Origin of the sequence: Kitasatospora sp. NPDC002965 (assembly GCF_040611255.1) — a bacterium.
Classification (GTDB): domain Bacteria; phylum Actinomycetota; class Actinomycetes; order Streptomycetales; family Streptomycetaceae; genus Kitasatospora.
The window spans coordinates 1-54,719 of sequence record NZ_JBEXNT010000057.1 but is presented as its reverse complement, the minus strand read 5'-3'; the positions used below and the strand labels follow the sequence as shown (position 1 = coordinate 54,719).

At 74.0% G+C, this 54,719-nt stretch carries 44 protein-coding genes, 1 tRNA gene and 1 rRNA gene; 27 read left to right on the top strand and 19 right to left on the bottom strand.

Annotated features, from left to right (window positions below):
- Positions 1-172: 172 nt before the first annotated feature.
- Positions 173-673, bottom strand: a complete 501-nt coding sequence (locus ABZY91_RS22230) for a cupin domain-containing protein (protein ID WP_329949392.1) — start codon at positions 671-673, stop codon at positions 173-175.
- 113 nt (positions 674-786) lie between these two features.
- The gene (locus ABZY91_RS22225) at positions 787-1,902 is read right to left on the bottom strand and encodes an FAD-dependent monooxygenase (RefSeq protein ID WP_355404688.1); all 1,116 of its coding nucleotides are present in this window, start codon (positions 1,900-1,902) and stop codon (positions 787-789) included.
- A 202-nt stretch (positions 1,903-2,104) separates the two neighbouring features.
- Here ABZY91_RS22225 and ABZY91_RS22220 point away from each other — a divergent pair, with 202 nt between their 5' ends.
- The gene (locus ABZY91_RS22220; RefSeq protein ID WP_355404686.1) at positions 2,105-3,151 is read left to right on the top strand and encodes a TetR/AcrR family transcriptional regulator C-terminal domain-containing protein; all 1,047 of its coding nucleotides are present in this window, start codon (positions 2,105-2,107) and stop codon (positions 3,149-3,151) included.
- Here ABZY91_RS22220 and ABZY91_RS22215 read toward each other — a convergent pair.
- A complete protein-coding gene (locus ABZY91_RS22215) occupies positions 3,148-4,113 on the bottom strand; it encodes a helix-turn-helix domain-containing protein (RefSeq protein ID WP_355404684.1) in 966 nt (321 codons plus the stop codon). The two genes, ABZY91_RS22220 and ABZY91_RS22215, sit on opposite strands and share 4 nt — an antisense overlap.
- A 97-nt stretch (positions 4,114-4,210) precedes the next feature.
- On the opposite strand from ABZY91_RS22215, the gene ABZY91_RS22210 reads away from it, so the two are divergent.
- Together ABZY91_RS22210 and ABZY91_RS22205 are read left to right on the top strand one after the other, a co-directional pair.
- On the top strand, positions 4,211-4,834 hold the full coding sequence (locus tag ABZY91_RS22210; protein ID WP_355404682.1) for a cysteine hydrolase family protein: 624 nt from the start codon (positions 4,211-4,213) through the stop codon (positions 4,832-4,834).
- Between the two features lie 112 nt (positions 4,835-4,946).
- Positions 4,947-5,864: a sigma-70 family RNA polymerase sigma factor gene (locus ABZY91_RS22205; protein WP_355404680.1), complete on the top strand. Its 918-nt coding sequence runs from the start codon at positions 4,947-4,949 to the stop codon at positions 5,862-5,864.
- Between the two features lie 85 nt (positions 5,865-5,949).
- On the opposite strand, the gene ABZY91_RS22200 is transcribed toward ABZY91_RS22205, so the two are convergent.
- The 3 genes from ABZY91_RS22200 to ABZY91_RS22190 form a co-directional block, all read right to left on the bottom strand.
- Entirely contained in the window at positions 5,950-7,407 is a 1,458-nt protein-coding gene (locus ABZY91_RS22200) for a hypothetical protein (RefSeq protein WP_355404678.1), read from the bottom strand.
- Positions 7,408-7,576: 169 nt separating this feature from the next.
- Entirely contained in the window at positions 7,577-8,107 is a 531-nt protein-coding gene (locus ABZY91_RS22195) for a DinB family protein (RefSeq protein ID WP_355404676.1), read from the bottom strand.
- 189 nt (positions 8,108-8,296) lie between these two features.
- Positions 8,297-8,872, bottom strand: a complete 576-nt coding sequence (locus tag ABZY91_RS22190) for a nucleosidase (protein ID WP_329881982.1) — start codon at positions 8,870-8,872, stop codon at positions 8,297-8,299.
- Between the two features lie 395 nt (positions 8,873-9,267).
- Between ABZY91_RS22190 and ABZY91_RS22185 the strand changes: the two genes are divergently transcribed.
- The 10 genes from ABZY91_RS22185 to ABZY91_RS22140 all read left to right on the top strand — a co-directional run bounded on the left by ABZY91_RS22185 (position 9,268) and on the right by ABZY91_RS22140 (position 22,763).
- On the top strand, positions 9,268-10,593 hold the full coding sequence (locus ABZY91_RS22185; RefSeq protein ID WP_355404674.1) for a hypothetical protein: 1,326 nt from the start codon (positions 9,268-9,270) through the stop codon (positions 10,591-10,593).
- A gap of 15 nt (positions 10,594-10,608) precedes the next feature.
- Positions 10,609-11,559, top strand: coding sequence for a glutamate ABC transporter substrate-binding protein (locus ABZY91_RS22180; protein ID WP_329881980.1), 951 nt, complete (start codon positions 10,609-10,611; stop codon positions 11,557-11,559).
- A gap of 160 nt (positions 11,560-11,719) precedes the next feature.
- Positions 11,720-13,087 (top strand): hypothetical protein, encoded by a 1,368-nt coding sequence (locus tag ABZY91_RS22175; RefSeq protein WP_355404672.1) that lies wholly within the window; start codon positions 11,720-11,722, stop codon positions 13,085-13,087.
- Between the two features lie 5 nt (positions 13,088-13,092).
- Positions 13,093-15,663 (top strand): tetratricopeptide repeat protein, encoded by a 2,571-nt coding sequence (locus ABZY91_RS22170; RefSeq protein ID WP_355404670.1) that lies wholly within the window; start codon positions 13,093-13,095, stop codon positions 15,661-15,663.
- Positions 15,664-15,666: 3 nt separating this feature from the next.
- Positions 15,667-17,058 carry a PP2C family serine/threonine-protein phosphatase gene (locus ABZY91_RS22165; protein WP_355404668.1) on the top strand — a complete coding sequence of 464 codons (1,392 nt, stop codon included), beginning with the start codon at positions 15,667-15,669 and terminating at the stop codon, positions 17,056-17,058.
- Between the two features lie 118 nt (positions 17,059-17,176).
- A complete protein-coding gene (locus tag ABZY91_RS22160; RefSeq protein WP_329881976.1) occupies positions 17,177-18,559 on the top strand; it encodes a VWA domain-containing protein in 1,383 nt (460 codons plus the stop codon).
- 73 nt (positions 18,560-18,632) lie between these two features.
- Positions 18,633-19,967, top strand: coding sequence for an FHA domain-containing protein (locus tag ABZY91_RS22155; protein WP_355404666.1), 1,335 nt, complete (start codon positions 18,633-18,635; stop codon positions 19,965-19,967).
- Between the two features lie 166 nt (positions 19,968-20,133).
- A complete protein-coding gene (locus ABZY91_RS22150) occupies positions 20,134-21,051 on the top strand; it encodes an ABC transporter ATP-binding protein (protein ID WP_329949378.1) in 918 nt (305 codons plus the stop codon).
- Positions 21,048-22,223, top strand: a complete 1,176-nt coding sequence (locus ABZY91_RS22145; RefSeq protein WP_329881973.1) for an ABC transporter permease — start codon at positions 21,048-21,050, stop codon at positions 22,221-22,223. Before ABZY91_RS22150 ends, ABZY91_RS22145 begins: the two co-directional genes overlap by 4 nt.
- A gap of 135 nt (positions 22,224-22,358) precedes the next feature.
- Positions 22,359-22,763: a globin gene (locus tag ABZY91_RS22140; protein ID WP_329881972.1), complete on the top strand. Its 405-nt coding sequence runs from the start codon at positions 22,359-22,361 to the stop codon at positions 22,761-22,763.
- A 72-nt stretch (positions 22,764-22,835) separates the two neighbouring features.
- On the opposite strand, the gene ABZY91_RS22135 is transcribed toward ABZY91_RS22140, so the two are convergent.
- The 4 genes from ABZY91_RS22135 to ABZY91_RS22120 all read right to left on the bottom strand — a co-directional run bounded on the left by ABZY91_RS22135 (position 22,836) and on the right by ABZY91_RS22120 (position 27,580).
- Entirely contained in the window at positions 22,836-23,531 is a 696-nt protein-coding gene (locus ABZY91_RS22135; protein WP_355404663.1) for a hypothetical protein, read from the bottom strand.
- 45 nt (positions 23,532-23,576) lie between these two features.
- Positions 23,577-24,020 carry a thioesterase family protein gene (locus ABZY91_RS22130; RefSeq protein WP_329949374.1) on the bottom strand — a complete coding sequence of 148 codons (444 nt, stop codon included), beginning with the start codon at positions 24,018-24,020 and terminating at the stop codon, positions 23,577-23,579.
- 111 nt (positions 24,021-24,131) lie between these two features.
- Positions 24,132-25,796, bottom strand: coding sequence for an energy-dependent translational throttle protein EttA (ettA, locus tag ABZY91_RS22125; RefSeq protein ID WP_329949373.1), 1,665 nt, complete (start codon positions 25,794-25,796; stop codon positions 24,132-24,134).
- A gap of 293 nt (positions 25,797-26,089) precedes the next feature.
- Positions 26,090-27,580, bottom strand: a complete 1,491-nt coding sequence (locus ABZY91_RS22120) for a Cys-Gln thioester bond-forming surface protein (protein ID WP_355404661.1) — start codon at positions 27,578-27,580, stop codon at positions 26,090-26,092.
- A gap of 1,566 nt (positions 27,581-29,146) precedes the next feature.
- Between ABZY91_RS22120 and ABZY91_RS22115 the strand changes: the two genes are divergently transcribed.
- Positions 29,147-29,222: transfer RNA gene (locus tag ABZY91_RS22115), tRNA-Arg, on the top strand.
- Between the two features lie 213 nt (positions 29,223-29,435).
- Here ABZY91_RS22115 and ABZY91_RS22110 read toward each other — a convergent pair.
- On the bottom strand, positions 29,436-30,131 hold the full coding sequence (locus ABZY91_RS22110) for a TetR/AcrR family transcriptional regulator (RefSeq protein ID WP_355404659.1): 696 nt from the start codon (positions 30,129-30,131) through the stop codon (positions 29,436-29,438).
- A gap of 109 nt (positions 30,132-30,240) precedes the next feature.
- Here ABZY91_RS22110 and ABZY91_RS22105 point away from each other — a divergent pair, with 109 nt between their 5' ends.
- The 3 genes from ABZY91_RS22105 to ABZY91_RS22095 all read left to right on the top strand — a co-directional run bounded on the left by ABZY91_RS22105 (position 30,241) and on the right by ABZY91_RS22095 (position 32,557).
- The gene (locus ABZY91_RS22105) at positions 30,241-30,822 is read left to right on the top strand and encodes a GNAT family protein (RefSeq protein ID WP_355404657.1); all 582 of its coding nucleotides are present in this window, start codon (positions 30,241-30,243) and stop codon (positions 30,820-30,822) included.
- A gap of 190 nt (positions 30,823-31,012) precedes the next feature.
- Positions 31,013-31,825 (top strand): enoyl-CoA hydratase/isomerase family protein, encoded by an 813-nt coding sequence (locus ABZY91_RS22100; RefSeq protein WP_329949369.1) that lies wholly within the window; start codon positions 31,013-31,015, stop codon positions 31,823-31,825.
- Positions 31,826-31,969: 144 nt separating this feature from the next.
- Positions 31,970-32,557 (top strand): hypothetical protein, encoded by a 588-nt coding sequence (locus ABZY91_RS22095; protein ID WP_355404655.1) that lies wholly within the window; start codon positions 31,970-31,972, stop codon positions 32,555-32,557.
- An 88-nt stretch (positions 32,558-32,645) separates the two neighbouring features.
- Here the strand turns inward: ABZY91_RS22095 and ABZY91_RS22090 are convergent, their stop codons facing one another.
- On the bottom strand, positions 32,646-33,863 hold the full coding sequence (locus ABZY91_RS22090) for an acyl-CoA dehydrogenase family protein (RefSeq protein ID WP_355404653.1): 1,218 nt from the start codon (positions 33,861-33,863) through the stop codon (positions 32,646-32,648).
- A gap of 114 nt (positions 33,864-33,977) precedes the next feature.
- Here ABZY91_RS22090 and ABZY91_RS22085 point away from each other — a divergent pair, with 114 nt between their 5' ends.
- Together ABZY91_RS22085 and ABZY91_RS22080 are read left to right on the top strand one after the other, a co-directional pair.
- Positions 33,978-34,607, top strand: coding sequence for a TetR family transcriptional regulator (locus ABZY91_RS22085; protein ID WP_329881962.1), 630 nt, complete (start codon positions 33,978-33,980; stop codon positions 34,605-34,607).
- Between the two features lie 127 nt (positions 34,608-34,734).
- A complete protein-coding gene (locus ABZY91_RS22080; protein WP_355404651.1) occupies positions 34,735-36,198 on the top strand; it encodes a cellulase family glycosylhydrolase in 1,464 nt (487 codons plus the stop codon).
- 47 nt (positions 36,199-36,245) lie between these two features.
- On the opposite strand, the gene ABZY91_RS22075 is transcribed toward ABZY91_RS22080, so the two are convergent.
- On the bottom strand, positions 36,246-38,270 hold the full coding sequence (locus ABZY91_RS22075; RefSeq protein ID WP_355404649.1) for a M3 family metallopeptidase: 2,025 nt from the start codon (positions 38,268-38,270) through the stop codon (positions 36,246-36,248).
- Between the two features lie 304 nt (positions 38,271-38,574).
- Here ABZY91_RS22075 and ABZY91_RS22070 point away from each other — a divergent pair, with 304 nt between their 5' ends.
- Positions 38,575-40,290 (top strand): bifunctional 3'-5' exonuclease/DNA polymerase, encoded by a 1,716-nt coding sequence (locus tag ABZY91_RS22070; RefSeq protein WP_355404647.1) that lies wholly within the window; start codon positions 38,575-38,577, stop codon positions 40,288-40,290.
- 46 nt (positions 40,291-40,336) lie between these two features.
- Here ABZY91_RS22070 and dhaM read toward each other — a convergent pair whose 3' ends face one another.
- Positions 40,337-40,729: a dihydroxyacetone kinase phosphoryl donor subunit DhaM gene (gene dhaM, locus ABZY91_RS22065; protein ID WP_355404645.1), complete on the bottom strand. Its 393-nt coding sequence runs from the start codon at positions 40,727-40,729 to the stop codon at positions 40,337-40,339.
- A 131-nt stretch (positions 40,730-40,860) separates the two neighbouring features.
- Here dhaM and dhaK point away from each other — a divergent pair, with 131 nt between their 5' ends.
- Positions 40,861-41,856, top strand: a complete 996-nt coding sequence (dhaK, locus tag ABZY91_RS22060) for a dihydroxyacetone kinase subunit DhaK (protein WP_355404643.1) — start codon at positions 40,861-40,863, stop codon at positions 41,854-41,856.
- A gap of 30 nt (positions 41,857-41,886) precedes the next feature.
- On the top strand, positions 41,887-42,540 hold the full coding sequence (gene dhaL / locus ABZY91_RS22055; protein WP_355404641.1) for a dihydroxyacetone kinase subunit DhaL: 654 nt from the start codon (positions 41,887-41,889) through the stop codon (positions 42,538-42,540).
- Positions 42,541-42,629: 89 nt separating this feature from the next.
- On the opposite strand, the gene ABZY91_RS22050 is transcribed toward dhaL, so the two are convergent.
- Entirely contained in the window at positions 42,630-43,805 is a 1,176-nt protein-coding gene (locus ABZY91_RS22050) for a PP2C family protein-serine/threonine phosphatase (protein WP_329881955.1), read from the bottom strand.
- Between the two features lie 162 nt (positions 43,806-43,967).
- Here ABZY91_RS22050 and ABZY91_RS22045 point away from each other — a divergent pair, with 162 nt between their 5' ends.
- From ABZY91_RS22045 to ABZY91_RS22035, 3 genes are all read left to right on the top strand, one after another.
- Positions 43,968-44,915 carry a PrsW family glutamic-type intramembrane protease gene (locus ABZY91_RS22045; RefSeq protein ID WP_355404639.1) on the top strand — a complete coding sequence of 316 codons (948 nt, stop codon included), beginning with the start codon at positions 43,968-43,970 and terminating at the stop codon, positions 44,913-44,915.
- A 287-nt stretch (positions 44,916-45,202) separates the two neighbouring features.
- The gene (locus ABZY91_RS22040; protein ID WP_329881953.1) at positions 45,203-45,421 is read left to right on the top strand and encodes a heavy-metal-associated domain-containing protein; all 219 of its coding nucleotides are present in this window, start codon (positions 45,203-45,205) and stop codon (positions 45,419-45,421) included.
- Between the two features lie 73 nt (positions 45,422-45,494).
- A complete protein-coding gene (locus tag ABZY91_RS22035) occupies positions 45,495-47,822 on the top strand; it encodes a heavy metal translocating P-type ATPase (protein WP_355404637.1) in 2,328 nt (775 codons plus the stop codon).
- A gap of 105 nt (positions 47,823-47,927) precedes the next feature.
- On the opposite strand, the gene ABZY91_RS22030 is transcribed toward ABZY91_RS22035, so the two are convergent.
- The 3 genes from ABZY91_RS22030 to ABZY91_RS22020 form a co-directional block, all read right to left on the bottom strand.
- Entirely contained in the window at positions 47,928-48,647 is a 720-nt protein-coding gene (locus ABZY91_RS22030) for an SDR family oxidoreductase (protein WP_329874386.1), read from the bottom strand.
- A gap of 560 nt (positions 48,648-49,207) precedes the next feature.
- Positions 49,208-50,497 (bottom strand): citrate synthase, encoded by a 1,290-nt coding sequence (locus ABZY91_RS22025; protein ID WP_329874384.1) that lies wholly within the window; start codon positions 50,495-50,497, stop codon positions 49,208-49,210.
- Positions 50,498-50,721: 224 nt separating this feature from the next.
- The gene (locus ABZY91_RS22020; protein ID WP_355404634.1) at positions 50,722-52,965 is read right to left on the bottom strand and encodes an ATP-dependent RecD-like DNA helicase; all 2,244 of its coding nucleotides are present in this window, start codon (positions 52,963-52,965) and stop codon (positions 50,722-50,724) included.
- A gap of 124 nt (positions 52,966-53,089) precedes the next feature.
- Between ABZY91_RS22020 and ABZY91_RS22015 the strand changes: the two genes are divergently transcribed.
- Both ABZY91_RS22015 and ABZY91_RS22010 read left to right on the top strand, forming a co-directional pair.
- Positions 53,090-53,878 (top strand): VOC family protein, encoded by a 789-nt coding sequence (locus tag ABZY91_RS22015; protein ID WP_355404632.1) that lies wholly within the window; start codon positions 53,090-53,092, stop codon positions 53,876-53,878.
- A gap of 177 nt (positions 53,879-54,055) precedes the next feature.
- Complete coding sequence (locus tag ABZY91_RS22010) at positions 54,056-54,532, top strand: GNAT family N-acetyltransferase (protein ID WP_329947943.1); 477 nt, start codon at positions 54,056-54,058, stop codon at positions 54,530-54,532.
- Between the two features lie 99 nt (positions 54,533-54,631).
- Here the strand turns inward: ABZY91_RS22010 and rrf are convergent.
- Positions 54,632-54,719: ribosomal RNA gene (gene rrf / locus ABZY91_RS22005) — 5S ribosomal RNA — on the bottom strand; the annotation flags it as partial.

The following is a 54,719-nucleotide window of genomic DNA, read 5'->3' as shown; positions in this document are numbered from 1 at the left end:
CGACGCGCCGCCCGGCCTGTCCCCGGCCACCCGGCCGAGACCCGCACCACCGCCGCCGTCGGCGCGTGCGCGACGACGCCCGGACGCGCGGCGGGGCGCCCGTGGCCGCAGCCGCCCGGCCCGCGACTGACGCCGGGCCCGGCCCCGGGGACCGAAGCCCCTTCCCGGCAGGTCACTTGCCGGCTGCGGCCGCCAGGGTGGCGCGCCACAGCGGGCTGTCCACGTAGTGGTTGTCGTACAGCTCGGAGGAGTCCTTGATCTCCTGCGGGCTCGCCTCGCCGCGCATCACCCGGCCGAGCAGCCGCAGGTAGTCGAAGCGGGGCATGCCCGGCGTGAACACGAAGAGCACGTCGGCCGCGGAGCCGGGTGCGGCGGCGAAGGCGTGCGGGGCGTGCGGGGGGACGAGCAGGAAGTCACCCGCGCCGAGGGTCTCCACCGTGTCCTCGACCAGCACCTGGAGCGCACCGCCGATGACGAAGAACAGCTCGGAGGCCCGGGTGTGGAAGTGGGCCGGGGCGCCGACGGCCCCCTCGGCGAAGGAGGAACGGTAGCTGGTGATCGGGCTGCCGTCGGTCCCGCAGTCGGCGAGCAGGGTCATGACGCTGCTCGGGTCGCTGGTGGTCTCGGCGGTGGCGGCGCGGGTCAGCAGCGGCTTCAGCGGGCTGGCGGTCATGGTGGTGCTCCCCCGGATCGGGCGGTCCCGGCTCCCTGCCGCGACCTCGTGATGATCACTCTAGTGTCGGATGCGACCAGGAACATGGTGCATTCAGCTGTCGGAATCACGGGTCAATTCGCGTCCAGGGAGATCGCGTTCTTCGCCCGCTCGACCGACTCCTCGGACGCCGGGCCGCCCGGGTTCTCGGTGGCGAGCGCCTGGTTGAGGTCGACGAACGGGCGCATCCGCCGCTCGTAACGGTCGAAGGCCGGGGCGTGCCCCTCCCCGGCCGCGCGGGCCCGGCCGAGTTCGTCGGCCAGCAGGTGGGCGCCGACCAGGGCGAGGCCCGTCCCCTGGCCCGACAGCGGCGAGGCGCAGTACCCGGCGTCCCCGAGCAGGACCGCGCGGCCCGCGGACCAGCGGTCCAGGTGGATCTGCGCCATCGCGTCGGCGTAGAAGCCGGTCGAACGGTGCAGCGCCGCCAGCAGCCGGGGCGTCTCCCAGCGGAGTTCCGCCATCCGCTCCGCGACCAGCGTCCGCGCCGCATCGCCGTCCCGCTCGACGGGCTCCTCGCTCCTCCAGCCGAAGGTGACCCGCAACTCCCGGTTGTCGCGCACGGGGTAGACGCCGTAACCGGCCTCCCCGTCGCGGTGCCAGACCTGCCAGTCCTCCAGGCCGAGGAAGTTGTCGGCCTCGAAGATCGCGACGTGGGTGCCGAGCGGACGCAGGAACCGCCCCTCCGGGCCGAAGGCCAGCCGGCGGACCCGCGAGTGGAGTCCGTCCGCGCCGACCACCAGGTCGAAGGTGCGGGGCCGCCCGCGCTCGAAGGCGACGTGGATGCCGTGCTCGTCCTCGCGGAGCGCGGCGATGCTGTCGCCGTGGACGAACTCGGCCTCCCCGGACACGTGTTCGGCCAGGATCGCGACCAGGTCCTCGCGCAGCAGCTCGACGTCACCGCTGTCCAGACGGCCGCTGCTGTAGGTCGCCTCGGTGGAGCGGTGCACCTCGTTGCCGTCGGCGTCGACGACGGACATGCCGCGCATCCTGGTCCGGACGGCACGGACCTGCTCGCCCAGCCCCATCCGCTCGACCACGTCGAGGGCGACGCCCCGGATGTCGACCGCCTGGCCGCCGGCGCGGGGGCCGGGGGCCAGCTCGACCACCGTCGGGGCGAAGCCGTTGCGGTGCAGCAGGTGGGCGAGCGCGGTGCCGGCGACTCCGCCACCGGAGATGAGGACGGTCTTCACGGGTACTCCCTGTTCGGCTTCGTACGCTGTAAGCGCCCTGAATGTACGACGTAAATTCAGGGCGCCGCAAGCGCCCTCCACGCCGCTTGGGCCCAGTTCTGAGCTAGGACAGCACGGCCGTTACCGCCATCGGCGCTGCTAGGGTCTGAGCTAGTACAGAGCGGCCGCCCCCACGAAAAACCTCACCCGAGGAGCCCTGCCCGTGGCACCGGACACAGCCCCGCCCCCCTTCCGGCGCATCGCCGCCGAACTGCGGCGGCGCATCAGCACCGGGGAGCTCTCGCCCGGCGAGCGGGTGCCCTCGACCCGACGGATCGCCCAGGAGTGGGGCGTCGCCCTCGCCACCGCCACCAAGGCGCTGACCGTGCTGCGCCTGGAGGGCCTGGTGGAGGCTCTCCCCCGGGTCGGCACCGTGGTGGCCACGCCCGCCACGCCCGCCACGCCCTCCGCGACGACCACGGCCACGGCCACCGGGGCCGACGCACCGGCTCCCGCGCGTCCGCACCAGCCCGCTCGGCACCAGCACCCGCAGGAAGGCGAGTTGAGCCGCGAGCGGATCGTCCGGGCCGCCCTCGACCTGGCCGATGCGGAAGGCCTCCCCGCCCTCTCGATGCGCGCCGTGGCGGCCCGGCTCGGAGTCTCGGCGATGTCCCCGTACCGGTACGTCACCAGCAAGGACGAACTCGTCCTGCTCGCCGCCGACGCCGCGTTCGGCGACGCCTCCTACCCCGCCGAGCCGCCCGCCGGCTGGCGGCCCCGCCTGGAACTGAGCGCCCGCACCCTCTGGGCGCTGTTCCGGCGTCACCCCTGGCTCGCCCAGCTCAGCCCGGTCACCCGGCCGCTGATGCTGCCCAACCTGCTGGCCCACGCCGAGTGGGCGCTCGCCGCACTGGACGGCCACGGCCTGGACCCCACGACGATGATGGACGTCCACGTCCTGCTGTACAGCTACATCGAGGGCATCGCCGTCAACCTGGAGCGGGAGGCACAGGCCCAGTCCTCCACCGGCGTCACCGCCGACCAGTGGACGGACAGCCGGGTCCCCGCCCTCGGCCCGCTCGCCGACTCGGGCCGCTTCCCGGTCTTCACCCGCCTGATGGCGGACCTAGCGAGCGGCTACGACCTGGACCTGGACGCCCTGTTCGAGTTCGGCCTGGCCAACCTCCTGGACGGCCTGACGCCCCGGATCGAGAGCGCCGGAGCCGACCGGGCGGCCCGGATCACCGGTGGCGGCCGGCCCCGGGCCTAGAGCTCCCGGCCCCGGAAGGCGCGGCGGTACTCGCGCGGGGCCACGCCGACCCGGGTGGTGAAGGCGGGGCGCAGCGAGACGGCCGAGCCGAAGCCGCAGCGGACGGCGACCGTGTCCACCGGCAGGTCGGTCTCCTCCAGCAGCCGCTGGGCCGTCAGCACCCGCTGTTCCAGCAGCCAGCGCAGCGGCGTGGTCCCGGTGGCGGCGACGAAGCGGCGGGCGAAGGAGCGCTCCGACATCAGGGCGAGTCCGGCCATCCGGCGGACCGTCCACGGGGAGTCCAGCGCGGCCAGGACCTCGGCGCGGGCCCGGACCAGCGGGTCGTCCCCGTCCGCACCGCCGTCCTCCGGGACCGGGGACGGGATGAACTGCGCCTGCCCGCCCGAGCGGAACGGCGCGGTGACCATCGCGCGGGCGATGCTCGCGGCGGCCCGTTCGCCGTGGGCGGCACGGACCAGGTGCAGGCAGAGGTCGATGCCGGCCGCCACCCCCGCCGAGGTCCAGATCTGCCCCTCGCCCGTGAACAGCACCTCGGGCCGGACGTCCACCGCCGGGAAGCGCCGGGCGAGTTCACCGGCGAGCGCCCAGTGGGTGGTGGCCGGGCGGCCGTCGAGCAGCCCCGCCTCCGCGAGCACGAACGCACCCGCGCAGAGCGAGGCGACGGTGACGCCGCGCTCGTGCGCGGCGCGCAGCGCGGCGGGCACGGCGGGGTCGCGCGGCTCGTACGGCCGCTCCATCCCGGGGACGACGACCAGGTCGCACTCGGCGAGCGCGTCCAGGCCGTGGTCCGGCACCCGCTCCAGGCCGCCGCCGAGCCGCACCCGGGCGCCGGCCGGGCCGCAGACCCGCAGCTCGAAGTCGGGCAGTCCGGGCCGGCTCGGCCGGTTGTCCCAGACCTCCCCGATCACCGCGTAGTCGAAGGCCCGGACGCCGTCGAAGACCAGACACCCCACCGTGCGCACGACCGTCCACCCTCTCCCTGCCGGTTGGCAGGATCATATCGATGGGTGGCCCCACCGCCCCTCACTCCGCCGGGAGGGGCCGCCGCACGATGGACGCATGACGAACACCAGCGCCTTCGACGCCCCGCTCACCATCGCCCCCGACTCCGTCCTCGTGGTCATCGACGTCCAGAAGGGCTTCGAGGACACCGCGTTCTGGGGCGAACGCGACAACCCCGGGGCCGAACGACGGATCGGCGAACTGATCGACGTGTGGCAGGCCACCGGACGGCCGATCGTGACCGTGCAGCACGTCTCCCCCACCGGGCCGCTCGCGGAGGGCACCCCGGGCCACGAGCTGAAGGACTTCGTGGCGGCGGTCGAACCGGACCTGCACATCACCAAGACCGTGAACAGCGCCTTCTACGGCACGCCGGACCTGCACGCCTGGCTCCGGGAGCGGGGCGCGGAGCAGGTCGTCATCGTCGGCATCATCACGAACGTCTGCAACGAGACCACCGCGCGGATGGCCGGCAACCTCGGGTACGACGCGGTCTTCCCGATCGACGCGATGCACGCGTTCGACATGGCCGGGCCCGACGGGGTCACCGTCCCGGCCGCCGAACTGGCCCGGGCCACCGGCACGGTGCTGCACGCGATGCGGTTCGCCAAGGTGGTCACCGCGGAGTCGGTGGTGACGGCGGCGAGGGCCGGCGGGCCGGTGACCGCCGGGCGGTCCTGACCGCCGCCGTCGGGCACTTCGCCTCCCCGCCGGAAGTTGATCTTCCGGTCGGAGCCGCCGGGTCGCGCGGTTCCGGAGCGACGGCCCACGGCGACGAAGGAATGTGACACGGGTGGACGAGAAAGCACTGCCGGCCGAACTCTTCGAGGCGCACCGGACCCATCTGCGGGCCGTCGCCTACCGGATGCTCGGCTCGATCGGCGAGGCCGAGGACGCCGTCCAGGACACCTGGCTGCGGTACGACCGGACCGACACCGCCGACGTCGAGAACCTCGGCGGCTGGCTGACCACGGTGGCCGGGCGGATCTGCCTCAACCAGCTCCGGTCGCGCGCCCGGCGGCGCGAGGAGTCCTTCGAGTCGCGGGCCGAGGCGGGTGTCGCCGAGGTGCCCCGGATACCGGACCCGCTGATCGGGCGCGCGGACGCCGTCGACCCCGAACAGGAGGTGCTGCTGGCCGACTCGGTCGGTCTGGCCCTGATGGTCGTGATGGAGTCGCTGTCGCCCGCCGAACGGGTCGCGTTCGTCCTGCACGACCTGTTCGCGGTGCCGTTCGACGAGATCGCGCCGCTGATCGAGAAGACCGGGGCGGCCACCCGCCAGCTGGCCGGCCGGGCCCGCCGCAAGGTCCAGGGGCGGGCACCCGCCCCGGACCGGGACCTCGCCCGGCAGCGGGTGGCCGTCGACGCCTTCTTCGCCGCCACCCGGGACGGCGACCTCGACGCGCTGCTCGCCGTCCTCGCCCCGGACGTGGTGCTGCGCGCCGACGGTTCGGCCGGCCGGGACCGCCGGCCGGTGGTCCTCAACGGCGCCCGCACGGTGGCCGGCCAGGCGGTCATGTTCCGCAGCCTCTCGCCGTACGCGCGCCCGGCGCTCGTCAACGGCGCGGCGGGGGTCGTGGTGGTCGGTGCCAACGGACGGCCGGTCTCGATCATGGCCTTCACGGTGGTCGGCGGCACGATCGCGGCCATCGACGTGCTGAGCGACCCGGAGCGGCTCGCCGCGCTGGACCTGGCGGCGTTCGGCGCGTAGGGCCGACGGCGTCCGGGCGGCGGACGGCCGCCCCCCGCCCGGGGAAGTCCGGTGCGAGGGGCGGCCGTCGGCGGTCTGCGGGGCCTCAGCCCTTCCTGGAGAGGAAGTCGTAGGCGCCCGCCGCGACGTCGTCCAGGTAGGGGCCGGCCTGGAACTTCGGCTCGCCGGTGTGCTTGCCGACCGAGACGTTGCTGACCAGCACCGGTTGGCCGTCCTTCACCGCCAGCCAGCCGCCGCCGCTGGAACCGCCCGTCATGGTGCAGCCGATGGCGTGCATCGGCGGGCGGCTCGGCTCGTACGACAGCCGGGACGGCCGGCCGCTCTCGCAGCGGTTGAGCTCCATGCCGTCGAACGGCGCGGCCGCCGGGTAGCCGTACTCGGAGATGGTCAGCTGCTCGCGCGGGGCGTTGAACCAGACCGGCACCGCGCCGCCGACCGTCTCCTCCAGCGACTTGGCGCCGTCGGCGGGCTTCACCCGGATGATCGCGAAGTCGTAGTGGGTCGCCGGGTCGCCACCCTTGCCGCCCTCCGCCTTCCACTGCGGGGAGGTCACCGCCTGGGTGGCGTTCCAGATGCCGAACGGCGCGTACTGGGACTCGTCCGCCTGCTTGCCCCCGCTCAGCGCTCCGTTGCTGTTGAACGCCGGTATGAAGGAGAGGTTGCTGAAGAACGCGCCGCCCCGGCCCTGGTGGACGCAGTGGCCGGCGGTCCAGACCAGGTTGCTCCTGCCGGGGTGGGCCGGGTCGGCGACCACGGTGGCGGAGCACTGGAAGTGGTTGAGGCCGCCGGCGGCGGCCGCGCCGCTGCCCGGCTCGTCGGCGAACAGCTTCCCGTGCACGCCGAGCTTGGTGTACGGGTGCGGGAGGGGCTGGGCGTTGACCGTCTTGGGCAGCGGGTCGTTGCCGTTGTCGGCCGGCTGGGCGGGCTGGGCGGGCTTCGCGGGCTGGGACGGCTGTCCCGGCTGGGCGGGAGCCTGCGTCGGCTGGCCGGCGGGCGGCTGGGCCGGCGGCGCCGGGGCCTGCGAGGCCGGCTGCTGGGTGCCGGACGGCTTCGGCGCCGCCGGGGTGGTCGGGTGCCCCGGCTGGGTGGGCTGGCCGGCCGGCGGCTTGGTGCCCGGTGCGGACGGCACGGACGGCGCCCCCGGCGCCGTCGGCTGGGCCGGGGCCTGCGTCGGCGGGGCGGGCTGCGTGGGCTGGGCGGGCGGCTGGGCCGGCGGCGCGGTGGGCGGCGCCGGCGGCGCGATCGGCTCGTCGGGCTTGGCCTTGAGCAGCTTGTCCAAGGTCCAGAAGCCCTTGGCGGCGGCCGGGAGGGCGTAGTCCTTCGCCCACTTCTCCCAGTCGTCGAACTTCCACTTCTTCAGCTCGTCCAGATTGGCCGGCAGTCCGAGGTTCGGCTGCGCGCCGGCCGTGACGGCGACGTCGGCCGAGCTGTTCTCCGGACCGCAGGCCGCGGTGGTGAGCAGGGTCAGCGCGAGAACGGACGCCCCCAGCGCACTCCCCGCGGTGCGAGCGGAGCGACGGGCATTTCTACCTGACGATGACATGAACTTCTGATCCCCCTGTGTGAAAACGCACGGCGCCGCCGTAACGGCGCCGACGGTGCGCGGGGGAGTATTCCACTGACCGTCAGCGAGGCGTCCACCCGCCCCGTCGACGGCGGGGACGGCGGGGACCGCGCGAACGGCGGGAACGGCGGGTCGCGGCCGGAGACCGTCAGCGACCGACCGCACCGTCCAGCTGCTCGCGGAGGATGTCGGCGTGCCCGGCGTGCCGCCCGGTCTCCTCGATCATGTGCACCAGCAGCCAACGCATCGACGGCGCCTCGCCGTCGGGCCGCAGCGACCGCACCCCGGGGCGGTCCAGCTCCGCCGCCGCACCGATCACCGCGTTCGCCCGGACGATCGCCTCCCGGTACGCGGCCACCGACTCCGCCACCGTCTCGTCGCCGGGCGAGAGCGCTTCGTCGTCCCACAGCTCGACGTCGTCACCCCGGTACGCCCAGAGGAACCAGTTCAGTTCGACGGCGGTGAGGTGGCGCACCAGCCAGAGCAGGCTGGTCCCGGACGCCACCCCGGGCCGCCGGGCGTCCTCGTCGGACAGGCCGTCCGTCTTGGCGATCACGCAGGCGCGCAGGTAGTCCAGGAAGGTGAGCAGCGTGGTGTGCTCGTCGGCGTCGACCCCCGGCGGGCGCAGGTCGGCCCGCCCGCCCGCACGGCCCTCGTCCGCCGACCTCCCGGTCGCCACGTCCCCGGTCGCCACCCCGCCGGTCGCGGAATCGCCGGTCCCACAATCGCCGGTCACGGATTCACCGGTCACGGATTCACCGGTCACGGATTCGTCGCTCGCGCCGCCATCGGCCACGGTGTTCTCGGTCACGCCCGCCACCCTAACCACGGGCACCGGCCCGACGGCCCCGGCGGAGCTGACCTGTCCTCACCAGCCCTGGCCGTGGAGCCAGTCGGCGAGGTGACGGGCGCAGGTGTCGACGGACTCGCGCCAGGTGTGGGCGGCACCGTCGCCCGCCTCGTCGCTCACGTGCTTGACCAGGCGGACCGGGACGCCGGCGCGGTGGGCCACGGTCGCGACGGCGTAGCCCTCCATGTCGACCAGGTCGGCGTGCTCGGCCAGCCGGTCACGGGCGGCCGGGTCCGAGACGAAGAGGTCGCCGGTGGCCAGCACCGGGCCGTCGCCCTTGCCGACGACCAGGGGGGCGCCGTACGTCCGGCCGGTCAGTGCGAACAGGGCGGGGGTGTCGATGTCGTGCTGGATCACCTGGGTGACGGTGTGGGTGCCCTCCCAGCCGGGGCGCAGGGCTCCGGCGGTGCCGAGGTTGACCACCTCGGAGGGGTGGGTCTCCCGGGCGAGGACGGTGGCCAGTGCGGCGGCCGCGTTGAGCTTGCCGATGCCGGTCAGCAGGACCGGGAGCCGGTCGCCGAGGTGGGCGGCCTCCTCCCGGACGGCGACGACGAGCAGCGGACGGTCGGCGGAGATCGTTCCCAGAAGACGCATGCCGCCATCGTACGGAGCGGCTGCCCCCGTCACCGGACCGGCACAAGCGGACCCCAGCCCTCCGACTGTCCGGGGAACCGCATAGGGTGCTTCCCGCGTCGACCCGATCGCCGCCCGCCCCGCACCCTGGGGGCCCGGGGCCCGGGAGACCCCCGGTCCGGCGGCGCGCAGCGGTACGGAGAAGCTCAAGATCGGCGCAACTCGGGTGTGGCCGCGGGGAGTGACGGCCATACTGCTGGCAACGGCCGGGTCCCGAATGCGGGTGCGGGCCACAGGGGAGGGTGAGGCTGGTGGCGACACCGGTTCGTACGAAGGGGTCGGGCGCGCTCGCACCGGGGCGGCCCGACGGTTCATCAGCGGTCACGCCGGGGCGCGGCGGCCCGGGCCCGGTGGCCGTGGCGGCCGGGCCGATCGCCCGGCTGGGGCAGGCCACCCGGACGGCCCCGGGGCGGCTGCGGCTGGCCGGGGCGCTGCTGGCGGTACTGACCCTGGCGTTCGGCGCGCTCACCGCCGCCCAGCTGAACTCCCGGGCGCAGGCCGCGAAGCGGGTCGTCGGGTACAGCCAGCCGCTCAGCCAGGCCGCCGCCGACATCCATCTCTCGCTGGCCGACGCGGACACCACCGCGGCGACCGGCTTCCTGCTGGCGGGCGCCGAGCCGAGGGCCGTCCGGGCCCGTTACGAGCAGGACCTCAGGACGGCGTCCCAGCTGATCTCCGAGGCGGCGGCCCGGACCACCACCTCCTCCCCCGCGCAGGAGTGGCTCTCCACCCTCAACCAGCAGGTCCCGGTGTACGCGGGGCTGGTGGAGAACGCGCGGGCCGAGAACCGGCAGGGCTTCCCGCTCGGCGGCGCCTACCTGCGGTACGCCTCCGAGCAGATGCGCACCGGGCTGCTGCCGGCCGCCGAGAAGCTCATCGCGGCCGAGAACGAGGCGCTGGCCGACGACCTCGCGGACGCCCGGGCCACCCCGTGGGCCGGGTACCTGCTGGGTGTGATCGTGCTGACGGCGCTGGTCTGGGTGCAGATGGCGCTGTTCCGGCGGACCAACCGGGTGTTCAACCCGGGGCTGCTGGCGGCGACCGCCGCCGTGCTGGCCGGGGTGCTCTGGCTGACCGCGGCCGCGACCGGCGCCGGCTCCACGCTCCGGCGCGCGGAGCGCGAGGGCGCGGCGCCCCTGCGGGTGCTCAACTCCGCCCGGGTGGACGTACTGACCGCCCGGCTGGCGGAGAACCTGCACCTGGTGGCGCGCGGTTCCAGCGCCAAGTACGCCGAGCTCTGGTCGAAGACCTCCGGGCACCTGGTCGCGATCGACCCCCAGCCCGGCACCGCGCCGACCGGCACGCTGGTGGAGGCGCAGACGCTGGCACCGCCGGAGGCCCGGGGAGCGCTCGACCAGGCGCGGCTCGACTACCAGCAGTGGCGCGAGCGGCACACCGCGGCGAGCGACCTGGAGAACAAGGACGGCGACTACCAGGGCGCCCTGGACGCGACGGTGACGGTCAAGGAGGCGGACGTGCCGAAGACCGCCGACGCCTCGTTCAACGCCGTCGACCAGCAGTTGGCCAGGGCCGCCACCCTGGAGGAGGGCCGGTTCAGGGACGCGGCCCTGGGTGTCGACGGGGACCTGCGCACCGCGGCCGTGGCCGTCGCGGTGCTGGGCCTGCTCGCGGCCGCCGCGGCGGTCCGCGGGCTGGGCCGCCGACTGGCCGAGTACCGGTAGAGGGGGGACGGGAAGATGAGCAGGGCAACGGTACGGGCGGCCCGTACGGCGGTGGCGCTGGCGCTGCTGGCCTCCGGCGCGGCGGTCCTCGGCGGGAGCGGGTCGCCGGGCGCGGCGCCGGCGGGCGGCGCGCCGCTGGAGGTGCAGGCGGCCTCGGCGCCCCGGCAGGAGCAGGCGGGCGCCTGCGACGTGTACAGGAGCGTGCCGCCGAGCGGCGAGGACGGGCCCGCGGTGAAGGCCATCAAGGCCAAGCGCAGCCTGGTCATCGGCATCGACCTGAACAGCTACCGCTGGGGCTCGCGCAACCCGAACACCGGTCAGATCGAGGGCTTCGACATCGACCTCGCCCGGGCGATCGGCACCGCGATCATGGGCGACCCGGAGAAGGTGACGCTCAAGGCGGTCCCGACCGCCGAGCGGATCAAGTTCATCCAGGAGGGCCGGGTCGACCTGATCATCCGCACGATGACGATCACCTGCGAGCGGATGGAGCAGGTGTCCTTCTCGCGGCCGTACTTCACCATGAGCCAGCGGGTGGTGGTGCCCAAGTCGTCCACCGCGAAGAACCTCGACGAGGCGCTGAAGGGCACGACCGCCTGCGCCGCGGCCGGTTCCTCGGCCCTGGAGGAGCTGAAGAACCGCCCGATCAAGGAGCTCGTCACCCCGGAGAACAACCTGGACTGCCTGGTGCTGATGCAGCTGGGCAAGGTCGACGCGACGATGACGGACGACGTCCTGGCGGCCAGTCAGGCGGCCCAGGACCAGACCGTCCGGGTGGTGGACGGCGAGGTCCGGCCGGGCGTGATGGGCATCGCGATGCTGAAGACCAGCACCGACCTGACGGCCCGGGTGAACCAGGTGCTCGGCGACTACCACACGAGCGGCGCCTGGCGCGGCACGTACGACCGCTGGCTCAAGCCGTACCTGCTGAACGACGCCGAGCACTACTGGCCGATGCCGCAGTGACGACCCCGAGGGCCGGGACGGCGGGCTCCCGGGAGGCACCCGCTAGGGTCGGGACGGATCTCGGCGGAGGCCCTGCGGAGCACGGGACGGAGCCGGGGACCGCGGAGCGGCGAAGCACGGAACAGGGAACCACGGAGCAGGCGGAGGAGGAGAGAGGGCGTTGGCGGCTTCTGCTGGCCCGGTGCTGAGCCGGGAGGAGGTGGACCGCGCGCTGGCGCGCCTCGGCGCGGAACGCGACGCGGTCGAGTCCGCGCTGCTCTCCCTCCAGGACCACTCGGGGCTGCGGCTGCTCGACGGCGCCGCGCTGTCCGGGCGGACGCAGGAGCGGTGGTCCGTCGCCGGGCAGGGACTGCCGATGCTCTGGGCGCTGTTCGACCGCTACTCGGAGGCGCTCGCCTCGGCCCGCGCGGTGCGGGCCCGCAAGGCCCGACCGGGCGGGCCCGAACTCGCCGAACTCAGCGAGCTCCTCACCGGCGACGCGGTGACCGTGCCCGGCGGCGCACCGGACGGCGCGCAACTGCTCGGCGCGCCCGCCCGGCTGGTCGAACGGGTCAGCCTGGACGGGCTGATGACCCGGATGAACTCCTGGTACGCCACCGTGCTGGAGGTGGTCTCCGCCGCGGACGCGGTCTGGACGGCGCTGCCCGCCCGGATCGACCTGCTGCTCGCCGAGCTGCGCCGGGTGCAGACCCTGGCCGGCTCGCTCGGCGTGCACCCCGGCGGCCACCCGCTCGGCGACGACCTGGTCGGGCTGGAGACCGACCTGAACGCGCTGCGGGCCGAGGTGCGCAGCGACCCGCTCGCGCTCTGGCGGCCGGCCCGGGTCCCCGCCCAGCGCGGGACCGTCCCGGACGGCGGCGCGCTGGCCACCCCGTCCGGGGTGGTGGACACCGAGCGGTTCGACCGGGCCGGGCGGGCGCTGGACGGCGTCCGGCTGGAGCTGGAGAACCTGCTGCGGCTGCGCGACGACGCCGAGGAGCGGCTGCAGGGCGTCGGCGAGCTGCTGCAGCGGGCCGACGTCACGCTGGCCGAGGCCCGCCGCGCGCGCGGCGAGGTGCTGGCGAAGATCGCCGCGACCGAGGTGCCCGCCGTCCCGGGCCCGGCCTCGGCGCTGCGCGAACGGATCGTGGTCGCCCTGGAGCTGCGGCAGAACGGGCAGTGGTACCGGCTCGCGCCGCTGCTGGACGCGCTGGAGGACGCGGCCGCCAAGGAACTGGCCCGGGCCCGGCAGTCGCTCACCGAGGTGACCCAGCCGCTGGCCTTCCGGGCCGAACTGCGCGGGCGCCTGGACGCGTACAAGGCGATGGCCGCCCGGCTGCGGGTGGCCGAGGACCCGGAAGTGGTGGAGCGGTACGAGAAGGCGCGCTGGCTGCTCTGGAGCGCGCCCTGCGACCTGCGCGCGGCGGCGGGCGCGGTGGCCCGGTTCCAGCAGTCGCTGCGGCCGGCACAGGGCGAGGCGGCACAGGCGTCGGCCGGCGGGGAGCCGGTCGACGGACAGGCGGCACAGGGACAGGGACTGGGGGGCTGAGGGTGATGGGCGAGACGTGCGTACGGCCGGAGTGCACCGGCAGCGGGACGATCGACACGGACGGCTACTGCGACGAGTGCGGCCTCGCCCCGGCGGGCACCTCCTCCGTCTCCGTGAGGACCGCCACCGGCGCGGCCGTACCGGCCGCGCGGCAGGCCGTCCGGGCCCCGGCGGGCCCGGGCCTGCCGTGCCCCCGCGCCTGTTCCGGGACGATCGACGCCGACGGCTACTGCGACGAGTGCGGCCTCACGCCGCCCGAGGGCTCCGGCGGGACCACCTCCGCGCACTCCCCGACCGGGCGCGCCGTCCTCGACCCGGACACCGGGTCCTCGCGCACCGGGTCCTCGCGCACCGGCTCGACCCGCACCGGCTCGTCCCGTTCGCTGTCCGGACGCTCCCGCTCGCACCGCTCGACCCGGACCGGCAGCGGCCGCTCGGTCTCGGTGCGCAGCAGCCGGGGCAGCGGCACCGTGGGCACCCGCCACCGGCTGGGCGCCGGCCTCGTGACGGTGCCGACCGTCGCCGCGGCCGACCCTGCGCAGGCGGTCCTGGTGAACCCGGAGGTGCCGGAGCGCAAGCGGTTCTGCTCCAAGTGCGACACCCCGGTGGGCCGGGAGCGGAACGGCACGCCGGGCCGCCCGGAGGGGTTCTGCACCAAGTGCGGCACGCCGTACTCGTTCACGCCGAAGCTGCGCCGGGGCGACCTGGTCGGCGGCCAGTACGAGGTGGTGGGCTGCCTGGCGCACGGCGGGCTCGGCTGGATCTACCTGGCGGTGGACCGGCGGGTCAGCGACAAGTGGGTGGTGCTCAAGGGCCTGCTGGACACCGGGGACGAGGACGCGCTGGCGGTGGCCGTCGCCGAGCGCCGGTTCCTGGCCGAGGTGGACCACCCGAGCATCGTCCGCATCATCAACTTCGCCGAGCACCCGGACCTGCGCACCGGCGCGACCGACGGCTACATCGTGATGGAGTACGTCGGCGGCAAGTCGCTCAAGGACATCGCCAACGAGCGCCGCACCCCGGACGGCCGGCGCGAGCCGCTGCCGGTCGAGCAGGCGATCGCCTACGCGCTGGAGGCGCTGCCCGCGCTGGGCTACCTGCACGCCCGCGGGCTGGTCTACTGCGACTTCAAGATCGACAACGCGATCCAGAGCGGCGACACGCTCAAGATCATCGACATGGGCGCCGTCCGCCGCCTCGACGACGACGGCCCGATCTACGGCACCATCGGCTACCAGGCACCGGAGATCGCCACCGACGGCCCCTCCCCCGCCTCCGACCTCTACACGGTGGCCCGCACCCTCGCCGTGCTCAGCTTCGACTTCCAGGGCTACTCCACCGTCCACCGGGACACCCTGCCCGGCCCGGAGTCCGTGCCGGTCTTCGCCGCGTACGAGTCGTACTACCGCTTCCTCGTCCGCGCCACCGACCCGGACCCGGCCCGCCGGTTCGCCTCCGCCGAGGAGATGGCCGACCAGCTCACCGGCGTCCTGCGCGAGGTGCTGGCCCTCCAGGACGGGCGGGCCCGACCCGCGCCCTCCACCCTGTTCGGCCCCGAACTGCGCGTGGTGGACACCGAGCTGGTCGCACCGACGGTCCGGCCCGGCGAACTGCGGCTGGCCGCCCTCGACCCCGCCGCCGCCGCGCTCGCCCTGCCCGTCCCCCGGGTCGACCCGGCCGACCCCAACGCCGGCTTCCTCGCCGCCCTGTTCGCCACCGGCCCGGGGGAGGCGCTGGCCGCGCTGGAGGGCGCGCCCGCCGACTCCGCCGAGCGCCGGCTCCGCGAGCTGCGCGCCCTGCTCGAACTCGGCCGGCACACCCGGGCCGTCGAGGCCCTCGCCGCACTGGACCAGGAGTACCCGGACGACTGGCGGGTGGTCTGGTACCGGGGCCTGACCTCGCTGGTCTCCGCCGCGGCCGACCCCGGCGCGCCCGACCACGAGGCGCTGCGCGCCGCCGCCGAGGCCTTCGACGCCGTCTACGACGCCTTCCCCGGCGAGGCCGCCCCCAAGCTGGCCCTCGCCGCCTGCGCCGAACTCCTCGGCGACGGCGGCGACGCGGCCGAGTTCTACCGTCTGGTGTGGAGCACCGACCAGAGCTACCTGAGCGCCGCCTTCGGGCTGGCCCGGGTCCGGCTCGCCGACGAGGACCGGGCCGGCGCCGTCGCCGTCCTGGAGTCCGTGCCGGCCACCTCCAGCCAGTACACCCCCGCCCGGATCGCCGCCGTCCGGGCCCGGCTGCGCGAGCGGCCCGCCACCGACCCGCTCGGCGCCGACCTCGGCGCGAGCTCCGAGCAGCTGACCGCGCTGCGCCTGGACGACCGCCGCCGCGAGGAGCTCGCCGTCGAGGTGCTCGGCGCCGCGCTCGGCTGGGTCACCGCCGGGTCACCCGGCGAGACCGGCGTGGGCCGGACAACCGGCGAGGTCAGCGTGCTGGGACGGCCCGCGGTGGAACGGGAACTGCGGTTCGCCCTGGAGCAGTCATACCGGGTACTCGCCCGGTTGGCCGACCGGGCCGAGAACAGGATCGACATGGTGGAGCGGGCCAACCGCGCCCGCCCCAGGACGTGGGTGTAAGAGATGCCGCAGCAGACCGTGTGCCAGAGCTGTGCCGAGCCGATGGACCCGGGGGACGTCTTCTGCGGCTCCTGCGGGGCGAGCCGCGACGGCCGTCCCGCCCCCGGCGCGATGCCGCCCAGCTGGTCCGCAGCCCGGGACGGTGACGAGGGCCACGCACCGACCCTGCCCGACACGCCCACCGTCCCGGCGCAGAACTCCCAGGGCGCCAACGGCACGCCGGGCCTCCAGGGCGCCGCGGGTGCACCGGGCGCCGCGGCTGCGCACGGCGGCCCCGCCTGCGCACACTGCGGGCTCCAGCAGGTCACCGGCGACGGCTACTGCGAGGCCTGCGGCCGCGCCCAGCCGCGCCCCCGCGACCACATGGAGAAGGCGCTCGGCGGCGTCGCCGGGGTCAGCGACCGGGGTGTCCGGCACCACCGCAACGAGGACTCCTTCACCGTCGCCGCCACCTCGCTGCCCGGCGGCGAACCGGTCGTGGTGGCCGTGGTCTGCGACGGCGTCTCCTCCTCCGACCGGCCCGACCAGGCCTCCGAGACCGCCGTCGACGCCGCCTCCGAGTCGCTGCTCAGCTCGCTGGAGGCCGGCCAGGAACCGACCGCGGCCATGCGCCGGGCGATCGCCGACGCCGCCGCCGCCGTGGCCGCCCTGGCCACCGACGGCACCAAGCCGCTCCGGCCCGACGTCAACGCGCCCGCCTGCACCTACGTCAGCGCGATCGCGGCCGGCGGCCGGGTCACCATCGGCTGGGTCGGCGACACCCGCGCGTACTGGATCCCGGACGACCGGGTCTCCGCCGAGCCGTTCCGGCTCACCCAGGACGACTCCTGGGCCGCCCGGATGGTCGAGGCCGGACTGATGGGCGAGGCCGAGGCCTACGCGGACCCGCGCGCCCACGCCATCACCGGCTGGCTCGGCGCCGACGCCGAGGAGGTCGTGCCGCACACCCTCGACTTCACCCCGCACGTCCCCGGCGTGCTGCTGATCTGCACCGACGGACTCTGGAACTACGCCGAGGCCGCCACCGACCTCGCCTACTTCGTCCGTCCGGACGCCCGCACCGAACCGCTCGCCACCGCCCAGACCCTGGTCAAGTTCGCCGTCGCCTCCGGCGGGCACGACAACATCACCGTCGCGGTGATCCCGATCGACCCGCCCCCGGCGGCCGAACCGGCGGAGGCCGAGGACGGCCGGACCGCGACCGCGCTGGACCTTCCGGTGATCACCGCGGCCGGATCCGGGCCGGCGGGCGCGGACGACGAGGACTACGACCCGACCCTGCCGGACATCCCGGTGATCGGCTCCGCCGCCGCTCCGCTGCCCCCGGTCCCGCCCCTCCCCCCGCAGCCGCCGGCCGTCCCCCCGCGCCCGGTCCGGCCCCCGGCGGCCCGCTGAGCCCGGAGGCCGGGACGCCACGCACCGACCGGGCCGGCGGACCGCCGCCACCCGCCACCCCGCTGCACGCCCACCGACCGCCCGCACCATCCGACCATCCGACGGGAGCCACCCGCCCATGGCAACACTGGCCAAGCCGAACCTGCCCAGGTTCGACGTGGAGATCTTCCAGAACGAGTTCCTCGCGGACGGCGCCCGGGAGGTGAACGCCATCGTGACGGTCACCGCGACCGGCGGCGGCACCTCGGGCGGCCGCCCGCTCGGCACCCAGGGCGCCCGCCCGCCCGGCGTCACCGACGCCGGCCCGGGCGGCGCCGGCCCGCAGTCGGCCGCCGTGGTGATCCTGGTGGACTGCTCCGGTTCGATGGACTACCCGGCGAGCAAGCTGCGCGGCGCCCGCGAGGCCACCGCCGCCGCCATCGACACCGTCCGCGACGGCGTCGCCTTCGCCGTGGTCGCCGGCACCCACGAGGCCCGCGACGTCTTCCCCGGCGACGGCACCCTCGCCATCGCCTCGGACGCCACCCGGGCCCGGGCCAAGGAGTCGCTGCGCCGCCTCACCGCGGCCGGCGGCACCGCCATGGGCACCTGGCTGGCCAAGGCCGACCAGCTGTTCCTGACCCGCCGCGACATCGCCATCCGGCACGCCATCCTGCTCACCGACGGCAACAACGAGCACGAGACCGCCGCCGACCTGGAGCGCGCGATCGAGCGGGTCGGCGGCCACTTCACGGCGGACTGCCGGGGGGTCGGCACCGACTGGCGGGTCGACGAGCTGCGCAGGATCTCCTCCGCGCTGCTCGGCACCGTCGACATCGTCGCCGAGCCCTCCGGCCTGGCCGAGGACTTCCGCTCGATGATGGCCGGCGCGATGGGCAAGCAGGTCGCCGACGTCGCGCTGCGGATCTGGACGCCGGCCAACGCGGTCGTCAGGTTCGTCAAGCAGGTCGCCCCCTCGGTCGAGGACCTCACCGAACGCCGCACCGAGGCCGGGCCGCGGGCCGGCGACTACCCGACCGGCTCGTGGGGCGACGAGAGCCGCGACTACCACGTCTGCGTGGAGGTCCCGTCCTCCGCCGTCGGCAACGAGATGCTCGCCGCCCGGATCAGCCTCGTCCTGCCGCCCTCGGTCTCCGGGGGGACGCCGGAGGTGCTGTCGCAGGGCCTGGTCAAGGCGGTCTGGACCGACGACCTCGCCTCGTCGACCCGGATCAGCCCGCAGGTCGCCCACTACACCGGGCAGGCGGAGCTGGCCTCGTCCATCCAGGAGGGGCTGGAGGCGCACCGGGCCGGGGACGTCGACCGGGCCACCGCCAAGCTCGGCGCCGCCGTCCGGATCGCCCACGCGACCGGCAACGAGGGCACCTTCAAGCTGCTGCAGAAGGTGGTGGACGTGGTGGACCCGAAGGAGGGTACCGTTCGGTTCCGTAAGAACGTGAGCGAGGCCGACTCGATGACCCTTGAGACCCGGTCGACCAAGACCGTCCGTGTGAAGAAGTGACCGCCGACGAGCCGACCGGGCCGCAACCCCGGCCGGACACTGCCCCGGCTTGCTGGAATTGAGGGGGGACCTGATGCCGATCTGCCCGAGGGGCCATGAGTCGCAGGCCGAGGACTGGTGCGACTTCTGCGGCTTCCCGATGACGCCGCCGCAGCCGGTACCGCCGCCGCCCGGCACGCTCGCCGGCGCACCCGGCGGCCCGGGGGCGCACGGTGGCCACGGCGCGCCGTACGGCGGTCCGACAGCCCCGCCGGGGGCCGTCCCGCCCGGAGCGGTGCCGCCGTCGAACCCGCGGGGCTTCCCGGACCTCACCGAGGGCCTCGTGGTCTGCCCGATCTGCCGCAGCCCGCAGACCGGGCGGTTCTGCGAGGAGTGCGGGTACGACTACGACCTCTCCGCGCCCCAGCGCGCCCAGCAGCCCTTCGGCGTCCCCGCCCAGGCACCGCCGCCCCCGCCGGCGCCGCTCAACATCCCGGCGGCGTACGGCGGCCCGCCGCAGCCGCCCGCCGCCCCCCAGCCGCCGGCGGCCCCGCCGCAGCCCGGCCCGCCCGCCGGGTACGGCTACCCGCCGCCCGCGCACGGGTCGGAGGGCCCCTCCCCCGCCCACGCGGCTCCGCCGTACCAGGAGGCTCCCTACCAGGAGGCGGCCGGGTACCCGGAGTCCCCCTACCGGGAGGCCCCGTACCAGGAGCCCGCGTACCAGGAAGCCGCGTACCAGGAGCCCGCGTACCAGGAGCCCGTGCACCAGGGCGCGCCGTACCAGGAGCACCAGGGCGCGCCCCAGCAGGGAGCGCCCTATCAGGAGGCCGCCTACCAGGAGGCCCCGCACCAGGGCGCGCCGTACCCCGGCACCGCACCGCGCGAGGACTCCGGCCCGGTCTACGCCCAGCCCGGCCCGACCCGGCGCGGCGACGAGTTCGGCACCTCGTTCCACCTCGCCCCGCCGATGCCGCCGCAGCAGGCCCAGCCGCCGCAGGGGCAGGCCCCCGAGCAGGTCCGCAGCACCTGGTTCGCGGTGGTCGCGGCGGACCGCGAGTACTTCACGGAGATGATGGCCCGCAGCGGCCCCGAGGCGGCCGGCCTGTTCTTCCCGCCGTACTGCCCCGAGCGCCGGATCCCGCTGACCGGGCGCGGCCAGCTGCGGATCGGCCGGCGCAGCCAGCACCGCGGCACCGTGCCGGAGATCGACCTCTCGGTGCCGCCGGAGGACCCGGGGGCCTCGCACCAGCACGCCCTGCTCGCCGAACAGGCGGACGGCAGCTGGGTGCTGGTCGACCAGGACTCCACCAACGGCACCACGGTGAACGGCGGCGGCGAGCCGATCGCCCCGCACACCGCGATCCCGCTGGGCGACGGCGACCGGGTCCACGTCGGCGCCTGGACGACGATCACCCTGCACCGCGCCTGAGCCCCGCCGGCCCGCCCGGGCCGGCAGTCCGGCCACTCGACCGCCCTGGCCGGACGGACGTCACCGTCCGTCCGGCCAGGGCGGTCGGCGTTCATTGTAAAAATGATCATCAAATCAGCCCCGGATCTCTGCCCAAGGCTGCCCCGCGCCCGTACGCTCACTGCCCATGACTGCTGCAATATCCGCCGACGGAATCCGTCAGCGGTACGGGGACGTACAAGCCGTCGACGGGGTGTCACTCACCGTCGAGGCCGGCGAATTCTACGGAATCCTGGGCCCGAACGGCGCCGGGAAGACCACCACGATGGAGATCCTGGAGGGGATCCGCAAGCCCGACGAAGGGCGCGTCGAACTGCTGGGGCTGGCGCCCTGGCCGCGCAACCCGAAGCTGCTGCCGCGCATCGGCGTGCAGTTCCAGGCCTCGGCCTTCTTCACCAAGCTGACGGCCCGCGAGACCATCCGCACCTTCGGCTCCTTCTACGGCGTCGGCCCCAGGCGCGCCGACGCGATGCTGGAGCGGGTCGGCCTGACCGAGTCGGCCGGCGTCATGACCGACAAGATGTCCGGCGGCCAGGCGCAGCGCCTCTCGATCGCCTGCGCGCTGGTCCACGGCCCGGAACTGGTCTTCCTCGACGAACCCACCACCGGCCTCGACCCGCAGGCCCGCCGCAACCTCTGGGACCTGCTGCGGGACATCAACGCCGAGGGCCGCACCGTCGTCCTGACCACCCACTACCTGGACGAGGCCGAGGTGCTCTGCGACCGCGTCTCGGTGATGGACCGCGGGCGGATCCTCCGCACCGGCGCCCCGGCCGCGCTGGTCCGCGAGATCGACGACACCGTCCGGATCAGCGTGGAGTCCGGCCAACTGGCCGTGGACACCGCGCGCGAGCTGTTCACCGCCGCCGGGGCGGAGATCACCTCGCTGGAGGACGACGGCGTCTCGCTCTCGCTCTCCACCCGGCTGCCGGCCCCGGTGCTCGCCGTCCTGGCCGAGCGCAACGCGCTGCGCGGCCTGGAGGTCCGCGGCGCCACCCTGGAGGACGTCTTCCTCCAGCTCACCGGACGGGAGTACCGCGCATGACCACCGAACGCACCGGGTCCGCCGCCGTCCCGGACCAGCGGTCCGCCGGTCCGGCGGGCACGCCCGCCGGACCGGGCGGGGCGGGCGCACCGGCCGAACGCGAGCGGGTCTCCGCCTTCGCGAGCCTCTCCCGGGTCATGCTGGTCTCGTTCGTCCGCGACCGCACCGCGCTGTTCTTCGTGATGCTCTTCCCGCTGATGTTCCTGCTGCTCTTCGGCACCCTGCTCAAGGGCGCCTCCAGCCCGCACGCCAAGGTGGAGCAGGTCGGCGCGGTCAAGGTCCTGGACGCGGTGCAGGGCGAGGGCCGGGCCGGGCTGGAGAAGGTCCTGACCATCACCCGGGGCGACGACGAGGCCGCCGCGCTGGAGAAGGTCCGCAAGGGCGACCTGGACGCCATGATCAAGGAGGGGCCGGACGGCAGGGTCGTCGTGCGCTACAGCGCCGCCGACCAGGTCCGCGCGGGCTCGGTCCAGGGCATCGTCAACTCCGTCGTCCAGCAGGCCAACCAGGCCGCGTCCGGCCGACCGCCGGCGTACACCCTGGACGCGAGCCAGGTCGAGGACGAGGCGCTGAAGCCGATCCAGTTCCTCACCCCCGGCCTGCTGGGCTGGGCGGTGGCCACCGGCGCGGTGTTCAGCGCCTCGCTGACCCTGGTCGGCTGGCGGCAGAAGAAGGTGCTGCGGCGACTGCGGCTGGCCCCGGTGAGCGCCGGGTCGATCGTGGCCTCCCGGATCGCGGTGTCGGTGGTGACGGCACTGGCCCAGACCGCGATCTTCCTGGTGGTGGCCACCACGCCGTTCTTCGGGCTCCGGCTCACCGGCAACTGGTGGCTGATCATCCCGCTGGTGGTCTGCGCGACCATCGCCTTCATGTCGATCGGTCTGCTGGCCGGCTCGATCGCGAAGACCGAGGAGGCGGCCAACGGCCTCTCGCAGATCATCGTGCTGCCGATGTCGTTCCTGTCCGGCTCGTTCTTCCCGACCGACGACATGCCGGGCTGGCTGAAGGCGATCTCGGAGGCGCTGCCGCTCAAGCACCTGGTCACCGCCGCCCAGTCGGTCCTCTCCCGGGGCGGCGGCGTGACGGACGCGCTGCCGGCGATGGGCGGCCTGCTGCTCTTCGCCGCCGTGCTGACCGGCATCTCGTGGAAGCTCTTCCGCTGGGAGGACTGATCCTCCGGCGGCGGCGCCGGCGCCGCGGCCACCGCATCGGCGGCGGGGTCGGCATCGGCGGCGGGGTCGTACACCTCCGGTCCTGGTCCCCAGGTCCCGGTGTACGGCCCCGCCGCCGTCTGCGACCATGGTCGGGTGAAAGAGATCCGGCGTGGCACGCTCAGCGAGGAGACGTTCTTCGAGCAGGTCGGCGGCGAACCGACCTTCCGGCGGCTGGTCCACCGGTTCTACCAGGGCGTCGCCGAGGACGAGTTGCTGCGGCCGATGTACCCCGAGGAGGACCTCGGTCCGGCCGAGGAGCGGTTCACGCTGTTCCTGATGCAGTACTGGGGCGGCCCGCGCACCTACAGCGACCAGCGTGGCCACCCGCGGCTGCGGATGCGCCACGTGCCGTTCCGGGTGGACCGCGCGGCGCACGACGCCTGGCTCAAGCACATGCGGGTCGCCGTCGACGAACTCGCCCTGCCGGCCGACGCGGAGCGGCAGCTCTGGGACTACCTCACGTACGCCGCCGCCTCGATGATCAACACCGAGGGCTGACCGCACGGCCGACCCGATGGCCCGACCCGGTGGGCCGGGCCGGGCCGGGTCCGGCGGACGGCCCGACCCGCCTCAGCGGACGGGGCTGAGCCCCAGCCCCGCGCCCGGCGCGGCCGCCGTACGGACCGCCACCGACCCGGCCGGGGCGCTCAGCCTCAGCCAGCCGCCGGCCCGGTGCACGGTGAGCGGGGCGGTCGGGGCCAGGAACCCGATCACGTAGGCCGCGTGGGCGGCGCGCAGCGGCAGTTCGGGTAGCGCCGTGACCGGGCGGGACCAGATCTCGTCGGCCAGCGCGTCCAGCACGGCACGGGTCCGGTGGTGATCCGGGACGGCCTCGCTGCGCTCCCTGAACTCCCGCACCGCGGCCATCAGTTCGGGATACACCCGGGCCGCCGGCGGTTCGCCGACCGGCCGCCAGCCGGTGCGCGGCGGCAGCAGGCCGGCCCAGGCCGGGCCGGTGACCGGCCCGGGCAGGGTGACGGTGCCGGCCTCCGCGTCGACGCCGTCCAGGAGCTGCCCGGCCGAGACGGTCAGGTCGACCGGCCCGCCGAGTTCGACCAGCCGCGCGGTCCGCACCGCCAGCGCGCCCGAACCGCCCAGCGGCAGCCGTCCGAAGACGGCCAGCACGCCGCCGCCGGCCCCGGGCCGCGGCACCCCCTGCAACCGGACCGCCGCCGCCCTGTCGAAACGCAGCAGGCGGACCAGGAAGGCGGCCAGGTCGGCGGCCTCCCCGGTGCCGGCGAGGGCGAGGGGGGCGGTACTGATCAACGCTTCAGCTCACATCCGGTAGCGGGGCGGGGTCCTGCGGTCCGCTCAGACCGCCGCGACGGCCGGCTCCTCGTCCATGAAACGCTCCAGGAACCCCCGCTCGACCGGGCTTATCCGGCGGGGCCGGCCCTCGGCCAGGTCGTAGGGGACGACCACGGTCGACGCCCGGACGTAGACCGTCTCGGTGCCGTCCTCGGCGGTGTCCTTGATCTCGTAGCCGACCGTCAGCGAGGCGCCGCCGATCTTGGTGACCCAGGTCTCGACGGTCACCGGCTCGGGCCGGTGGACCAGCGGGCGCTTGTAGTCGATCTCGTGGCGGGCCACCACCGAACCGCCCGCGAACTCCCCCGCACCGGCCGCGGCGGCCTGGGTGAACATGAAGTCGATCCGGGCCTCCTCCAGGTAGCGCAGGAAGACCACGTTGTTGACGTGCCCGAAGGCGTCCATGTCGGACCAACGCAGCGGACAGGCGTAGATGTGGCGTGCCACGGGTGTTCTCCTCGACGTCCGGTGACCCGGCCGGGCTTCGGTGCCGGTGGGCCGCGGCCCGGCAGGCCGCCCAGGAGGGCGAGTCTGCCGGGCCGTTGTGACGGTTGGGTGTCAGCCTCGGGTCAGCTTCTTGTACGTGGCCCGGTGCGGACGGGCCGCGTCCGCACCCAGCCGCTCGACCTTGTTCTTCTCGTACGAGTCGAAGTTGCCCTCGAACCAGAACCACTTGCTCTCGCCCTCGTAGGCGAGGATGTGGGTGGCGACCCGGTCCAGGAACCAGCGGTCGTGCGAGATGACCACGGCGCAGCCGGGGAACTCCAGCAGCGCGTTCTCCAGCGAGGAGAGGGTCTCGACGTCGAGGTCGTTGGTCGGCTCGTCGAGGAGCAGCAGGTTGCCGCCCTGCTTCAGGGTGAGCGCCAGGTTGAGGCGGTTGCGCTCACCGCCGGAGAGCACGCCGGCCGGCTTCTGCTGGTCCGGGCCCTTGAAGCCGAACGCCGAGACGTAGGCGCGGGACGGCATCTCGACCTGACCGACGTTGATCCAGTCCAGGCCGTCGGAGACGACCTCCCAGAGCGTCTTCTTCGGGTCGATGTTGGCGCGGCTCTGGTCGACGTAGCTGATCTTGACCGTGTCGCCGACCTTGACCGTGCCGCTGTCCGGGGTCTCCATGTCCTGGAGCATCTTGAACAGGGTGGTCTTGCCGGCGCCGTTCGGGCCGATGATGCCGACGATGCCGTTGCGCGGCAGGGTGAAGCTGAGGCCGTCGATCAGGACCTTCTCACCGAAGGACTTGTTGAGGTTCTCCACCTCGATGACGACGCTGCCCAGACGCGGGCCCGGCGGGATCTGGATCTCCTCGAAGTCCAGCTTCCGCATCTTGTCGGCCTCGGCCGCCATCTCCTCGTAGCGGGCCAGACGCGCCTTGGACTTCGCCTGACGGCCCTTGGCGTTGGAGCGGACCCACTCCAGCTCCTCCTTGAGCCGCTTGGCGCGCTTGGCGTCCTTCTGGCCCTCGACCTTGAGGCGGGACTGCTTGGACTCCAGGTAGGTGGAGTAGTTGCCCTCGTAGCCGATGGCGCGACCGCGGTCGAGCTCCAGGATCCAGCCGGCCACGTTGTCCAGGAAGTACCGGTCGTGGGTGACCGCGACGACGGTGCCCGCGTACTTGGCCAGGTGCTGCTCCAGCCAGTTCACCGACTCGGCGTCCAGGTGGTTGGTGGGCTCGTCGAGGAGCAGCAGGTCGGGGGCCTCCAGCAGCAGCTTGCAGAGCGCGACACGGCGCTTCTCGCCACCGGAGAGCTTGGTGACCGCCCAGTCGCCGGGCGGGCAGCCCAGCGCGTCCATGGCCTGCTCCAGCTGGGCTTCGAGGTCCCAGGCGTTGGCGTGGTCCAGGTCCTCCTGGAGCTTGCCCATCTCGTCCAGCAGCGCGTCCGAGTAGTCGGTCGCCATCAGCTCGGCGATCTCGTTGAAGCGGTTGAGCTTCCCCTTGATCTCCTTGACGCCGTCCTCGACGTTCTCCAGGACGGTCTTGGTCTCGTCGAGCGGCGGCTCCTGGAGCAGCATGCCGACGGTGTACCCGGGCGAGATGAAGGCGTCGCCGTTGGAGGGGTGCTCCAGGCCGGCCATCATCTTCAGCACGGTGGACTTGCCCGCGCCGTTGGGGCCCACGACGCCGATCTTCGCCCCGGGGAGGAAGCTGAGCGTCACGTCGTCAAGGATGACCTTGTCGCCGTGCGCCTTGCGCACCTTGCGCATCGTGTAGATGTATTCCGCCACGTGAGATCGCTCCGGCGTCGTCGGGAGTATTCGGCTTGCAGCGTTCCATTGTGCCGCACCGGCCGGGAGGCCAGAACCGCGCACCGTGCCCCTGGGGGGTATGCGGACGGCCCTCCGTGCACGCGATCCCCGCCGCCGGGGCCCCGAACGCGGACCGGCCCGGCCCCCCGCACACGTGGTGCGGGGGCCGGGCCGGGTGTCAGCTCCTCGGCGCCCCGGGCGGAGGTGCCCCGGGTCGAGACGCCTCGGGTAGAGGCGCCCCGGGTAGCGGAGGCGCTTCAGGCAGAGGTGCTTCAGGCGGCGGTGCCACCGTGGCGGCCACGACGGCGCAGCAGGAAGACCGCGGCACCGCCGGCCACGACCAGACCGCCGGCGACGGCGGCGATGATCGGGGTGGCGTCGCTACCGCCGGTCGCGGCCAGGCCACCGGTGGTGCCGGGGGCCGAGCTGGTGACCGCCGGGGCGGGCTGGGCGGCCGTGGTGCTGACGGTCGCCGACGGGGTGGGGGTGGCGCTCTTGGTCGCCGACGGGGTGGTGCTCGGGGCCGGGGTGGTCGGCGCCGGGGTCGACGGCTTGGCCGTCGGGGTGGGGGTCGGCGTGGTCACGCTGACCGTCTTGCAGTCCAGGATGCCCTTGAAGTTCTTGGTGAAGCCGTTCGGGCCGGTGACGGTGATGTCGTAGGCGGTGTCCTCGGCGACCGGGACGACGACGGTCTCGATCTTGCCCGGCTGGACGGTGAGGTCCTTGCCCGGCTTCACCGAGACGGTGGCCGCCTCGTCGCCGCCGTTGGCGACCGACACCTTGACGCCGTTGGCGACGCACTCGACCACGGCGGTGCTGTCGATCAGCGCACCCTTGGCGGCCTTCCAGGTCGCCTTGGCGGAGTCCTTGACGCTGAGCTTGGTGGAGCCCGCCAGGATCATGGTCTGGCTGTGCTTCTCCGGGGTGTAGCCCTTGCTGAGGAAGACGCGGCCGCTGGGCACCACGGTCTCGGCGGCGGCGTTGACCGTGGCCGTGCCGTCCGGGGTGTCGGCCGGGACGTCCAGCCACAGCTGGGTGTCCTTGGCGACCGGGCCTGCCAGGTCGGCGACCGGCTTGCCGTCCTTGTCGACCAGCTTGACCTTGTCGGCGGCGTCGCCGGCGAGCGCCAGCTTCACCTCGTTGGCGCTGGAGTTGATGGTGAACGGGCCGAGCTTGGTGCCGGGCTTGCCCGACACCGAGTCCGGGGTGAGGCTCAGCGACGGCTTGGGCTCCGCGGCTATGCCCTTGTTCTTCTCGCTGACCAGGTAGTCACGGAGCTGCTTGGCCTCGGCGTCGACCGGGGTGGCGTTCTTGCCGTCGGAGAACTTCCAGATCGCGGCCTGGGTGCCGGCGGCGGCGTCCTCCTTGGTGAGCTCGCCCTTGACGCCCGCGTCGGCGGCCAGCTTCTTGAGGTCCGTCACCTGCGGGTAGGAGTTCTCCAGGATCCAGCGGATCTTGGAGGCGTCCTGAGCCTTCTCCGGGCGGCCGAGCGAGCTCGACTTCCAGTCGGACTCGCGGTACTCGATGGCCTTGGTGATGTCGACCGGGTGGTCGATGTCGATGCAGTACGTCTTGATCTCACCGTCGGCCGTCTTGAGGGTGAACAGCCCGCCCTGGATCGAGTGGCCGCCCTCGATGGCGATCTCCTCGCTCATCATGGTCGGCTGGACCACTGCCGTGACACCGTCTCCCGGCGCGTCGGCCGCAGCCGCCGCACCGGCTGCGAACAGGCTTCCGCCCAGCGCAACGCTGGTCGTGAGCATGACAGTGGTGATGCGCGGAAGACTCCGCCCATGCCTCTGGAACATCTGGGATCCCTCCGGGCCGGGCCTTGCCGATGGCAGCCCGCCTTGCTTGCCGCGCCCCCTGTGGCGCTGCTTCACGATGTGAACCAGACGAATCCTATTGAGCCCCAGGGGCCCGGAAACCCCCATGCGAAATTAGGACGATTCCGTATCTGTATCGTTATCAACGCTCCCAGTATCCACACAAGCTGACGCCCTGCCAGAAAGTCTGGATCTTTCTCTTAACCGGAACGGGATTGCACGGGCGACCCCAACAACCTTCTCGATCAACATATTTGTCGACAGTCAAGGCGCTCGCCCGCCGCCCCGCCCGCCGCCGGTCGACACCCCCGCTTCCCTCGCACGACACCCGCGCGACGCCCAACACCGCCGCCACCAAGCCCCTCCCCGCCCGTAGGACGCCCACGATCCGCCCCGACGCGGCCTCCCCGCGACGAGTCCGAGCCCACGCTCCGCAGCCCCGGCGCCACCCGCGGGCCCGCCCGGAACGCCCCTCTCCCGTGCGAACGTCACCGCCCAGCAGCTCGGATCGTGTCCGACCGACCGTTCGGCGATCTCGCCTCCGGCCCACCGGCCGCCTCCGCCACCCACTCCCGCTCCCTCAGCCTTCCGCCCACCACCGCCGGGTCACCCTTCGTCAGCGCGCCGGACGGACACCCCGTCGAAGCCCGCCGGTGCCCACCCGCACAGGCCGGCGCCCGCCTCGGACCGCGCCGCCACCCGCGACACCCCGCCGTCCACCCGGAGCTCTCCGGCCGGGTCGGGCCGCCGCCCGGTCGGCGCCGGTCGGACGTGCGCGGTCGCGCTCCGCCGGACGCCCGGATGCGACCCGCCGCCGCCGCGGCATTCCCGATCATCGTCATGACGGTCTCGTACACAGCCACGCTCCGCTCTCCCGGTTGCACCGTACGGAATCGACCGGTGCGCGTTGAGAGTGCGCTTCTCGGGGAAATCCGTACCAGGGGGATCGGAAATCCTGTGGACAACTCGGGGCTGTGGAAAACCGCTGTCACTCTCAGGGGTGAATTTCAGCCTTTGTGTGACCATCAGGCCTCCGATCTGCGGGTCCATGACAACAATCGCCCCGGATCGTCGCCCGGCCCGGGACACCCCCACGGGCGGCCCGCCGACCGTCCGCGCACGTCATCCGACCGGACGAACCCGAATGCGGCCCCCCACCCGCGCCGGGGCCGGCCTCGACCGCGGCGCTTTCTCCGTGCCGAATCCATAACGGGTGGGGAGACAGCCCCGTAACGACTGCACAACGTCCGGCGCGGAACACCGCCAGACCGCTGCACTCACGGCCTTCACCTGCGATTATCGGACCGCTCCACCGAGGCCGACACACCAACGGCGGTGTCGTTACGCCCGACCGAGGATCGAGACACCCTTATCCTGTCCCGACAGGGCAAGGGCCCGCCAACCCCCACAGCCCACCCTCAGGCACGGGGACGGACAACGGGCGCCACGCGCCCGCCGCCCGGTCCCGGCAACGGTCACGCCCATCAGGGTGCCGCCCGTCCCGCCCCCATAGCTCAGCGGATAGAGCACCCGCCTTCTAAGCGGTAGGTCGCAGGTTCGAATCCTGCTGGGGGCGCCACACTGTTTTTCCCGCAGGCCACCGCAGGCGCCGGACCCGTCATCGCGCCCCCCGTCGCCGTGAATCCCGGGTACCCACCGCGCATATGCCGTGACCATCCGTGTCATGACCGCGGACAAAAACACGACGAAAAGGGGATACCCCGAACTACACCCGGCGGAATGCCCGTTTCGGGCCTTACGCCGCGACCGGACATCACCGCCCGGCCTCCGATCAGCCCCGGCGAACGGCCCCGACGACCCCGCCCGCACCGCCCGCCGCACCCGCACCGTCCGCGGTGGCGGCACCCGCCGCCGCCGAGGCCGCCAGGCCCACCAGATAGGCGTCCAGCAGCGCCACCTGCCGCTCCGGCGGGAATTCCGCCGGAGCGAACAGCGCCTGCACCACCAGGCCCAGCGCGAAGGCCTGGGCCCCGGCCGCGAGCTGCGCCGCCGGCGCCTCCGCCGACAGCTCCCCGAGCCGCTGCGCGGCCTCGACGTGCTCCGTCATCGCCGCACGGGCCCGCCCGTACCGCGCCGCGTGCGCGTCGGCCAGGTCCGGATCGGCCAGCGCGACGTCCCAGGAACCGACCCAGATCCGGTTGCCGGCCACCGCGGCCGGGTCCAGCGGCAGGATGTCCAGCAGCGCCGCCCGCAGCCGGGCCAGCCCCTCGGGGGGCGGCGGGCTGCCGTCGGCCGGCGCGGCACGCCTCGGCCGCGCGCCCGAGCGCCGCTCCAGGACGTCGAGCGCGTGCGCGACCAGGGCCTTCTTGCTCGGGAAGTAGTGAGTCAGCAGCCCGGTGCTGGCCCCCATCTCGGCGGCCACCGCCCGCAGCGTCAGCCCTTCGAAGCCGCGGGTGGACAGCACCCCCCACACCGCCTGCGAGACCTCGGTGCGGCGGGCTTCATGATCTCCACGGGCCGGCGTCATGGGGCTATCTTACGTACCAAACGTTTGTTATGTATGGACGAAGCACGATCACCCGTACGAACGACCCGGACCGACCGCGTCCGCCCGACGCGCCACGAAAGGCCAGCCCATGTTCGCCCTTCCCCTCGCCGAGAACGCCGTGCTCCGCCCGCTGGAGCCGTGGCAGGCCCCCGAGTACCTGGCCCACATCGAGCGCGGCCGGGCGCACATCGACCGGTGGATCGGCTGGGCCGCCCTGGCCACCGACCTCGAGTCGGCCCGCGCCGTCCTGCAGCGCTACGCCGACCGGCAGGCCGCCGACTCCGCCCGGCTCTTCGGGATCTGGCTGGACGGCACGCTGGTCGGCGGCGTGATGTTCGTGCAGTGGGACACCAAGACCGGCACCTGCGAGATCGGCGTCTGGACCGAGCCCGCCGCCGAGGGCCGGGGCATGATCGGCACCGCCGTCCGGCTCCTGATCGACTACGCCTTCACCACCCGGGGCATGCACCGGATCGAGTGGCACAACCGGCCCGACAACGTCCGCAGCCGGGCGGTCGCCCAGCGGCTGGGCTTCACGCTGGAGGGCGTCATGCGGGAGAGCTACCTGCACCGCGGCGTCCACCACGACGGCGAGGTCTGGTCGATGCTCACCCACGAGTGGAAGCCCGCGGGCGGCCCGGCCGGGGCGGCGGAGGCTGCCGGGGCGTAGGAAGTCTCGGGGGCTTCGGGCACGCCCGGGGCTTCGGGGACACCCGGGGTTTCGGGGACGCCCTGACCGCGCCGTCGGTCCGGGACCCCCGGCCCGGTGGGTGCACCCGTCGGGCCGGCGGCCCCGGACCGCACCGCGGCATCCGGTCCTGAGAGAGTGGCCGCACCCGTCCACCCTCCCGGAGGTGCCCATGGCCGCCAGGCCGCTGCTGACGCGGGACCGCACCCCGCTGCCCACCCACGTCGACGGCCTCAACGCCCACCTCGGCGAGGACGGCCTGGCGGTCCTGGAGTTCGACCGCCCGCACCGGCGCAACGCCGTCACCCTGGAGATCTGGCAGGCCCTGCCGAAGGTGCTGCTGCGCCTGGCCGAACAGCCCGGCCTGCGCGCCCTGCTGGTGACCGGCGCGGGCGGCACCTTCAGCGCCGGTGCCGACATCGACGAACTCGCCGGGGTCTACGGCGACCCGGACCGCGCCGACGAGTACCACGCGATCAACGTCGCCGCCGAGGAGGCGCTGGCCGCCTTCCCGCACCCGACGATCGCCGTGGTCCACGGCGCCTGCGTGGGAGGCGGCTGCCAGCTCGCGGTCGCCTGCGACCTGAGGTTCGTCGCCGAGGACGCGCGGCTCGGCATCACGCCGGCCAAGCTCGGCGTGGTCTACCCGGCGGTGCCCACGCTGCGGCTGGCCCGGCTGGTCGGACCGTCCCGCGCCAAGTACCTGCTGTTCTCCGGCGAGCTGCTGCCCGCCCCGGACGCCGCCGCGTTCGGCCTGGCCGACCGGGTCCTCCCGGCCGCCGAACTGGACGCCGCCGCGCTGGACTTCGCCCGCCTGCTGACCACCCGTTCGCCGCAGACCATCGGCGCCGTCAAGGCCGCCCTGGCCGTCGCTCCGGAGCAGGCCGCGGCGGCCCTCGCGCCCTGGGAACGCCGTTCCCGCGAGTCGCCCGACGTCCGGGAGGGGCTCGCGGCCTTCCTGGAGCGCCGGCCGCCCCGGTTCTGAGCCCCGCCGCGCCTCGGTCCGCCGCCCTCGCGGTGTCACCGTGCCGCCGTGTCACCGTGCCGCAGTGCCGCCGTACCGCCGCGCAGCCGTCGATATGATCATCCGACCGTTCCGCCGCCGAGTCCGTCCTGGAGCCCCACCGCGATGACCGAGCCCACGCCCGTGACGATCCGGGCCCGGCAGATCACCGACGGCCTGGAGCCGAAGAACGTGATCATCTGCCTGGTCCTCCTGCTCGGCGGGGTGCGGTACGGCTGGAACGGGCTCGGCTGGGCGGCGTTCGCGGCGCTCTTCGCGGCCGTGATCCCGACCCTGTTCATCCGGCGCGGCATCCGCAGGGGCACCCTTGAGGACCGGCACGTCGGCCACCGGCAGCGGCGGCTGACGGTCCTCCCGTTCGTCATGGGCTCGGTCGCGACGGCCTTCGGCGTGATGCTCGGCCTGGACGCGCCGGCCGACCTCACCGCGATCGTGCTGGCGATGTTCGCCTCGCTGGTCCCGATCCTGGTGATCACCGTCTGGTGGAAGGTCTCGGTGCACACCGCCGTGGCGAGCGGCGCGACGGTGTGCCTGGCGATCGCGCTCGGGCCCTGGTGGCTGCTGCTCTACCCGCTGGTCGCGGCGATCGGCTGGTCCCGGGTGGTGCTGCGGGACCACACCCCCGCGCAGACCGTCGTCGGCACGGTGGTGGGCGCGCTGTCCGCCGGGCTCGCCTTCTGGGCCGCCCGCTGAGGCCCGCCCCACCGGGCGCCGCGGACCCCGCAGACACAGCGGACCCCACGGACGCCGCAGACCCGACGGGCGCCGCGGACCCCGCCGCTCAGCGGATCGGAAGTCCGGAGACCGCCCGGGCGATCACCAGGCGCTGGATCTCACTGGTCCCCTCGAAGATCGAGTAGATCGCGCTGTCCCGGTGCATCCGCTCGACCGGGTACTCCCGGGTGAAGCCGTTGCCGCCGAGGATCTGCATCGCCTGCGCGGTGACCCACTTGGCGGTCTCGCCCGCGTACAGCTTGGACATCGAGCCCTCGGCCGAGGTGAACGGCAGGTTGTTCGCGGCCATCCAGGAGGCCCGCCAGACCAGCAGCCGGGAGGCGTCGATCCGGGTCTTCATGTCGGCCAGCTGGAAGGCCACCCCCTGGTTGTCGATGATCGGGCGGCCGAACTGCACCCGGGTCTTCGCGTAGTCGAGAGCCACCTCGTACGCGGCCCGGGCGATGCCGATCGCCTGTGCGCCGACGGCCGGGCGGGAGGCCTCGAAGGTGGCCATCGCCGCGTTCCGCCCGCCCTTGCGGACGCCCTCCCGGGCGCGGGCGAGGCGCTCGTCCAGCTTCTCCCGGCCGCCGAGCAGGCAGTGCCCGGGCACCCGGACGGCGTCCAGCACCACCTCGGCGGTGTGCGAGGCCCGGATGCCGTGCTTCCTGAACTTCTGGCCCTGGCTCAGCCCGGGGGTGCCCGGCGGCACCACGAAGGAGGCCTGCCCGCGCGCGCCGAGCGCCGGGTCGACGGTGGCCACCACCACGTGGACGGCGGCGATCCCGCCGTTGGTCGCCCAGGTCTTCGTGCCGTCGAGCACCCACTCGTCGGTGGCCTCGTCGTACACGGCCCGGGTGCGCAGCGCGGAGACGTCGGAGCCGGCGTCCGGCTCGGAGGAGCAGAACGCGGCCACCTTGACGTCGTCCGGGGTGCCGAACATCTGCGGCGCCCAGGTGCCGATCTGCTCGTCGGTGCCGTTGGCGAGCACGGCGACGGCGGCCAGTGTGGTGCCGACGATGGAGAGGCCGATGCCGGCGTCTCCCCAGAACAGTTCCTCCATGGCGATCGGTATGCCCACGCCGGAGGGGTCGAAGTACTGCTGGGCGTAGAAGTCGAGCGAGTAGATGCCGAGCTTGGCGGCCTCCTGGATGATCGGCCAGGGGGTCTCCTCGCGCTCGTCCCACTCGGCGGCGGCGGGCCGCATCACGTCGGCGGCGAAGCCGTGCAGCCAGTCGCGTACGGCGAGCTGGTCCTCGCCCGGGTCCAGCGAGAAGGTGCTCATGGGTGCGTGCCTCCGAAGAAGGGTGCGGCCGACCGGGGTGTTACCTCGGGTAACATCGTCGGAGTCTGCTACTGCTTGGTAACCGGTGTCAACGCCCTAGCGAAGGAACAGCGCATGTCCCCAGAGCCCCGCCGGGAGCAGTTGCTCAACGCCGCCGACCGGGTCGTCCAGCGCGACGGGCCCGGCGCCAGCATGAACGCGATCGCCGCCGAGGCGGGCATCACCAAACCGATCCTCTACCGCCACTTCGGCGACCGGAACGGCCTGATCAGGGCGCTGACCGAGCGGCACACCGGCGGGCTGCTGGCCGCCGTCCGCGCCGCGCTCGCCGAACCGCTGGAGCGGCGCGACCGGGTCGAACACGTGCTGGACACCTACCTGGCCGGGATCGAGTCCCGCCCGCAGGTGTACCGGCTGCTCACCCACCCCGAGCCGGGCGACCCGAGCGGAGCCGGGAACGCGCTCGCGCCGGCGCTGCGCCAGATCGCCGAGGAGATCACCCGGGCCGTCGCGGGCCAGGTCGACCTCGGCGCAGACCGCGAACTCCTCGCCGAGGCCTGGGGGCGGGGCATCACCGGCATGGTGCTGGCGGCCGGGGACTGGTGGCTGGAGTCCAAGCCCTGCTCCCGGGCCCGGATGGTCCAGGCCCTCGCCGACCTGCTCTGGGGCCGGCTGGCCGCCGCGGCCGACCTGCCGACCGCCCTGTCCACCGGCTCGGCGGCGCCGGAGCCGACAGCCGGCTGAGGCCACACCTCCGCCCCGCCGCCCCCACACCCCGCCGGCCCGGCGCCGACTCCCCACCGCGCCCTTGTGCCGGACATGCCGGCCCCGGCATCATCGGGCCCCACCCTCCCCCGCTCCGGAGGTCCCGATGCGCCTGCGCCGCACCGCCGTTGCCCTCCTGCTCGCCGCCATCATCGCCGGCACCGCGCTGTCCGCCCCACCCGCCGCGGCCCGGCCACCGCACCGTCAGGCGGCGTTCCCCACCGCCGCCGTCACCGGCCCGGACGGCCGCACCGACCCGGTCGACGCCGACGGCCGCCGGCTCCGGCTGCGCGGCTTCAACCTCGACAAGTACGCCGAGGCCACCGAGCAGGACGTCGAGTCCCTCGCCGCCCGGGGCTTCACGCTGATCCGGGTGGCCGTCTCGTGGACCAGACTGGAGCCCCGCCGCGGCCGGCTGGACCAGGCCGAGCTGGGCCGCCTGCACCGGCTCCTCGACTGGGCCGACCGGTACGGCGTGCTCGCCCTGGTCGACTTCCACCAGGACGTCTACGGCCCGAAGTTCGGCGGCGGCGACCGCGGCGTCCCGCTCTGGGCGACCCGCGACGACGACCTGCCCTTCGAGGCCGACCCCGACGACTGGTTCGCCGGCTACTTCCAGCCCGCCGTCCAGGCCGCCTTCCGCCACCTCTACGACGACCCCGACCTCCGCGCCTGGCAGGCCGACTTCTACACCCGGCTGGCCCGCGAACTCCGCGGCCACCGCTCGCTCCTGGGCTACGACCTGTTCAACGAACCGTTCGGCCCGGTGGACGGCGACCCGACCGACCCCGCGGTGCTCGCCGCCGCCTCCGCCGCGCTGGAGCAAGGCCGGCTCGCCGACATGTACCGCCGGCTGATCGCCGCCGTGCGCCGGGTCGACCGGCGCGCCTGGCTGTTCGTCGAACCGACCGTCCTGGTCGGCCAGGGCGTGCCGACCCGGTTGCCGGGCTTCACCGACCCCCGCCCCGGCGCCCCCCGGCTCGGCTACGCGCCGCACTTCTACGACACCGCCGTCGAGTCCGGCGCCGACTGGGACCCGGCCGGCGGCTTCGTGGAGGACTACACCGCCGCGATCGCCGCGTACCCGGCCGCGCACCGGCTGCCGGTGCTGGTCGGCGAGTGGGGGCCGCCCGACGCCCGCAGGCCCGGGAACGCCCTGCTGGTCCGCCGCCAGGTCGACGCCATGGACGGCTTCGCCGCCGGCTGGGCGATGTGGTACTGGTGCCGGGGCGACGGCGGCTACTGCGCCCTCGATCCGGCCGGGCGGCCGGCCCCGGGCCACGGACCGGCCTTCGGCCCCCACCCGGCCGCGGTGGCCGGGACGGCCGCGCGCACCACCGCGGACGGCGCCGCGCACACCGTCCGGTGGGCCGCCGACGGCACCGGCCACGCCACCGAACTCGTCCTGCCCGCCGCCGCGTTCCCGGCCGGCGTGCGGATCACCGTGCGACCGGCCGGCGCGCTGGTCGCGCTCGACCAGCCCACCGGGGAGCGGGCCGGCACCGCCCGGATCCGCCTCCCGGGTGCCCGGCCGGGCACCGCGGTCACCGTCACCCTCGAAGGGCGCTGACGCCCGGCGGCGGGTCCGCCGCCGGGCAGCGCCCCCCGGTGGCGTTCCTAGGCCAGCCCGCGCCGCGCCAGCAGCGGGCCGGTCTCCGGGTCGCGCCCGACCACCGCGCGGAACGAGGCCAGCGCGTCCCGGCCGTCCCCGCGCGCGAGCAGCTCCCGGCGGAACACCTCGCCGCTCTCCCGCACGCTCCGGCCGTTCCCCTCGAACCACTCCACGGTGTCGGCGTCCAGCACCTCCGACCAGATGTACGCGTAGTAGCCCGCGCTGTAGCCGCCGGCGAAGATGTGCGCGAAGTAGTTGGTCCGGTAGCGGGGCGGCACCGCGGCCACCGCCAGCCCGGCCTTGGCCAGCGCCGCCGCCTCGAACTCCTCCGCGTCGGCCACCTCCTGGCCCTCCGGCAGGGTGTGCCAGGCCCAGTCCAGCAACGCCGCCGCCAGGTACTCGACGGTCCGGAACCCCTGCCCGAAGGACTCGGCCGCCCCGATCCGCTCGACCAGCTCGGCCGGCAGCGGCTCGCCCGTCTCGTGGTGCTTCGCGTAGTTGGCCAGCACCTCCGGCCGGACCATCCACATCTCGTTCACCTGCGAGGGGAACTCCACGAAGTCCCGCGGCACGGCCGTCCCCGCGAAGTACGGGTACCGCACGTCCGAGAAGAGCCCGTGCAGGGCGTGCCCGAACTCGTGGAACAGCGTGCGGACCTCGTCCCAGGAGAGCAGCACCGGCTCCCCGGGCGCGGGCTTGGCCACGTTCAGGTTGTTGTACACCACCGGCCGCCGGCCCAGCAGGTGCGACTGGGTGACCAGTTCGTCCATCCAGGCGCCGCCGCGCTTGGACTCCCGGGCGTGGAAGTCGCCGAGGAAGAGGCCCAGCGGGGCCCCGTCCTCCTCGAACACCTCGAAGACCCGGACGTCCGGGTGGTACGCGACGAGGTCCGGCCGCTCGGTGAAGGTCACCCCGTAGGCCAGGTTCGCGGCGAAGAAGACGCCGTCCCGGAGCACCCGCTCCAGCTCGAAGTACGGGCGCAGCGCCCCCGCGTCCACCTGGTACGAGGCCTGCCGCACCTGCTCCGCGTAGTAGGCCCAGTCGTGCGCGGCGATCTCCTCGATGCCGTCGGCGGCGGCCAGCTTGCCCAGCTCGGCCGCCTCCCGGCGGGCGTTGGCGACCGCCGGCGGCACCAGCCGGGCCAGCAGCGCGTCCACCGCAGCGACCGAACCTGCCGTCTCGTCCGCCACCACGTACGCGGCGTGGGTGTCGAAGCCCAGCAGGCGGGCGCGTTCGGCGCGCAGCGCGGCCATCCGGATCGCGAGCGGGCCGTTGGTGTCCACCGCGCGGCCGAGCGAGGCGGCGAGCAGGCGCTCGCGCACCGAGCGGTCGGTGAGGGAGGAGAGTTCGGTCTGGTTGGAGAAGTTCTTCAGGCTGAGCACGTACGTGCCGTCCAGGCCGAGCGCGCGGCCGTTCTCCGCCGCCGCGGCGACCGCGTCCGGCGAGAGGCCGGCCAGCTGATCGGCGGAGTCCAGCACCAGCGCCCGGGCCTTGGAGTCCGCCGAGACGTTCTGGCGGAACGCCGAGGCGCCGACGGCCAGTTCGGCGTTGAGCTCGCGGAGCCGGTCCTGCTGCTCGGCGCCGAGCCGGGCGCCGGCCCGGACGAAGGCGGTGTGCCGGCGCTCCAGCAGGCGCAGCGACTCCTCGTCCAGTCCGAGCGCGTGGCGGCGCCCGTGCAGTTCCTCGATCCGGGCGAACAGCGCGGCGTCCAGGTGGACGGCGTCCCGGTGCGCGGCCAGCCGCGGGCTGATCTCGGCGTCGATCCGGTCCACCTCGGGGGTGGTGTCGGCGGAGGAGTGGTTGTCGAAGACCCCGCGGACCCGGCGCAGCAGCGCCCCCGAGCGCTCCAGCGCGATCAGGGTGTTGTCGAAGGTCGGCGACTCCGGGTCTGCGGTGATCGCGGCGATCTCGGCGAGCTGTTCGGCCATCCCGCGCTCGAAGGCGGGCAGGTAGTGGTCCGGCCGGATCTCGGCGAACGGCGGCAGTTCGTAGGCCAGCGTGCTCGGCCTGAAGAACGGGTTCTCGGTCATTCCGCCGACCCTACGCGGTGTCATCGGCCCTGCCTACGTCCCCGCCCGCCCGCCGGGCGCACCGCTCCCGCCGTGCGCCCGGACCCCCGGCGCCACCCCGCGCCAGCACCTCCCGGACCGCCGCTCCCCTCCTCCTCCGGGGCACCCCGGACGATCCCGCGGCCGGCCGCGGACCACCCGGGGGCCACGCCCGGGAACCGGCCCCGGACCGCCTCGCTCCGGTTGTCACACCCACCCGCTACCGTCGAGTTCCGCCCGCCGTACGCCCCTCGTACGGCACCCGTCCCGACGAAAGGAGCCCCCCGTGACACCCCGGATCGCCCTCGTCCCCGACCCGCACGGCCGCGGCGGCCGGCTCCAGCCGCTCGACGACGCGGGTACCCCGCTCGGCCCGCCCGTCCCCGCGCCCGACCTCGCCGCCGCCGTCGCCGCACGGGAGGCCGCCGACCACCCGCGCTGGGTCTGGGCCGCCACCGACTCCGGCTACGCGCCGCTGCTCCCACAGCTGCCCGACCGGCTCGCCCGCTGCCACGACCTGCGGCTGGTCGAGGCCCTGCTGCTGGCCCACGAGGGCCGGTTCGGCGCGCCGCGCTCGCTCGGCGCCGCCTGGGCCCGGCTCCTCGGCCGGCCCGTCCCCGCCGACCTGCCCGAGCCCGGCTCCGCCGAGGCCGGCGACGGCCAGGACACCCTGTTCGCCCCGGACCGGCTGCAACTGCCGCCCGGCGCCGACCCGCTGGCCGCCGTGGTCGCCGTGCACGCCGAGCAGCAGCGCCGGCTCGCCGCGATCGCCGATCCGGTCGCACGGGCCCGGTTCCGCCTGCTGATCGCCGCGGAGTCGGCCGGCGCCCTGGTCGCCGCCGAGATGGCGCACGACGGTCTGCCCTGGCGCGCCGACGTCCACGACCGGCTGCTCACCGAACTGCTCGGCCCCCGCCCCGCCGTGCCCGGCAGCCGGCCGAGACTCCTCGCCGAGCTGGCCGCCGAACTGCAGCAGGCACTCGGCGGCCGCCCGTTCAACCCCGACTCGCACAGCCAGGTGCTGCGTGCCTTCGCCGACGCCGGCATCCAGCTCGGCTCCACCCGGTCCTGGGAACTGAAGGCCGTGGACCACCCCGCCGCGAGCCTGCTGGTCCGCTACAAGGAGCTCTCCCGGATCCACGCCGCGCACGGCTGGGCCTGGCAGGACGCCTGGGCGCGCGGCGGCCGGTTCCGCCCCGAGTACGTGGTCGGCGGGGTGGTCTCCGGCCGCTGGGCGAGCCGGGGCGGCGGCGCGCTGCAGATCCCGCGCATCCTGCGCCGCGCCGTGGTCGCCGACCCGGGCTGGCTGCTGGTCGTCGCCGACGCCGCACAGCTGGAGCCGCGCGTCCTGGCCGCCCTCTCCCGGGACGCCGGGCTGGCCCGCACCGCGGCCGGCGGCGACCTGTACGAGGCGCTCGCCGCCAACGCCTTCCAGGGCGACCGCGAAAAGGCCAAGCTGGGCCTGCTCGGCGCCATGTACGGCCAGACCAGCGGCGACATCGGCCCGCTGCTCACCACGCTGCACCACCGCTACCCGGCCGCGATGGGCTACGTCGAGGCGGCCGCCCGCACCGGCGAGGACGGCGGCGTGGTCGCCTCCCGGCTGGGCCGGCCCTGCCCGCCGCCCTCGGCGGACTTCCTCGACCTGACCGAGGCACCCGAGACGGCGGGCGACGCCGGCGGGCGCTCGGCCCGCGCCCGGGGCCGGTTCACCCGCAACTTCGTCATCCAGGCCAGCGCCGCGGACTGGGCCCTCGCCCTGCTGGCCGCGCTGCGCCGCCGTCTCCACGCCCTGCCGGTCGCCGGTCCGGGCGACCGGCCGCACCTGGTCTTCTTCCAACACGACGAGGTGGTGGTGCACACCCCGGCCAACCTGGCCGACGAGGTGGCCGCCGCCGTCGGCGAGGCCGCGGAGGAGGCACGGCGGCTGGTCTTCGGGGAGACGCCGGTGCGGTTCCCGCTCACCACCGCGGTGGTCGAGTGCTACGCCGACGCGAAGTAGCCCGGGGCGGGCAGGGCGACCCGGGCGACCGGGCCCGGGGCGGGCGTCAGAGCTTGTGGAAGCCGCGGGCCTCCTCGGCCGCCGCGACGACCTCGGACAGCGCGGCGCCGGTCGAGGCGGTCACCGCGGCGGAGACCGCGCCCTCCACGAACGGCGCGTCGACCAGGACGACACCGGGTCGCGGGTCGTCCTCCAGCACGGTCACGGCGGTCAGCACCGAGCTCCCGAGGTCGGGCAGCACCACCACACCGGCCCCGGCGTCCGCCTCGGCGACGGCCCGGGCGATCAGGTCGTAGCTGGTGCCGAGCCCGCCCGTCTCGGTGCCGGCCGCCACCACCACCCGCACCGCGTCCGAGGCGAGTTCCCCCAGCAGTTCCTTCAGCCCGGCGGCCAGCCGCGCGCTGTGCGAGACCAGGACGATGCCCACGTAGTCGCTCATGGCCCGACCCTACGGCGCTGCTCCACCCGGGTGAGCCGGACCGGCCGTTCCCGCGTGTCGGAATCCGTGCCCGCACCACCCGTCTGGCGTAGCGTCGGGTCAGCACCGTCTACCGAGGGGAGCGCAACACCGTGAAGAAGCTCATCAACGCCGCGGAGACCGTCCTGGAGGACGCGCTGGCCGGATTCGCGGCCGCGCACCCGGAGTTGACGGTGGACGCGGCCAACCGGGTGATCACCCGCGCCGCGCGGCCGGGCACGTCCAAGGTCGCCCTGGTCTCCGGCGGCGGCTCCGGCCACGAACCCCTGCACGGCGGTTTCGTCGGCCCCGGCATGCTGGACGCGGCCTGCCCGGGCGAGATCTTCACCTCCCCCGTCCCCGACCAGGTGCTGGCCGCCGCCCGGGCGGTGGACTCCGGCGCGGGCGTGGTCCTCGTGGTGAAGAACTACACCGGCGACGTGATGAACTTCGAGCTCGCCGCCGAGCTGGCCGCCGAGGAGGGCCTGGAGGTCCGCACCGTGCTGGTCGACGACGACGTCGCGGTCGAGGACTCGACCTGGACGGCCGGCCGCCGCGGCACCGGCGCGACGGTGCTGGTCGAGAAGATCGCCGGCGCGCTGGCCGAGCGCGGTGCCACGCTGGACGAGGTGGCCTCCCTGGGCGGCCGGGTGAACGCGGCCTCCCGCTCGTTCGCGATCGCGCTGACCGCGGCGACCGTCCCGGCGGCGGGCAAGCCCGGTTTCGACCTGCCGGAGGACGAGATCGAGGTCGGCGTGGGCATCCACGGCGAGCCGGGCCGCCGCCGGGAGAAGCTCCGCCCGGCCCGCGAGCTGGCCGCCGAGGTGGTGGAGACGATCCTCGCCGACCGCCACCTGACCGCCGGGGACGAGGTGATCGCCCTGGTCAACGGCCTGGGCGGGACGCCGCTGCTGGAGCTGTACATCGTCTTCGGCGAGGTGGTCGCCAGGCTGGCCGAGCACGGCATCACCGTGGCGCGCAGCCTGGTCGGCAACTACGTGACCAGCCTGGACATGGCGGGATTCTCGGTCACCCTGACCAAGGCCGACGAGGAACTGCTGGATCTGTGGGACGCCCCGGTGGACACCCCGGCCCTGAAGCGCGCCTGACCTGCGGCACCGGGGAAGGAATGAGGAGGAATGACCGGCATGGAATTCGACACCCCGCTCGCCGAGGCGTGGATCCGCGCGATCGCGGCCTCGGTCGAGGAGGAGCAGGGTCGGCTCACCGAGCTCGACTCCGCGATCGGTGACGGCGACCACGGCAGCAATCTGCAGCGTGGCTTCGCCGCCGTGCTGCCCGCGCTGGACGGCCTGGAGCCGGCCGGGCCCGGCGCGGTGCTGACCAGGACCGGCACCACGCTGATCTCCAAGGTCGGCGGCGCCTCCGGCCCGTTGTACGGCAAGGCGTTCCGGGCGGTCGGGGCCGCGCTGCCCGGGCCCGGCGGAGGCCCGGTCGACGCGGCGGCGCTCGGTGAGGCCCTGGCCGCCGGCCTGCGCGCGGTGCGGGACCTCGGCAAGGCCGAGCCCGGCGACAAGACCATCGTCGACGCCTGGACGCCCGCGCTGGCCGCCTACCGGGACGCGGTGGCCGGCGGCGCCGGTCTGCCGGAGGCCGCCGCGGCGGCGGCCGAGGGGGCGGAGCGGGGAGCCCTGGGCACCGTGCCGTTCCAGGCCCGCAAGGGTCGCGCCTCCTACCTGGGCCCGCGCAGCGTCGGCCACCAGGACCCGGGCGCCACTTCCACCGCGCTGGTCTTCCGGGCACTGGCCGAGGCTGCCTCGCGCGCCGGCTAGGACGGCCGGCGACGAACGACGGGCGGCGGACGGCAGGCGGCAGGCGGCCGGCGGACGGCGGACGGCGGACGGCGGACGGCAGGACCGGCCTACCCGCCGTCCGTCCGGGTGATCAGGAGCAGCAGCGCGTCGTCCCGCAGCTCCCCGCCGGTGTGCTCCAGCAGGTCGGCGTAGACCCGGCCGACCGCCGCCTCCAGCTCCGCCGAGGAGCGGGCCGCGCCCCGGACCAGCGGGCCGACCCGCTCCGCCAGCGGGTAGAACTCGCCGTTGCGGCGATGCCTGGCCTCGATCACGCCGTCGCTGCAGAGCACCAGCACGTCCTCGGTGCCGAACGGCTGCCCCCAGCTGGCGGGCTCACCGGTGGCGAGCCGGCCGAGGCCGAGGGGCACCCACGGGTCGGGCGCGTCCAGGACGTGCGCCCCGCCGTCCGCGTCCACCCGGATCGGCGGGACGTGACCGTACTGGAGCAGTTCCACCACCCCGGGCGTGCGGAACTCGGCGAACAGCGCGGTGGTGAACTCACCGTCCGGCACGTGCCGGTCGACGCTCGCCTCGACCCGGGCCGCCACGCCGCGCAGCCCGGTCTCGTCGTACGCGGCCTCGCGGAAGGCGCCGAGCACGACGGCGGCGGTCTGCACCGCCCCGAGTCCCTTGCCCCGGACGTCGCCCACGGCGACCCGGGTCCCGTGCGGGGTCTCCAGCACCGAGTACAGATCACCGCCGATCCCCGAGGCGTCGGCGGCGGAGACGTACCGGACGGCGAGGTGCAGCGGTCCGACGACCGGGCCGGGCAGCCGGAGCAGCGCCCGCTGGGCGGCTTCGGCGACGGAGCTGACGGCCGCGAACGCCGCCGCCCGGTTCATGCGGATCTTGGCGACCAGGGCGGAGAAGAGGGTGAGGAGCAGGTAGCTGATCATCGCGCCCCAGAGGAAGCGGGCGTCGTTGAGGGTGTCGACCTCGTCGTAGTGGCTGAGGCCGAAGACGGCGAGCAGACCGAGGAGGCAGACGGCGAGCAGTTCGAGCGGGCGCAGGGTGAGGGCGGCGATGCTGGGCACGACCGTCATCAGCGGGGCGAGGTAGCGGTCCCGGCCGGAGATCAGGTCGGTGAGCCCGACCAGCAGGATCGCGATCAGCGCGGGCGAGGCGCGGCGCCAGAACGGGATGTCCTGGAGGTCGACCGCCAGCAGGACGCCGCGTCGTCGGGCCCAGGACAGCCCGCTGCCCGTCGGGACGGAGGGCGACTGGGCTCGGCGGTACGGAGACACATATCGAACATAACGGACGATCAACAACCCCACCTGCGCACCCCGGCCCGGCGGGCCCCGGCTAGCCCGACCGCACTCATCCCACTCGTCCAAAACGTACCAAAGAGTCCGATTTGTCATACAGTGCGACGAAAGCGGCTCACGCAAGGGAGGCCTCCACCGGTGTCCGGATACCGCCACACCCCCCGCATCTCCGCACCCCCCGCCCGCCCGGCGGCCCGCCCCGCCCAGTGGCCCAGGATCTTCCTGGTCGGAGCGCTGCTCTGGATCGCCACCGTCGCCGTCACCTTCCTCACGGGCAACAGCAACCTGGTGCCGACCGTCGTCCTGCTCGGCAGCTTCCTCGTCCCCGCCACCGTGACGGTCTGGGCGTACGAGCGGTACGCCGCCGACCTCGGCGCCGACCGGATCTTCGCCTGCTTCGGGATCGGCGGCGTCATCGGCGTGCTCGGCGCCTCCGTCCTGGAGACGTACCTGCTCTCCCCGTCGGTCTGGATGTACGTCGGCGTCGGCCTGATCGAGGAGGCGGTCAAACTCGGCGCCCTGATCATGGTCAGCCGACGGCTGCGGGTCAGCGGCCTGCGCTACGGCCTGGTCCTGGGCGCCACCGTCGGCGCCGGCTTCGCCGCCTTCGAGAGCGCCGGCTACGCGTTCAACGCGGTGCTCAGCATCCAGGGACTCTCCCTCAGGAACCTGGTGGAGACGGAGATCCTGCGCGGCGTCCTGGCGCCCGTCGGCCACATCCTCTGGACCGCGATCCTCGGCGGGGTGCTCTTCCGCGAGCGGCGCGCCGGGCGCTTCCGCTTCACCACCCCCGTCGCGCTCACCTACCTGGGCGTCGCACTGCTGCACGCGCTCTGGGACTCGATGAGCGGCATCGCGGTCTGGCTGGTCGCGAAGACCACCGCAGCCGACTGGCAGCGCGCCCTGTTCGACCTCGGCTACATCCCCGCCCCGACCGGCGAGCAGGCCCACCTCTACACCCTCTACGACACCGCCGGCCTGGTCGCGGTCTCGCTCGGCGGGCTGCTCTGGCTGCGGCTGCTGGTCCGCAGCGAGCGACCCAACCCGATCCCCGCCCAGTACCCGGCCGCCCCGACCAGGGGCTGACCCGACGGGCCGGCCACGGCCGCGCACGCCGGCGACGCCCCGACGACGCCACGGTTCGAACACCCGGGCCCACGGCGCTCGAATCCGCCCACGTCACGGCGCGGATTCGGGCACAGCGTGCCCGGACGCCTACGCTCTGCTCTCGGACCGCACTCCGGGAAGATCCCGAATGCGATCCACACCACATTATCCGTATCCCTACGGAATACCCCCTGTGGGTATGGTGTCATCAGAAGCAGGACCCGGGCGTACGCTCGCGGCCGTAGCGAACCTTTCGGAGGCCCCGAATGTCCAGCACCATCACCTACTCCGTGACCGGCATGAGCTGCGGCCACTGTGAGAATTCGGTCAGCAAGGAGCTCTCGACCCTGGCCGGCGTGACCGACGTGTCCGCCGACGCCAAGGCCGGCACGGTCACCGTCTCCGCGGCCTCCCCGCTGGACGACGAGCTGGTACGCGCCGCCGTCGACGAGGCCGGCTACGAACTGGTCGGCCGGTCCGTCTGAGCCCCCGCCGCGCGGCGGGGCCGGGCGACCCCCGCTCCCCCGCCGCGCCCCTCCCCAAGGAGCTGATCAGCACATGAGCACCTCCACCTCGGGCTCCACCTCCCCGGACGCGGCCACCGCCATAGCCGGCCAGGACGGCCCGGCAGACGTCCGGGAGCGCGTCGAACTGTCGATCGGCGGCATGACCTGCGCCGCCTGCGCGGCCCGGATCGAGAAGAAGCTCAACCGGATGGACGGCGTCGAGGCCACCGTCAACTACGCCACCGAGAAGGCGCGGGTCGACTACGCGCCCGGAGTGACCGTGGCCGACCTCATCGCCACCGTCGAGAACACGGGCTACACCGCCGAGCTCCCCCCGCCGCCGGTGGCCGCCCCCGCCACCCCGACCACCGGGACCGGGGCGTCCGCGGCGGGCGCACCGCCCCCGGCCGATCCACTGCTCGACCGGCTGCTGATCAGCGCCGTGCTCACCGTGCCGGTGGCCATGCTGTCGATGATCCCGTCGCTCCAGTTCACCAACTGGCAGTGGCTGGCGTTCGCCCTCACCGGCCCGGTGGTGGTGTACGGCGGACTGCCGTTCCACCGCGCCGCCTGGACGAACCTCAAGCACGGCGCGGCGAGCATGGACACCCTGGTCTCGCTCGGCACCCTGGCCGCCTTCGGCTGGTCGTTCTGGGCCCTGTTCTGGGGCGACGCGGGCATGGCCGGGATGCGGCACGAGTTCTCGTTCTCGGTCGGCGACGCCGACGCCTCCTCCATGCTCTACCTGGAGACGGCCGCCGCCGTCACCGTGCTGATCCTGTTCGGCCGCTACCTGGAGGCCCGCTCCAAGCGCCGCGCCGGAGCCGCCCTGCACGCGCTGCTGGACCTCGGCGCCAAGGACGTGACCGTCCTCCAGTCGGGCCGCGAGGTCCGCCTGCCGGTGACGCAGCTCGCCGTCGGCATGCGGTTCGTGGTCCGCCCCGGCGAGAAGATCGCCACCGACGGGGTGGTGGTCGAGGGCGCCTCCGCCGTGGACGCCTCGATGCTGACCGGCGAGTCGGTTCCGGTCGAGGTCGCGGTGGGCGACGCCGTCACCGGCGCCACCGTCAACGCGGGCGGCCGGCTGGTGATCGAGGCCACCCGGGTCGGCGCCGACACCCGGCTCGCCCGGATGGCCCGGCTGGTCGAGGACGCGCAGAACGGCAAGGCCGCCGCCCAGCGCCTCGCCGACCGGATCTCCGCCGTCTTCGTCCCCGTGGTCATCCTGATCGCGCTGGGCACCCTGGTCGGCCGGCTCCTGGCCGCCGACAGCCCGACCGAGGCGTTCACCGCCGCGGTCGCCGTGCTGATCATCGCCTGCCCGTGCGCCCTCGGCCTGGCCACCCCGACCGCGCTGATGGTCGGCACCGGACGCGGCGCCCAGCTCGGCATCCTGATCAAGGGCCCGGAGGTGCTGGAGACCACCCGCAAGGTGGACACCGTCGTCCTCGACAAGACCGGCACCGTCACCACCGGCAGCATGACCCTGCTCGCCGTCCGCACCGCGGAGGGCGTCACCGAGACCGAGGTCCTGCGGCTGGCCGGTGCGCTGGAGCACGCCTCCGAGCACCCCGTCGCGGCGGCCGTCGCCGCGGCCGCCGCCGAGAAGGTGGGCCCGCTGCCCGCCGTCGAGGACTTCCGGTCGCTGCCCGGACTCGGCGTGCAGGGCGTCGTCGAGGGCCACACGGTGGTGGCCGGCCGGGAGGCGCTGCTGGTCGAGCGCGCCCTCCCCCTGCCCGCGGCGCTCGCCGAGGCCAAACGCGCCGCCGAAGCGGCCGGCCGGACCACCGTCGCGGTCGGCTGGGACGGCGCGGCCCGGGCCGTCCTGGAGGTCGCCGACGCGGTGCGGCCGACCAGCGCCGAGGCCGTCGCGCACCTGCGGGCGCTCGGTCTGCGGCCCGTCCTGCTCACCGGGGACAACCGGGCCGTCGCGGAGGCCGTCGCCGCCGAGGTCGGCATCGCCGCCGAGGACGTGATCGCCGAGGTCCTGCCCGAGGACAAGGTGGCCACCGTACGGGGCCTCCAGGCCGAGGGACGGGTCGTCGCCATGGTCGGCGACGGGGTCAACGACGCCGCCGCGCTCGCCCAGGCCGACCTCGGCCTCGCCATGGGCACCGGCACCGACGCCGCCATCGAGGCGAGCGACCTCACCCTGGTCCGCGGCGACCTGCGCTCGGCCGCCGACGCGATCCGGCTCTCCCGCCGGACCCTGGCCACCATCAAGGGCAACCTGTTCTGGGCCTTCGGCTACAACGTGGCCGCGATCCCGCTGGCCGCCGCCGGCCTGCTCAACCCGATGATCGCCGGCGCCACGATGGCCTTCTCCTCGGTCTTCGTGGTCACCAACAGCCTCCGGCTGCGCCGCTTCGAGGCGGCCTGAGCACCGGCCGACCCGCCGACGCCGGGGGCCCGCACCACGAGGCGGTGCGGGCCCCCGGCCGCGAACGGCCGAGCAGCTCACCCGCGCCCGGCGGCGCGCCCGCGCTCAGCGGCCGAGCAACTCGCCGCCGTTGCAGTGCAGGATCTCGCCGGTGATGAACCCGGCCTCCTCCGAGGCCAGGAAGTGGACCGCCGCCGCGACCTCGCCGGTCTCCCCGATCCGCCCGAGCAGCGTCCGGGCCGCCCGCCGCGAGACCTCCGCGTCGTCCAGCCGCGGGCCGAAGAACTCGGTGCCCGCGACCGTCCCCGGGGCGACGATGTTGGCGGTGATGCCCGAGGTGCCGATCTGGGCGGCCAGGAAGTTGTTCCAGGCGTGCAGCGAGGCCTTGGCCGCCCCGTACGAGCCGGCGCCGCGCAGGGCCGCGATCGAACTGATGGTGACCACCCGGCCGGAACCCGGCGTGAGCCGGTCCCGGATCGACTCGGTGAGCAGCACCACGGTCAGCACGTTGCGCTCGAAGTCGCCGCGCCAGCGGGCCAGCAGGGCGTGCGGACCGGCCCCGATCACGGTCTCCCGGCTGCCGGCGTTGTTCACCAGCACGTCGACGCGCTCCGGCAGTTCGGCGAGCGCGGCCTCGACGGCGTCCGGGTCGGCGAGGTCGCAGACCAGCGGGGTGACGTTCGGCCCGAGGGCGGCGGCGGCCTGCTCCAGCACCGCACGCCGGCGACCGACGATCACGACCTGTTCGCCGGCCTCGGCGAACCGCCGCGCCACCTCGTACCCGATTCCCGTGCCACCGCCGGTGACAACGACGTTCCTGGTCATCTGCGCACTCCCTCCCCAGCTCCGCCGCCACGCTGCGAGGTGCGGGGCGGTCCGTACCGGAATGCCACGATTCCTATCACGCTAGGTTGCCGTGACTGCGGGGAGGGTGACGTCACCTCCGCCGAAACGTGTGGTATGGGCCGGGCACCACGCGCACACGGAGCGTGGCGAGAGGCAGCTCACACCCCCCGGGCGTAACTTCTCACACCCTGATACGTCTTAGGTTGGTAGTGCGGCAGTTTTTCCGGTGGGCGGAGACGTGGCGAACGGCATCACGTCACCGCGCGGCCACCGCTGCCGCCGACGGGGCTCCGGCGGGCCCCGGGTCGGTCGCCGACTTCGGCGGCCTTCGCGCACGACGCCGGGGTGTGACGGGGCCAGGGACGCTTTGAGCGGCCGTCCCTGACGACGAACCGCCCCGGAGTCGTGCGCTGTACGTTCGACGCCCCCGCGCCCGCTCCGGCGCGCCGCGGGGGCACGCACGAGGGCCCGGCCGCGGAAAGCGGCCGGGCCCTCGTGGCACCGGTGTCAGGGCGTGCGCATCGGCGTCGGGACGTGCGTCAGCGGGCGTCGAGCTCGACGTAGTCGCGGATCTCCACGCCGGTGTAGATCTGGCGCGGACGGCCGATCCGGCTGGTCGGGTCGTTGATCATCTCGTGCCAGTGGGCGATCCAGCCCGGCAGCCGGCCCAGCGCGAACAGCACGGTGAACATGCTGGTCGGGAAGCCCATCGCGCGGTAGATCAGGCCGGTGTAGAAGTCCACGTTCGGGTAGAGCTTGCGCGAGACGAAGAAGTCGTCCTTGAGCGCGTGCTCCTCCAGCTTGAGCGCGATGTCGAGCAGCTCGTCGGACTTGCCGAGCTGGCCGAGCACCTCGTGGGCGAGCAGCTTGACCTGCGCGGCGCGCGGGTCGAAGGCCTTGTACACCCGGTGGCCGAAGCCCATCAGCTTGACGCCGGCCTCGCGGTTCTTGACCTTCGTGATGAAGGCGTCGACGTCGCCGCCGTCCTGCTGGATGCTCTCCAGCATCTCCAGCACGGCCTGGTTGGCGCCACCGTGCAGCGGGCCCCAGAGCGCCGAGATGCCGGCCGAGATGGACGCGAACTGGTTCGCGTGGCTGGAGCCCACCAGGCGGACGGTGGAGGTCGAGCAGTTCTGCTCGTGGTCCGCGTGCAGGATCAGCAGCTTGTCCAGCGCGTTGACGATGACCGGGTTGAGCTCGTAGTCCTCGGCGGGGACGGCGAACATCATCCGCAGGAAGTTCTCGACGTAGCTCAGGTCGTTGCGCGGGTAGACGAACGGCTGGCCGACCGACTTCTTGTACGCGTAGGCCGCGATGGTCGGCAGCTTCGCCAGCAGGCGGACCGTCGACAGGTGGCGCTGGGCCGCGTCGAACGGGTTGTGGCTGTCCTGGTAGAAGGTGGACAGCGCGCCCACCACCGAGGACAGCATCGCCATCGGGTGGGCGTCCCGCGGGAAGCCCTGGAAGAAGCGCTTGACGTCCTCGTGCAGCAGGGTGTGCTGGGTGATCTCGCGGTTGAACTCCGCCAGCTGGTCGGCGTTCGGCAGCTCGCCGTTGATCAGCAGGTAGGCGGTCTCGATGAAGTCGCCCTTGGCGGCGAGCTGCTCGATCGGGTAACCGCGGTACCGCAGGATACCGTTGTCGCCGTCCACGAAGGTGATCGCGGACTTGTAGGCGGCGGTGTTGCCGAAACCGTTGTCCAGGGTGACCAGGCCGGTCTGCGGGAGCAGCTTCGAGATGTCGAAGCCGGCGTTGCCCGCAGTGCTCTCGACGACGGGGTACTCGTACTCGCCGTCCTGGTACCGCAGTACTACCGAGTTGTCGCTCACGTCTTCCTCACCGACGAAATGAATCCTCTTCCAAGGTGCCCTGACTGCCTCTACCATCCCCCATCCGGAGGACAGCCGCGCACCCGGGGTGGCCCGAAAGGGCCCGCCCCTACAAAACCTGCCGCCGCCGCCGGTACGAACCGGACAAGATCGGCACCACCCCAGGCTCTGCCGTAAATCTCTTCACGTCAAGAGAACAATAGAGGCAACCATCCCTTGGAGAATCATCCAGCCGCAAGCCTGTGGTCCAGCGCCGCATGCCTCCTACCTGCACTGACACTGCGGACGGCCTGTCCGATCGCCTTCCGTGACCCGACCAGCACAACGAGTTTCCGTGCCCTGGTCACGGCGGTGTAGAGCAGATTCCGCTGGAGCATCGTCCAGGCGGACGTGGTGACCGGAATCACCACCACCGGGTACTCGCTCCCCTGCGACCGGTGGATCGTCACCGCGTACGCGTGCGCGAGCTCGTCCAACTCGTCGAAGTCGTACGGCACCTCCTCGTCCTCGTCGGTGAGGACCGTCAACCGCTGGTCGTCCACGCTGAGCGAGGTCACCACTCCCACTGTGCCGTTGAAGACCCCGTTCCGCCCCTTGTCGTAGTTGTTGCGGATCTGCGTGACCTTGTCCCCCACCCGGAACGTCCGACCGCCGAACCGCCGCTCCGCCAGCCCCTCCCGGGCCGGCGTCACCGCCGCCTGGAGCAGCGTGTTGAGGTTCCCCGCCCCCGCCGGACCCCGGTGCATCGGCGCCAGCACCTGGACGTCCCGCCGGGCGTCGTAACCGAACCGCTGCGGGATCCGCCGCGCCACCACGTCCACCGTCAGACCCGCCGCCAGCTCGGCGTCGTCCTCCGCGAACAGGAAGAAGTCGGGCAGGCCCTCGGTCAGCGGCGGCAGGCCCTCGTTGATCCGGTGCGCGTTGGTCACCACCCCCGACTGCTGCGCCTGCCGGAAGATCCTGGTCAGCCGCACCGAGGGGATCGGGCCGCCCTCCGCCAGCAGGTCCCGCAGCACCTCGCCGGCCCCCACCGAGGGCAGCTGGTCGACGTCCCCCACGAAGAGCAGGTGCGCCCCCGGCGCCACCGCCTTGACCAGCTTGTTCGCCAGGATCAGGTCCAGCATCGACGCCTCGTCCACCACCACCAGGTCGGCGTCCAGCGGGCGGTCCCGGTCGTACGCGGCGTCCCCGCCCGGCCTCAGCTCCAGCAGCCGGTGCACCGTCGACGCCTCCACCCCGGTCAGCTCCGCCAGCCGCTTCGCCGCCCGGCCCGTCGGCGCCGCCAGGACCACCTTGGCCCGCTTCGCCAGCGCCAGCGTCACGATCGACTTCACCGTGAACGACTTGCCGCAGCCCGGACCGCCCGTCAGCACCGCGACCTTCTCGGTCAGCGCCAGCCGCACCGACTGCTCCTGCTCGGGCGCCAGTTCGACCCCCGTCCGCTGTGCCAGCCAGCCGAGCGCCGCCGGCCAGTCCACCGAACCGAACCACGGCATCCGGTCCGTGTCCGACCGCAGTAGCCGCAGCAGCTGGTTGGCCAGCGAGATCTCCGCCCGGTGGAACGGCACCAGGTAGACCGCCGTGATCGGCTCGCCCCCCTCGCCCGGCACCTGCTCGCGCACCACCCCCTCGGCGGCCACCAGTTCCGCCAGGCAGTCGATCACCAGCCCGACGTCGACCTGGAGCAGCTTCACCCCGTCCGCGATCAGCCGTTCCTCCGGCAGGTAGCAGTGCCCCTGGTCGCTGCTCTGCGACAGGGCGTACTGCAGCCCCGCCTTCACCCGCTCCGGGCTGTCGTGCGGGATCCCCACCGCCTGGGCGATCCGGTCCGCGGTGAGGAAGCCGATGCCCCAGACGTCCGACGCCAGCCGGTACGGCTCGTTCTTCACCACCCCGATCGAGCCGTCCCCGTACTGCTTGTAGATCCGCACGGCCAGCGAGGTCGAGACGCCGACCCCTTGCAGGAAGACCATCACCTCCTTGATGGACTTCTGCTCCTCCCAGGCGGCCGCGATCTTCTTCGTCCGCTTCGGCCCGAGCCCCGGCACCTCGATCAGGCGGCCCGGCTCGTGCTCGATCACGTCCAGGGTGTCCACCCCGAACCGCTCCACGATCCGCTCGGCGAACCGCGGCCCGATCCCCTTGATCAGCCCCGAACCCAGATACCGCTGGATCCCCTGCACCGTGGCGGGCAGCACCGTCGTGTAGTTCTCCACCACGAACTGCCGCCCGTACTGCGGGTGCGACCCCCAGCGTCCGTGCAGCCGCAGCGACTCACCCGGCTGGGCGCCCAGCAGCGCGCCCACCACCGTCAGCAGATCGTTCGCCCCGCGGCCGGTGTCGACCCGCGCCACGGTGTAGCCGGTGTCCTCGTTGGCGTACGTGACCCGCTCCAGCACGCCCTCGACCTGGGCGAGCTGGCGCGGCACCGCCGCCTCTCCGGTGCCGGTCTGCGTCTGCCTGGCCACCGAGCTCCCCTTCACCGTCCGGGTCCACTTCCGCTACGCACCGTACCGCCCGGGTGCGACACTCCGGACCGGGGTGCCAGGCTGGGGGCACGGAGGGGGCCCGCGTTCCGAGGAGCAGTGCGCCGTGCTCACCACCGCCTTCCGTCCCGGTTCCCCCAGCTGGCTCGACCTGACCAGCCCGGACACGCCCGCCTCGGCGGCCTTCTACACCGCCCTGTTCGGCTGGACCTTCGCCTCTGCGGGCCCGGCCGCCGACTACGGCCTCTTCCGGCTGGCCGGCCGGACGGTCGCCGCCCTCGGCCCGTTCACCGACTCCCTCACGCGCCCCACCTGGACGATCTACTTCCGCACCCTCGACGCGGACCGCACCACCGACCTCGTCGCGGCCGCCGGCGGCCGCATCCGCTTCCCCCCGTTCGACGTCTTCACCAGCGGCCGGACGGCCGGCTACACGGACCCCGCCGGCGCCGACTTCGCCGTCTGGCAGCCGCACGACGTCCACGGCCTGGACACCGTCACCGAGCCCGGCAGCCTCTGCTGGACGGAGTGCCACAGCGTCGACGCCGAGGCCGCCAAGACCTTCTACCGGACGGTCTTCGCCTGGCACGAGCGGGACGTCCCGATCGGCGAGACCCTCTACACCGTCCTCACCCCGCCGGACGGCGGCCTCGACGACGCCCACGGCGGCATCGTCCAGCTCGACCCCCGCCAGACCGCCGCCGGCACCTCCTCGCACTGGCTCCCCTACGTCGAGGTCCCCGACGTCGACGCCTGCCTCGCCACCGCCGAACGGCTCGGCGCGACCGTCCGGACACCCGCCACGGACGTGCACGGCGTCGGCCGGCTCGGCCGGCTCACCGACCCCCACGGCGCCGCACTCGCCGTCATCACCAGCGTGCCGCCCGGCGGGTGACGGCCGGTCACCAGGGCCGCCCCACGGACCGGACGGCCCGGGGTCGGTCGCACGGGGCGCCTGCGAGGGCGTCGGAGGGCCTTCCCCGGGCCACTCACGGGCCTGCGGGGTGAAGGCGCGCCGTCAGGGTGACGGCCGGGCGGACGAGCCCTCCAGGGCGCCGCCTAGGCTGTGATCATGAACGCCCTCTCGACCGACCTCTCGACCGACCTGACGATCCGCCGCGCGACCGCCGACGACCTGGCCGCGATCGTCGCGATGCTCGCCGACGACCCCCTGGGCGCCACCCGCGAGAGCCCCGACGACCTCACCCCGTACCGAGCCGCGTTCGCCCGCATCGACGCCGACCCGCACCAGCTCCTCGTGGTCGCCGAACGCGCCGGCCGGACCGTCGGCACCCTCCAGTTGACCGTCGTCCCCGGTCTCTCCCGGAAGGGCTCGACCCGCACCATCGTCGAGGCCGTCCGCATCCACGCCGACGAACGCGGCTCGGGCCTCGGCACCGAGCTGATCCACTGGGCGATCGACCGCTCCCGTGAACTCGGCGCCGAGCTCGTCCAGCTCACGTCGGACGCCACCCGCACCGACGCGCACCGCTTCTACGAGAGGCTCGGCTTCGTGGCTTCGCACCTCGGCTTCAAGCTCGCGCTGTAGATCCCGGGCCGCCTGTCCCGATCGGGACCGGCACGGAATTACCCCGGAAACGCAAAGAACCCCCGTCCGTATCCCGGACGGGGGTTCTTCACAATGATTGTTCGGCGGCGTCCTACTCTCCCACAGGGTCCCCCCTGCAGTACCATCGGCGCTGTGAGGCTTAGCTTCCGGGTTCGGAATGTAACCG

What these genes read in the sequence shown, in the direction of transcription:
- ABZY91_RS22230 (WP_329949392.1), bottom strand. Translation starts at nt 673, where the DNA reads ATGACCGCCAGCCCGCTGAAGCCGCTGCTGACCCGCGCCGCCACCGCC.
- ABZY91_RS22210 (WP_355404682.1), top strand. Translation starts at nt 4,211, where the DNA reads ATGACGAACACCAGCGCCTTCGACGCCCCGCTCACCATCGCCCCCGAC.
- ABZY91_RS22200 (WP_355404678.1), bottom strand. Translation starts at nt 7,407, where the DNA reads ATGTCATCGTCAGGTAGAAATGCCCGTCGCTCCGCTCGCACCGCGGGG.
- ABZY91_RS22190 (WP_329881982.1), bottom strand. Translation starts at nt 8,872, where the DNA reads ATGCGTCTTCTGGGAACGATCTCCGCCGACCGTCCGCTGCTCGTCGTC.
- ABZY91_RS22180 (WP_329881980.1), top strand. Translation starts at nt 10,609, where the DNA reads ATGAGCAGGGCAACGGTACGGGCGGCCCGTACGGCGGTGGCGCTGGCG.
- ABZY91_RS22170 (WP_355404670.1), top strand. Translation starts at nt 13,093, where the DNA reads ATGGGCGAGACGTGCGTACGGCCGGAGTGCACCGGCAGCGGGACGATC.
- ABZY91_RS22165 (WP_355404668.1), top strand. Translation starts at nt 15,667, where the DNA reads ATGCCGCAGCAGACCGTGTGCCAGAGCTGTGCCGAGCCGATGGACCCG.
- ABZY91_RS22160 (WP_329881976.1), top strand. Translation starts at nt 17,177, where the DNA reads ATGGCAACACTGGCCAAGCCGAACCTGCCCAGGTTCGACGTGGAGATC.
- ABZY91_RS22155 (WP_355404666.1), top strand. Translation starts at nt 18,633, where the DNA reads ATGCCGATCTGCCCGAGGGGCCATGAGTCGCAGGCCGAGGACTGGTGC.
- ABZY91_RS22150 (WP_329949378.1), top strand. Translation starts at nt 20,134, where the DNA reads ATGACTGCTGCAATATCCGCCGACGGAATCCGTCAGCGGTACGGGGAC.
- ABZY91_RS22145 (WP_329881973.1), top strand. Translation starts at nt 21,048, where the DNA reads ATGACCACCGAACGCACCGGGTCCGCCGCCGTCCCGGACCAGCGGTCC.
- ABZY91_RS22120 (WP_355404661.1), bottom strand. Translation starts at nt 27,580, where the DNA reads ATGCTCACGACCAGCGTTGCGCTGGGCGGAAGCCTGTTCGCAGCCGGT.
- ABZY91_RS22110 (WP_355404659.1), bottom strand. Translation starts at nt 30,131, where the DNA reads ATGACGCCGGCCCGTGGAGATCATGAAGCCCGCCGCACCGAGGTCTCG.
- ABZY91_RS22105 (WP_355404657.1), top strand. Translation starts at nt 30,241, where the DNA reads ATGTTCGCCCTTCCCCTCGCCGAGAACGCCGTGCTCCGCCCGCTGGAG.
- ABZY91_RS22100 (WP_329949369.1), top strand. Translation starts at nt 31,013, where the DNA reads ATGGCCGCCAGGCCGCTGCTGACGCGGGACCGCACCCCGCTGCCCACC.
- ABZY91_RS22095 (WP_355404655.1), top strand. Translation starts at nt 31,970, where the DNA reads ATGACCGAGCCCACGCCCGTGACGATCCGGGCCCGGCAGATCACCGAC.
- ABZY91_RS22090 (WP_355404653.1), bottom strand. Translation starts at nt 33,863, where the DNA reads ATGAGCACCTTCTCGCTGGACCCGGGCGAGGACCAGCTCGCCGTACGC.
- ABZY91_RS22085 (WP_329881962.1), top strand. Translation starts at nt 33,978, where the DNA reads ATGTCCCCAGAGCCCCGCCGGGAGCAGTTGCTCAACGCCGCCGACCGG.
- ABZY91_RS22080 (WP_355404651.1), top strand. Translation starts at nt 34,735, where the DNA reads ATGCGCCTGCGCCGCACCGCCGTTGCCCTCCTGCTCGCCGCCATCATC.
- ABZY91_RS22075 (WP_355404649.1), bottom strand. Translation starts at nt 38,270, where the DNA reads ATGACCGAGAACCCGTTCTTCAGGCCGAGCACGCTGGCCTACGAACTG.
- dhaM (WP_355404645.1), bottom strand. Translation starts at nt 40,729, where the DNA reads ATGAGCGACTACGTGGGCATCGTCCTGGTCTCGCACAGCGCGCGGCTG.
- dhaL (WP_355404641.1), top strand. Translation starts at nt 41,887, where the DNA reads ATGACCGGCATGGAATTCGACACCCCGCTCGCCGAGGCGTGGATCCGC.
- ABZY91_RS22040 (WP_329881953.1), top strand. Translation starts at nt 45,203, where the DNA reads ATGTCCAGCACCATCACCTACTCCGTGACCGGCATGAGCTGCGGCCAC.
- ABZY91_RS22035 (WP_355404637.1), top strand. Translation starts at nt 45,495, where the DNA reads ATGAGCACCTCCACCTCGGGCTCCACCTCCCCGGACGCGGCCACCGCC.
- ABZY91_RS22030 (WP_329874386.1), bottom strand. Translation starts at nt 48,647, where the DNA reads ATGACCAGGAACGTCGTTGTCACCGGCGGTGGCACGGGAATCGGGTAC.
- ABZY91_RS22010 (WP_329947943.1), top strand. Translation starts at nt 54,056, where the DNA reads ATGAACGCCCTCTCGACCGACCTCTCGACCGACCTGACGATCCGCCGC.